At 73.7% G+C, this 56,220-nt stretch carries 49 protein-coding genes and 1 pseudogene (2 of these 50 only partly in view); 27 read left to right on the forward strand and 23 right to left on the reverse strand.

Annotated features, from left to right (window positions below; translation table 11 throughout):
- The 5 genes from ACZ7OU_RS37110 to ACZ7OU_RS37130 form a co-directional block, all read right to left on the reverse strand.
- Positions 1–7 carry the 5' portion of an NAD-dependent epimerase/dehydratase family protein gene (locus ACZ7OU_RS37110; protein ID WP_470258821.1) on the reverse strand. It extends 1,007 nt beyond the left edge of the window, so the window shows 7 of its 1,014 coding nt (coding positions 1–7); it begins with the start codon at positions 5–7; the stop codon falls past the left edge of the window.
- A 19-nt stretch (positions 8–26) separates the two neighbouring features.
- The gene (locus tag ACZ7OU_RS37115; RefSeq protein ID WP_470243004.1) at positions 27–476 is read right to left on the reverse strand and encodes a MerR family transcriptional regulator; all 450 of its coding nucleotides are present in this window, start codon (positions 474–476) and stop codon (positions 27–29) included.
- A gap of 85 nt (positions 477–561) precedes the next feature.
- Positions 562–960: a hypothetical protein gene (locus ACZ7OU_RS37120; protein ID WP_470258822.1), complete on the reverse strand. Its 399-nt coding sequence runs from the start codon at positions 958–960 to the stop codon at positions 562–564.
- Positions 961–1,078: 118 nt separating this feature from the next.
- On the reverse strand, positions 1,079–2,074 hold the full coding sequence (locus ACZ7OU_RS37125; RefSeq protein WP_470258823.1) for an ArsR/SmtB family transcription factor: 996 nt from the start codon (positions 2,072–2,074) through the stop codon (positions 1,079–1,081).
- Positions 2,075–2,245: 171 nt separating this feature from the next.
- Entirely contained in the window at positions 2,246–3,271 is a 1,026-nt protein-coding gene (locus tag ACZ7OU_RS37130; RefSeq protein WP_470258824.1) for a hypothetical protein, read from the reverse strand.
- On the opposite strand from ACZ7OU_RS37130, the gene ACZ7OU_RS37135 reads away from it, so the two are divergent.
- The 9 genes from ACZ7OU_RS37135 to ACZ7OU_RS37175 all read left to right on the forward strand — a co-directional run bounded on the left by ACZ7OU_RS37135 (position 3,270) and on the right by ACZ7OU_RS37175 (position 12,852).
- Positions 3,270–3,884, forward strand: a complete 615-nt coding sequence (locus ACZ7OU_RS37135) for an LLM class flavin-dependent oxidoreductase (protein WP_470258825.1) — start codon at positions 3,270–3,272, stop codon at positions 3,882–3,884. The genes ACZ7OU_RS37130 and ACZ7OU_RS37135 overlap by 2 nt on opposite strands.
- Before the next feature lie 22 nt (positions 3,885–3,906).
- Positions 3,907–4,914 carry a chemotaxis protein CheB gene (locus tag ACZ7OU_RS37140; RefSeq protein ID WP_470258826.1) on the forward strand — a complete coding sequence of 336 codons (1,008 nt, stop codon included), beginning with the start codon at positions 3,907–3,909 and terminating at the stop codon, positions 4,912–4,914.
- The gene (locus ACZ7OU_RS37145) at positions 4,914–5,675 is read left to right on the forward strand and encodes an ATP-binding protein (protein WP_470259039.1); all 762 of its coding nucleotides are present in this window, start codon (positions 4,914–4,916) and stop codon (positions 5,673–5,675) included. Before ACZ7OU_RS37140 ends, ACZ7OU_RS37145 begins: the two co-directional genes overlap by 1 nt.
- Positions 5,676–5,685: 10 nt before the next feature.
- Positions 5,686–7,545, forward strand: coding sequence for a CheR family methyltransferase (locus ACZ7OU_RS37150; RefSeq protein WP_470258827.1), 1,860 nt, complete (start codon positions 5,686–5,688; stop codon positions 7,543–7,545).
- A 65-nt stretch (positions 7,546–7,610) separates the two neighbouring features.
- Entirely contained in the window at positions 7,611–8,363 is a 753-nt protein-coding gene (locus ACZ7OU_RS37155; protein ID WP_470258828.1) for an ATP-binding protein, read from the forward strand.
- Between the two features lie 49 nt (positions 8,364–8,412).
- The gene (locus ACZ7OU_RS37160) at positions 8,413–8,784 is read left to right on the forward strand and encodes an STAS domain-containing protein (RefSeq protein WP_470258829.1); all 372 of its coding nucleotides are present in this window, start codon (positions 8,413–8,415) and stop codon (positions 8,782–8,784) included.
- Positions 8,785–8,866: 82 nt separating this feature from the next.
- The gene (locus tag ACZ7OU_RS37165; RefSeq protein WP_470258830.1) at positions 8,867–9,706 is read left to right on the forward strand and encodes an ABC transporter ATP-binding protein; all 840 of its coding nucleotides are present in this window, start codon (positions 8,867–8,869) and stop codon (positions 9,704–9,706) included.
- Positions 9,707–9,754: 48 nt separating this feature from the next.
- Positions 9,755–10,732 (forward strand): ABC transporter substrate-binding protein, encoded by a 978-nt coding sequence (locus ACZ7OU_RS37170; protein ID WP_470258831.1) that lies wholly within the window; start codon positions 9,755–9,757, stop codon positions 10,730–10,732.
- 2 nt (positions 10,733–10,734) lie between these two features.
- Positions 10,735–12,852 (forward strand): iron ABC transporter permease, encoded by a 2,118-nt coding sequence (locus tag ACZ7OU_RS37175; protein ID WP_470258832.1) that lies wholly within the window; start codon positions 10,735–10,737, stop codon positions 12,850–12,852.
- Here the strand turns inward: ACZ7OU_RS37175 and ACZ7OU_RS37180 are convergent.
- Genes ACZ7OU_RS37180 through ACZ7OU_RS37195 form a run of 4 tightly spaced genes read right to left on the reverse strand, consistent with a single transcriptional unit; the run spans position 12,812 to position 16,941 of the window.
- Complete coding sequence (locus tag ACZ7OU_RS37180; RefSeq protein ID WP_470258833.1) at positions 12,812–13,585, reverse strand: maleylpyruvate isomerase family mycothiol-dependent enzyme; 774 nt, start codon at positions 13,583–13,585, stop codon at positions 12,812–12,814. The genes ACZ7OU_RS37175 and ACZ7OU_RS37180 overlap by 41 nt on opposite strands.
- 46 nt (positions 13,586–13,631) lie before the next feature.
- Positions 13,632–14,072 carry a hypothetical protein gene (locus ACZ7OU_RS37185; RefSeq protein ID WP_470258834.1) on the reverse strand — a complete coding sequence of 147 codons (441 nt, stop codon included), beginning with the start codon at positions 14,070–14,072 and terminating at the stop codon, positions 13,632–13,634.
- Positions 14,056–15,759, reverse strand: coding sequence for a methyltransferase (locus ACZ7OU_RS37190; protein ID WP_470258835.1), 1,704 nt, complete (start codon positions 15,757–15,759; stop codon positions 14,056–14,058). Before ACZ7OU_RS37190 ends, ACZ7OU_RS37185 begins: the two co-directional genes overlap by 17 nt.
- Before the next feature lie 15 nt (positions 15,760–15,774).
- Positions 15,775–16,941 (reverse strand): 4-hydroxybenzoate 3-monooxygenase, encoded by a 1,167-nt coding sequence (locus ACZ7OU_RS37195; protein ID WP_470243020.1) that lies wholly within the window; start codon positions 16,939–16,941, stop codon positions 15,775–15,777.
- Positions 16,942–17,243: 302 nt separating this feature from the next.
- On the opposite strand from ACZ7OU_RS37195, the gene ACZ7OU_RS37200 reads away from it, so the two are divergent.
- Positions 17,244–18,221 carry a helix-turn-helix domain-containing protein gene (locus ACZ7OU_RS37200; protein ID WP_470258836.1) on the forward strand — a complete coding sequence of 326 codons (978 nt, stop codon included), beginning with the start codon at positions 17,244–17,246 and terminating at the stop codon, positions 18,219–18,221.
- A 171-nt stretch (positions 18,222–18,392) separates the two neighbouring features.
- On the opposite strand, the gene ACZ7OU_RS37205 is transcribed toward ACZ7OU_RS37200, so the two are convergent.
- Positions 18,393–19,133, reverse strand: coding sequence for a D-Ala-D-Ala carboxypeptidase family metallohydrolase (locus ACZ7OU_RS37205; RefSeq protein ID WP_470243022.1), 741 nt, complete (start codon positions 19,131–19,133; stop codon positions 18,393–18,395).
- A gap of 23 nt (positions 19,134–19,156) precedes the next feature.
- Complete coding sequence (locus ACZ7OU_RS37210) at positions 19,157–20,476, reverse strand: GH25 family lysozyme (RefSeq protein WP_470243023.1); 1,320 nt, start codon at positions 20,474–20,476, stop codon at positions 19,157–19,159.
- Positions 20,477–20,671: 195 nt separating this feature from the next.
- Here ACZ7OU_RS37210 and ACZ7OU_RS37215 point away from each other — a divergent pair, with 195 nt between their 5' ends.
- Positions 20,672–21,475, forward strand: a complete 804-nt coding sequence (locus tag ACZ7OU_RS37215) for an adenylate/guanylate cyclase domain-containing protein (RefSeq protein ID WP_470258837.1) — start codon at positions 20,672–20,674, stop codon at positions 21,473–21,475.
- A gap of 85 nt (positions 21,476–21,560) precedes the next feature.
- Positions 21,561–22,595 (forward strand): MBL fold metallo-hydrolase, encoded by a 1,035-nt coding sequence (locus ACZ7OU_RS37220; protein WP_470258838.1) that lies wholly within the window; start codon positions 21,561–21,563, stop codon positions 22,593–22,595.
- Positions 22,596–22,675: 80 nt separating this feature from the next.
- On the opposite strand, the gene ACZ7OU_RS37225 is transcribed toward ACZ7OU_RS37220, so the two are convergent.
- Both ACZ7OU_RS37225 and ACZ7OU_RS37230 read right to left on the reverse strand, forming a co-directional pair.
- The gene (locus ACZ7OU_RS37225; protein WP_470258839.1) at positions 22,676–23,665 is read right to left on the reverse strand and encodes an LLM class flavin-dependent oxidoreductase; all 990 of its coding nucleotides are present in this window, start codon (positions 23,663–23,665) and stop codon (positions 22,676–22,678) included.
- Positions 23,666–23,690: 25 nt separating this feature from the next.
- Complete coding sequence (locus ACZ7OU_RS37230) at positions 23,691–24,593, reverse strand: SMP-30/gluconolactonase/LRE family protein (protein ID WP_470258840.1); 903 nt, start codon at positions 24,591–24,593, stop codon at positions 23,691–23,693.
- A gap of 114 nt (positions 24,594–24,707) precedes the next feature.
- On the opposite strand from ACZ7OU_RS37230, the gene ACZ7OU_RS37235 reads away from it, so the two are divergent.
- Together ACZ7OU_RS37235 and ACZ7OU_RS37240 are read left to right on the forward strand one after the other, a co-directional pair.
- The gene (locus ACZ7OU_RS37235; RefSeq protein WP_470258841.1) at positions 24,708–25,397 is read left to right on the forward strand and encodes a TetR/AcrR family transcriptional regulator; all 690 of its coding nucleotides are present in this window, start codon (positions 24,708–24,710) and stop codon (positions 25,395–25,397) included.
- 89 nt (positions 25,398–25,486) lie between these two features.
- Positions 25,487–25,696, forward strand: a complete 210-nt coding sequence (locus ACZ7OU_RS37240) for a hypothetical protein (RefSeq protein ID WP_470258842.1) — start codon at positions 25,487–25,489, stop codon at positions 25,694–25,696.
- On the opposite strand, the gene ACZ7OU_RS37245 is transcribed toward ACZ7OU_RS37240, so the two are convergent.
- A complete protein-coding gene (locus tag ACZ7OU_RS37245; RefSeq protein WP_470258843.1) occupies positions 25,653–26,516 on the reverse strand; it encodes a LysR family transcriptional regulator in 864 nt (287 codons plus the stop codon). The genes ACZ7OU_RS37240 and ACZ7OU_RS37245 overlap by 44 nt on opposite strands.
- 115 nt (positions 26,517–26,631) lie before the next feature.
- Here ACZ7OU_RS37245 and ACZ7OU_RS37250 point away from each other — a divergent pair, with 115 nt between their 5' ends.
- From ACZ7OU_RS37250 to ACZ7OU_RS37265, 4 genes are all read left to right on the forward strand, one after another.
- On the forward strand, positions 26,632–28,191 hold the full coding sequence (locus ACZ7OU_RS37250; protein WP_470258844.1) for a long-chain-fatty-acid--CoA ligase: 1,560 nt from the start codon (positions 26,632–26,634) through the stop codon (positions 28,189–28,191).
- A 149-nt stretch (positions 28,192–28,340) separates the two neighbouring features.
- Entirely contained in the window at positions 28,341–29,882 is a 1,542-nt protein-coding gene (locus ACZ7OU_RS37255; RefSeq protein WP_470258845.1) for an alpha/beta hydrolase, read from the forward strand.
- Positions 29,883–30,125: 243 nt separating this feature from the next.
- The gene (locus ACZ7OU_RS37260) at positions 30,126–31,271 is read left to right on the forward strand and encodes a sensor histidine kinase (protein WP_470258846.1); all 1,146 of its coding nucleotides are present in this window, start codon (positions 30,126–30,128) and stop codon (positions 31,269–31,271) included.
- Positions 31,268–31,942, forward strand: a complete 675-nt coding sequence (locus tag ACZ7OU_RS37265; RefSeq protein ID WP_470243034.1) for a response regulator — start codon at positions 31,268–31,270, stop codon at positions 31,940–31,942. The genes ACZ7OU_RS37260 and ACZ7OU_RS37265 overlap by 4 nt, the downstream gene beginning before the upstream one ends.
- On the opposite strand, the gene ACZ7OU_RS37270 is transcribed toward ACZ7OU_RS37265, so the two are convergent.
- Positions 31,926–32,747 carry a CPBP family intramembrane glutamic endopeptidase gene (locus tag ACZ7OU_RS37270; RefSeq protein ID WP_470243035.1) on the reverse strand — a complete coding sequence of 274 codons (822 nt, stop codon included), beginning with the start codon at positions 32,745–32,747 and terminating at the stop codon, positions 31,926–31,928. The two genes, ACZ7OU_RS37265 and ACZ7OU_RS37270, sit on opposite strands and share 17 nt — an antisense overlap.
- Positions 32,748–32,929: 182 nt before the next feature.
- Here ACZ7OU_RS37270 and ACZ7OU_RS37275 point away from each other — a divergent pair, with 182 nt between their 5' ends.
- On the forward strand, positions 32,930–33,658 hold the full coding sequence (locus ACZ7OU_RS37275; protein ID WP_470258847.1) for a M50 family metallopeptidase: 729 nt from the start codon (positions 32,930–32,932) through the stop codon (positions 33,656–33,658).
- Here ACZ7OU_RS37275 and ACZ7OU_RS37280 read toward each other — a convergent pair.
- Positions 33,630–37,025, reverse strand: a complete 3,396-nt coding sequence (locus ACZ7OU_RS37280) for a TM0106 family RecB-like putative nuclease (RefSeq protein WP_470258848.1) — start codon at positions 37,023–37,025, stop codon at positions 33,630–33,632. The genes ACZ7OU_RS37275 and ACZ7OU_RS37280 overlap by 29 nt on opposite strands.
- 219 nt (positions 37,026–37,244) lie before the next feature.
- On the opposite strand from ACZ7OU_RS37280, the gene ACZ7OU_RS37285 reads away from it, so the two are divergent.
- Positions 37,245–38,531, forward strand: a complete 1,287-nt coding sequence (locus ACZ7OU_RS37285; protein WP_470243038.1) for a KamA family radical SAM protein — start codon at positions 37,245–37,247, stop codon at positions 38,529–38,531.
- Positions 38,532–38,537: 6 nt separating this feature from the next.
- Positions 38,538–39,635, forward strand: coding sequence for a DMT family transporter (locus tag ACZ7OU_RS37290; protein ID WP_470258849.1), 1,098 nt, complete (start codon positions 38,538–38,540; stop codon positions 39,633–39,635).
- 6 nt (positions 39,636–39,641) lie between these two features.
- Here the strand turns inward: ACZ7OU_RS37290 and ACZ7OU_RS37295 are convergent.
- The 6 genes and pseudogenes from ACZ7OU_RS37295 to ACZ7OU_RS37320 form a co-directional block, all read right to left on the reverse strand.
- Positions 39,642–40,823: pseudogene (locus ACZ7OU_RS37295) on the reverse strand (MATE family efflux transporter); the annotation flags it as partial.
- Positions 40,824–40,825: 2 nt separating this feature from the next.
- Complete coding sequence (locus ACZ7OU_RS37300; RefSeq protein WP_470259040.1) at positions 40,826–41,533, reverse strand: thioesterase II family protein; 708 nt, start codon at positions 41,531–41,533, stop codon at positions 40,826–40,828.
- Positions 41,530–42,978 (reverse strand): class I tRNA ligase family protein, encoded by a 1,449-nt coding sequence (locus ACZ7OU_RS37305; RefSeq protein ID WP_470258850.1) that lies wholly within the window; start codon positions 42,976–42,978, stop codon positions 41,530–41,532. The genes ACZ7OU_RS37300 and ACZ7OU_RS37305 overlap by 4 nt, the downstream gene beginning before the upstream one ends.
- The gene (locus tag ACZ7OU_RS37310) at positions 42,975–43,331 is read right to left on the reverse strand and encodes a cupin domain-containing protein (RefSeq protein WP_470258851.1); all 357 of its coding nucleotides are present in this window, start codon (positions 43,329–43,331) and stop codon (positions 42,975–42,977) included. Before ACZ7OU_RS37310 ends, ACZ7OU_RS37305 begins: the two co-directional genes overlap by 4 nt.
- Positions 43,328–44,704 carry a lysine N(6)-hydroxylase/L-ornithine N(5)-oxygenase family protein gene (locus ACZ7OU_RS37315; protein ID WP_470258852.1) on the reverse strand — a complete coding sequence of 459 codons (1,377 nt, stop codon included), beginning with the start codon at positions 44,702–44,704 and terminating at the stop codon, positions 43,328–43,330. Before ACZ7OU_RS37315 ends, ACZ7OU_RS37310 begins: the two co-directional genes overlap by 4 nt.
- 25 nt (positions 44,705–44,729) lie before the next feature.
- Complete coding sequence (locus ACZ7OU_RS37320) at positions 44,730–48,143, reverse strand: condensation domain-containing protein (protein WP_470258853.1); 3,414 nt, start codon at positions 48,141–48,143, stop codon at positions 44,730–44,732.
- A 214-nt stretch (positions 48,144–48,357) separates the two neighbouring features.
- On the opposite strand from ACZ7OU_RS37320, the gene ACZ7OU_RS37325 reads away from it, so the two are divergent.
- The 6 genes from ACZ7OU_RS37325 (at position 48,358) to ACZ7OU_RS37350 (ending at position 54,486) form a co-directional block, all read left to right on the forward strand.
- Entirely contained in the window at positions 48,358–50,955 is a 2,598-nt protein-coding gene (locus ACZ7OU_RS37325) for an ATP-binding protein (RefSeq protein WP_470258854.1), read from the forward strand.
- A 63-nt stretch (positions 50,956–51,018) separates the two neighbouring features.
- Complete coding sequence (locus tag ACZ7OU_RS37330; RefSeq protein WP_392777392.1) at positions 51,019–51,156, forward strand: hypothetical protein; 138 nt, start codon at positions 51,019–51,021, stop codon at positions 51,154–51,156.
- 82 nt (positions 51,157–51,238) lie between these two features.
- A complete protein-coding gene (locus tag ACZ7OU_RS37335; protein WP_470258855.1) occupies positions 51,239–51,772 on the forward strand; it encodes a MauE/DoxX family redox-associated membrane protein in 534 nt (177 codons plus the stop codon).
- A gap of 25 nt (positions 51,773–51,797) precedes the next feature.
- Positions 51,798–52,289 (forward strand): TlpA family protein disulfide reductase, encoded by a 492-nt coding sequence (locus ACZ7OU_RS37340; RefSeq protein WP_470243047.1) that lies wholly within the window; start codon positions 51,798–51,800, stop codon positions 52,287–52,289.
- Complete coding sequence (locus tag ACZ7OU_RS37345; RefSeq protein WP_470258856.1) at positions 52,286–54,076, forward strand: ABC transporter ATP-binding protein; 1,791 nt, start codon at positions 52,286–52,288, stop codon at positions 54,074–54,076. Before ACZ7OU_RS37340 ends, ACZ7OU_RS37345 begins: the two co-directional genes overlap by 4 nt.
- Positions 54,073–54,486: a S26 family signal peptidase gene (locus ACZ7OU_RS37350; protein ID WP_470258857.1), complete on the forward strand. Its 414-nt coding sequence runs from the start codon at positions 54,073–54,075 to the stop codon at positions 54,484–54,486. The genes ACZ7OU_RS37345 and ACZ7OU_RS37350 overlap by 4 nt, the downstream gene beginning before the upstream one ends.
- On the opposite strand, the gene ACZ7OU_RS37355 is transcribed toward ACZ7OU_RS37350, so the two are convergent.
- Positions 54,459–56,220: the 3' portion of an AfsR/SARP family transcriptional regulator gene (locus ACZ7OU_RS37355; protein WP_470258858.1), read on the reverse strand. It continues 1,115 nt past the right edge of the window; the window shows 1,762 of its 2,877 coding nt (coding positions 1,116–2,877); its start codon lies beyond the right edge, outside the window; it ends in the stop codon at positions 54,459–54,461. The genes ACZ7OU_RS37350 and ACZ7OU_RS37355 overlap by 28 nt on opposite strands.

The raw sequence follows: 56,220 nt of genomic DNA on the forward strand, positions 1-56,220 counted from the left end.
TCGTCATTCGAGTCCTTTGTGGAGTGTCAGAATCGGTCGATCAGCGCCAGGAGCCGCGGGACGAGCCGCTGCGCCGCGGCGGTGTCGCCCCGGTCGCGGGCGTCCCAGAGCCGTGCCTTCAGGCGCAGGTAGTCCAGCCGCAGCCGCAACCGCTCGATCTCGGCTTCCAGTCGGTCGGCGTGGTGGTCGAACAGCTCGCGCTGCTCGGCCGCGGCTGCGTCCCCGCGGGCCAGCAGGTCGAGGTAGCGCCGCAGGTCCTCGACCCGCAGCCCGGCCGAGCGCAGGCACCCGAGCGAGTCGACGACGTCCATGGTCGCGGCGTCGTACCGGCGGTGCCCGCTGCTCGGGTCGCGCGGCACCGGGCCGACCAGCCCGATCTGCTCGTAGTAGCGCAACGTCGGCTCACTCAGCCCGCTGCGCCGCGACGCCTCGAGGATCGTCAGCCACACCTGCTCGCCCGCAACTCCCGCCGCCATGGGAACAGCATGCAGAACTTCAAGCACTTGAAGTCAAGAGGGCCGCGCGGCACCGGCCGCGCGGCCACTCGAACGACTGACGCGCTCAGCAGAAGACGTAGTGGATGCTGACCGACGACGACGTCGTCCCCGACGGCGCGTACAGCGTGAACGACCGGGAAGCGCCCTTCGGGCCGATCGCGGCGCTGTCGCTGACCCCGCCGTTGCTCCAGTGCGAGCGGACGTACGGGCACCGGCCGTCGGCCTTGTCGTCGGTCACCGTCCCGCTCACGGTCGTGTAGTTGTTGCACCACGTCCCCGACGCGTGGCCTTCTGCGCTCTTGAGCGTCCAGTTCTCACAGGGAAGCGCCGCCAGGCGCCCGTTCAGCGACGGCGTCGCGACGTCCCCCGCGTTCGCGGCCCCCGCCACCGGAGCGCCCAGCACCAGCAGCCCCGACGCGCCGATCGCCGCCGCGCCGACAGCCCCCCACTTCAGCAACCTCATCTCACCCTCCACTCGGATCGTCTTTCCGGACCAGGAGATCCGGGAGAGACTCTGGCACCGGGCCCCCCGGCGAACGGCCTCCTTCGAACTCGCTCGAAAGACTCCCCGGGCAGAACAGCTAGGCGTCCCCGGAGGCGAGCACCGCCAGCCCGAGCGAGGTGATGCGGTGGGTCGCCAGGTTCTCGTGCCGGTCGGTCGTGATGAGGCCCGCGTCGCGCAGGACGCTCGTGTGGTGGCTGACCGTCGCCGGGGCGACGCCCGCCTGCCGCGCCAGGCGGGTGGTGGTGCCGCCGGTGACGGCCGAGCGCAGGATCGTGGCGCGGGTGGGACCCAGCAACGCGCTCACGCGGTCGCCGGCACCGTGGTCGCCGGCGAGCAGGCGGGCTCCGGCTTCGATCGGGAACACCAGGATCGGGCGCAGCCGCGGGTCGGCCAGCGCCACCGGGTGGTACACGCCGAAGTAGCTGGGGACGAGCAGCAGGCCGCGGCCTTCGAGCCGCAGGTCGCGATCGACCGGGTAGTCGACGGCGAGCACCGGCGGCCGCCAGCGCACGGCCGGGCCGAGCCAGCGCAGCAGGCCTTCGGGACCGTTGCGCAGGTACCGCTGGATGCCACCGGCGCACGCGATGCGCACCCCGTCGCCGAGCACGGGGAGGTCCGGTTCGAGCAGGGCCTCGAAGTAGACGTGCAACGCCCGGCGCAGGTGCCGCACCGCGGGCGTCTTCCCGCGGGCGAGCTCCTCCAGCCACCTCGCGGCGGGCGCCGTGGCCGGCCGGACCCGCGCGAGCTCCTCGCGCCTCCGCCGCGGCGAAGCCGACAGCACCGCCTCGACGCCTTCGCCGATGCCGCGTACTTCTTCGGTGGGCGTGAGGAAATCCGGGAAGTAGGCCGCGTGCGGCGCGACCGTCGTCACCGTGTGCACCGCGAGCCGGACCGCCCGCGCCTCGTGCATCCGCCGACGCACGCGGCAGCGCCAGTGGTTCAGCGGCAACCCGCCGTCGCCGTGCTGCAGGACCTGGGCGCTGCCGACGACCTCCCACAGGAGATCGATCTCCGGTTTCAGCCGCGTCCGCGCGAGATCGGCATCGGTGAAGTGGATCCGCAGCTGTGGCACGTCGTCCCCCCGGACCCTCGGTGACCACGAAGCACCTGTGTCTCCAGGTGTTCGTGGCCCGGCGCCCGAGTACCCGCGTCAGCCGATCGGACCAGGCCCGGCCGGGCCAGGACCGCGCCGGTGGCGGATCGCTCCATCCGGCGGGGCGATCGCAGCCGCCGTCCGCCTTGCCTAACCCAGCGGCAGGGAGGAGCTTCCGCGGGGGCCGGTCACGGTGACGCGGACGGCGAAGGGGTCGGCGACGACCTGCCAGGTCTGCGGCGTCCCGACGTCCAGGGTGCGCGTGGCCTCCCGGACCAGGTCCGGGATGCGGTCGAAGGGCAGCGTGCGCAGGTCGAACCGCGGGACGTCCGCGGCGGTCGGCGCGAACACCACCGACAGCCGCCGTTCCTCGACGACGGCGGTGAGCACCGGCGAGACGTCCGTGGCGCGCGCCAGGGAGTCGACGGCCCGGCGCAGCTCCCCCGCGTCCAGCAGGGTCCGGTCCGGCCCCACGGTCACCGTGGCGGAGCCCGAGGAGGACGTGACCGACGTGGACGACGACTCGGCCGGCCGCTCGGCGGTCTCCGGGCCGAACAGCTCGGCCCGGAACAGGAACGGGATTGCGGCCGCGGCGAGCAGCAACCCCACCAAGGTGACCGCGCCGAACGCACAGCCCTCCGGCGGCGCGTTCACCACGGCGGACTCGGGTGCGGACGCGACGGCGGCGGTCGCCAGCCGTCGCTCCCACTCCGGCGCCGGGCGCGTCACGATCCGGGCCCGCCACGGCCGGTCCGGCGGGTATTCGACGACGAGGAGGTCGCCCCGGCGCCACCCGGGGAGGTCGACCAGGTTGACGGGGTGGGTCACCTCGACCCGGAACGACGGCGCGCCGTCCGGGGCGACCGTGAGGACGAAGCCGACCGGGACGTCGCCCGTTTCGGTGCCGCCGGCGCGCATGCTCTCGACCTTCGCGAGCGCCACGCGGGGAACGACCGCCGCCTCGCGGGCCCGCCGCGGGATGCTGGCGACGAAGCGCAGCATGCCGTACACGAGCGGAAGCCCCAGCGCGGCCAGGATCAGGGGCACCCGCTCGACGATGATGCCGACGACGAAGGCGCTCGGCGTCGCCCCGACAACGCCGCCGGTCAGGAACCCGCGGGCGAGCGCGACCGGGCCGCGGTGGGACGGCGCGGCGATGTCCGGCACAGGGGGCATGGCGGTACTCCGGCTTCTCGAGGAGCTCCGGCGGCTCATCCGCGGAACAGCCTCAGGCTGCACCGGACCGGGCGCTACCGAACCCACGTTTCGCGCACTCGGGAAGTGGGCGTCGATCGTCGCGGAAGACGGTCCGCGCCGCACGGCAGCCGTCCGCCTCATCCGTGCACTGTGGACGTCCGAAGAGGACGTGGACTTCGCCGGCGAGCACTACCGGCCGGCCGGCGCCAAGCCGGGACCGGCACCGCTGCACGAGATGGCCATCTGGTTCGGCGCCTGCCGGCCGCGGCTGCTGCGCCTGACCGGCGCCCTCGCCGACGGCTGGATCCCGAGCTCGCCGTTCTTCCCGCCGGAGGCCCTCCCGGCCGCCAACCAGACCATCGACGACGCCGCGGAGGCCGCCGGCCGATCGCCGTCGAGCATCCGCCGCGGCTACGGCATCGGAGGCGAGTTCGGCACCGGCACCGGCACCGGCTTCCTCGCGGGGGAACATCGGCCCGAGAACGTCGTGCTCGTGGCGGGAGATTCCGGTGCGGGCCGGGCCGGCGGCGGGTCCCCGTGTTTCGCTTCGTGTCGGCGGTGTTACCTGCAGGCGCGGATGCGACTACCGTGACGGGGGTGAGGAGGTGACCGCCATGGCCTTCGAACGCGATGTCGTGGTGATCGGCGCATCCGCGGGTGGTGTCGAGGCGCTGCGCCAGACCGTGCGGTCGCTGTCCGCCGACTTCCCCGCCGCTGTCCTGGTGGTCATGCACCTCGCTCGCGGCGCACCGACGGCGCTGCCGCAGATCCTGTCGCGCGCCGGGCCGTTGCGGGCGGTCCCGGCGACCCACGCCGCGCCGCTCGCCAAGGGCGTGATCCACGTGGCACCGCCCGATCACCACCTGCTCATCGACGACGGCGCGCTCATGCTCAGCCACGGCCCGACCGAGAACGGGCACCGTCCCGCGATCAACGCCACCTTCCGGTCCGCGGCGGTCGCGGCCGGACCACGGGCGATCGGCGTCATCCTTTCGGGGGCTCTCCACGACGGTGCCGCCGGTCTGGCCGCGGTCGTGGAACGCGGTGGCCTCGCGATGGTGCAGGACCCGGCGGACGCCCTTTACCCGGGGATGCCGGAAAGCGCCCTCGCCCACGTGAGCACGGACCACGTCTACCCCGCCGACGTGCTCGGCAAGGTGCTCGACCGGGTGGTCCGCACGGCGGCGAGCGCCCAGCCGGTCGACCCGCCCACACCGGTTCTGCTGCTGGAAGACCGGATCGCGCGGGACGGCGTCCGGCGGGGCGCGGTCGCCGAGGAGCCCACCGGCGCGTCCGGGTACAGCTGCCCGGACTGCCAGGGCTCCCTGCTCGAGATCGGGCGGCAGCCCGGCCAGTACCGCTGCCGGATCGGCCACGCCTGGTCGGCCGAGGCCCTGCTGACCGCGCGCGACATCGAACTGGAACGAGCGCTGTGGACGGCGTTACGCTCGCTGGACGAAAAGGCTGCCCTCGCCCAGCGCATGCAACAGGACGCGGCCGGCCGCGGGCACTCCGGCCTCACCGGCCGCTACGGCAGCACCGCCGAGGAATGCGCGACCGCCGCGGAAACGCTGCGCCGGTTCCTCGTGTCCCTCTCCCAGGAGACCGAGGCGAACCCGTGATACCCGAAGACGGCCTGCTGCTGGTACCGCGGTACCGGGCGGAGTCGACCGTGGCGACCTTGACCGGCACCTTGACGCTGGCCGCCTACCCCGAACTGCGCGACGGCGTGCTCAAGGTGGCCGCGGAAGCGCCGGAGAGCGTCATCGCCGACATCCAGGGCCTCGAGGTCGACGACGACACCCTGCTGACGGTGTTCTCGGTGATCGCGATGCGGATGGGCGTGTGGCCGGGGATCCCGTTCGCGGTGGTGACCGATCGCCCGGACCACCTCGCCCGGCTGGCGGCGCGGACGGTGGACCGGTTCGTGGCGGTCCACGCCGACGTCGCCGCGGCGGAACAGGCGCGCGACCGGCCGCCCCGGCGGCGGGCGATCCAGCTGCTGGCCGCGTCGCCGCGCGCGTCCGCCATGGGCCGGGCGTTCGTCGAACGGGTCTGCGCGCAGTGGGGCGTGCCGGAACACACCGAGGACGCGCTCGTGATCGCGACCGAGCTGGTCGAGAACGCGATCGTGCACACGACGTCGCACCCGCGACTCCGGCTGGAGCTGCGGAGGGGCGTCTTCACCGTCGCGGTCGCCGATGACGATCCCCGGGCCGCCGTGCTGCTCGAGCTGCCCGCGCGGAAGGACCACGGGCTCGGGCTCCGGCTGGTCGCCCAGACCTCCCGGATCTGGGGGTGCAGCCGGTCCTGGAGCGGGGGCAAGGTCGTGTGGGCCGTGCTCGCCCGGCGCGGCCGATCCCACCCCGACCTCGGCGGGTAGCGTGCGGAGCGTGACGGAGCCCCAGCCGGAAGACGACGGTGAGTTCGAGTCGGTCCTCGCCTACCTCAAGGAGTCGCGAGGCTTCGACTTCACCGGCTACAAGCGCAGCAGCCTGCGCCGGCGGGTCCAGCGCCGCATGGCCCAGGCCGGGGCCGAGAACTACGCCGAGTACATCGACCAGCTCCAGGTCAACGCCGACGAGTTCGTCTCCCTGTTCAACACCATCCTGATCAACGTCACCGGGTTCTTCCGCGACCCGGAGGCCTGGGAGTACCTGCGCGACCAGGCCATCCCGGCGCTGCTGGCCGAGCGCAGCCCGGAGGAGCCGATCCGCGTGTGGAGCGCCGGCTGCGCCGCCGGTCAGGAAGCCTACAGCCTCGCCATCGCGTTCGCCGACGCGATCGGGGTCGAAGCGTTCCGGCAGCGCGTCAAGATCTACGCCACCGACGTCGACGAAGAAGCCCTCGCCCAGGCCCGGCACGCGGCCTACACCCCGACCGAGGTCGAAGGGCTGCCCGAGGACAAGCTGGAGCGGTACTTCGAACTGCAGGGCAGCCGGTACAGCTTCCGCAAGGACCTGCGCCGGTCGGTGATCTTCGGCCGCAACGACCTGGTCCAGGACGCCCCGATCTCGCGGATCGACCTGCTCGTGTGCCGCAACACGCTGATGTACTTCAACGCCGAGACGCAGACCAAGATCCTCGAGCGGTTCCACTTCGCGCTGGCGCCACGGGGGCTGATGTTCCTGGGCAAAGCCGAGATGCTGCTCAGCCACACCCGCATCTTCGAGCCGCTCGACCTCAAGCGGCGCGTCTTCCGCAAGGTCGCCGGCAGCCCGGCCGGCTACAGCCATTTCGTCTCCCCCGGTCCACCCGGACGGAAGTCGATCGACATGTCGGGGCTGGACGAGCTGCGGGAGCACGCCTTTTCCGCGAGCCCGGTGGCCCAGCTGGTGGTGACCGCCGACGAGGTGGTCGCCCTGATCAACCGGCAGGCGGAGCTCTCGTTCGGGCTCAACGACCGCGACATCGGGCGCAAGCTGTGGGACCTCGACGTGTCCTACCGGCCGGTCGGCCTGCGCCCGTACGTCGAGCAAGCCCGGCTGGAACGACGGTCGCTGCGCGTGAAGGACGTCGAGTGGCGGCGCGCGGGCGACACGGTCTGGTACGAGGTGCACGTGAACCCGCTGGTGGGCCGCGACAAGAGCCTGCTCGGCGTTTCGGTGGTGTTCCACGACGTCAGCTGGGCGCGGCTGCTGCTGCTCGAACTGGAGCACACCAACCGCCGGCTCGAATCCGCCTACGAGGAGCTCCAGTCGACCAACGAGGAGCTCGAGACCACGAACGAGGAGCTCCAGTCCACAGTGGAGGAACTGGAGACGACCAACGAGGAGCTCCAGTCCACCAACGAAGAGCTCGAGACCATGAACGAGGAGCTGCAGTCGACCAATGACGAGCTGCAGACCATCAACGACGCCCTCCGCGACCGCAGTGTCGAGCTGGACGAGCTGAACGACTTCCTGGAGTCCGTGCTGACTTCCATCCAGGCCGGGATCGTCGTGGTCGACACCGAAATGCGGATCAAGGCCTGGAACCGCGGCGCCGAAGACCTCTGGGGACTGCGCCGGGAAGAGGCCGAGGGCGCGCACCTGCTCAACCTCGACATCGGGCTGCCCCTGACCGAGCTCCGGCCGGCCGTTCGCGACGCGCTGGCCGACGCCGGCTTCCAGACCGAGCTGACGCTGAACGCGATCAACCGCCGAGGCCGGCCCGCGGTCGTCAGGTTGCTGTGCAGCGCATTGCGTTCCGCCGGCAGCCAAAGCCAGGGCGCCCTGCTGCTCATGGAAGAAACTCAGCCGCTGTCCCCGTGACCCGGCGGGGAGTAGCTTGAGGTGGTGGACCCCCGACATCGATCCAGCGCGGTCAGCAAGGGACCGTGACCGGACGCCGTGACCGAGGTGTCACGCTGGAGCTCTCGGCCCGGCTCGCCAGCACCGTGGTCACCGTTACCGGGGAACTCGACCTCCCCGGCTACGGCTTCCTGCGCGACGGCCTGCTGAAGGTCGCCGCCGACGGCCCACCCGGGCTGATCGCCGACGTCGACGGGCTGCTCATCGACGAGCTGTCCCCGACCGCCGTGTTCCCCCTGATCGCACGCCGGATCGGCAACTGGCCCGGCATCCCGTTCTCCCTGATCACCCGGCAGCCGACCCACCTGGATGCCTTCCACCGCTACGGCATCGACCGGTTCGTCGCGGTGCACACCGACGTCGAAGCAGCCGAACGGGAGCAGACGGTCCCGATCCGCCGGTGGGCCCAACGGGTGTTCCCCCGCACGGACAGCGCGACGAAGCTCGCCCGCGCGTTCCTCCGGGAGCTCACGGCGGACTGGGCCGTACCCGAGCTGGTCTACGACGGCACCCTGATCGTCGGCGAGCTCGTCGCCAACGCGCTTCGGCACACCACGTCCTCGCCCGAGGTGCGGCTCGACCTCCGCCGGGGCCTGCTCACCATCTCGGTCGCCGACGACAGTCCCCGGCCCGCGACCCTCCTCGAGCGCACCGGCCTGCGCGATCCCGGACTCGGCCTGCGCATCGTCGCCCAGACCGCACAGGCCTGGGGCAGCAGCCGACGCTGGTCGGGCGGCAAGGTCGTCTGGGCGACCCTCACCTCCGGCCGCCACGCCTGAACAGGAGCATCAGGGTGCATCCGACGGCGCGGGCGGGCAAAATGGACGGGTGACTCGTCCCGATCCCGAGGGTCTCCCCGCCGACCCGCGAGACGAGCTGGCGGTGTCGGTTCGCCGGCTCGGCGGGGTGCAGGTGGTGGCGGCCGAGGGGACGGTGGACCTGCACACCGTCGCACGGCTGGCCGATGCGGTCGCGGCCGCCTTGACGCAGCGGCCGGCCAAGCTGGTGATCGACCTGACCGAGGTGGGTTTCCTGGCCGCGGCCGGCTTGCACGTCCTGCTCGACGCCCGGCACGACGCCGGAGACGGCACGCGGGTGCGCGTGGTCGCGACCGGTGCCGCCCTGCGATCCATCAGCGTCGCCGCCGTGGACGAAGTACTGGCGGTCTACCCCACCCTCGCCGACGCGGTCCACTCCTGACCAGCACAGTCCCCCGGGATCCGCCGGTGTGCCGGCCACCACAAATCTTGTAGTTAGGTGAGCCTGCCCTTATTGTCCTTCCGTGTCCTTCGTCCCCCAGCGCGCCGAGACCGGTGTGCACGCTCGTGAGATCGATGTCGCCTACGGCAGCGACGTCGTCGTGCGGGCCGCGTCCGTCTCCCTGCGCGCGGGCAGCGTGACCGCGCTGATCGGCCCGAACGGCAGCGGGAAGTCGACGCTGCTGCGCGCGCTCGCGCGGCTGCACCCGCCGGTCGCCGGCTCGGTCACCTTCGCCGACGGGGCGGACCTGCGCGCACTGTCCGGAAAGGACATCGCCAAGCGGATCACGGTGCTGTCGCAGCAGCGGACCGCGCCGGGCGGCGTGTGCGTCCGGGAGCTGGTCGAGTTCGGCCGGCACCCGCACCGGTCCCGCTGGGGCGGCCGCGACCCCGAAGGCCCCGCCGCCGTCGAGCGCGCGCTGAAGCTGACCGGCCTCGCCGCCCTCGCCGACCGCCCGGTGCAGGCCCTCTCCGGCGGGCAGGCGCAGCGGGTCTGGCTCGCCGCCTGCCTGGCCCAGGACACCGCGCTGCTGCTGCTCGACGAACCCACGACCTTCCTCGACCTGCGCTACCAGGTGGAGATCCTCGACGTCGTCCGCGACCTCGCCGACCGGCACGGCGTCGGGGTCGGCGTCGTGCTGCACGACCTCGACCAGGCCGCCGCGGTCGCCGACCGGGTGCTCCTGCTGGAGGACGGCCGGGTCACCGCCGAGGGCTCCCCCGCCGACGTCCTGACCCCGGCGAACCTCAGCCGGGCCTACGGCATCCGCGTGGACGTCGTGCACGACCGCGCCGACGGCCGGATCCACACCCGTGCGGTCGGCCGTTTCAACGACTCGGAAGCGCGCACCGCGTCGGTCTGACCGGTACGCCGTCATCGCACAGCACATCGCACAACACCAGGAGAAAACATGCGGATCACCCGGCTGTTCCTCGGCCTGGCCGCGGCCGCCACGTTCTTCGTGGCCGCCTGCGGCACCACCGAGGAGCCCGCGAGCGACGCGGCCGCCACGAGCGACGCCGGCCCGGTCACGGTCGTCGACTCGCGCGGCAAGGAGGTGAAGCTGCCCCACCCGGCCAAGCGCGTCGCCGCGACCGAGTGGAACGGCGTCGAGCACCTCGTCTCGCTCGGCGTCACGCCGGTCGGCGTGTCCGACATCAAGGGCTACGGCCAGTGGGTGAGCGCCGAGAAGCTCGACAGCACGCCGAAGGACATCGGCACCCGCGGCGAGCCGAGCCTCGACACGCTCGGCTCGCTGGGCCTGGACCTCGTGGTCGTCACCGACAGCGTCACCGAAGGTGCCCTCGAACAGATCGAGGCGAAGGTGCCGGTGATCGTCCTCAAGGGCGGCACCGCCCAGGACCCGATCGCCGGGATGTACACCAACCTGGACACCATCGCGAAGGCCACCGGCACCGAAGCCGTGGCCGCGCAGCTGAAGTCCGAGTTCGAGCGGAAGCTCACCGCAGGCCGGGCCGAGGTCGAGAAGCTGGGCGCGCTGGGCCAGAAGGTCGCGTTCTCCGACGCCTACGTCACTTCCGGCTCGGTCAGCATCCGGCCGTACACCAAGGGCGCGCTGGTCTCCGCGGTGTTCGGCAAGCTCGGCCTCGAGACCGCGTGGCCGATGGACGGCGACCCCGTCTACGGGCTCGCGCAGGCCGACGTCGAGGGCCTGACCCAGCTGCCCGACGTCCGGTTCTGGTACATCGCCAACAACGCCGACGGCGACCCGTACCAGCAGGAGCTGGCCGGCAACGCGATCTGGAAGAACCTCCCGTTCGTCAAGAGCGGCAAGGTGCACCGCTTCCCGGACGCCCTGTGGATGTTCGGCGGGCCCAAGTCCATGGAGCAGTTCGTCGACGCGGCCGTCGGCGCGCTGAAGAACTAGCGGTGGTCACCCTGACCGAGCCGCCCGTGGCCACCGCACGGCGCCACGGGCGGCTCGCGCTGCTGGGCATCGGGCTCGCCGCCCTGATCCTGCTGGGTTCGGCGGTGCACCTGACGCAGGGCACCGCGAACGTGCACGCCCTCGACGTGCTGCGGCTGGTGTTCGGCGGCGCGACCGGCGACACGACCGCCGTGGTCGTCGAGTCGCGGTTGCCGCGGCTGCTCGCGGCGCTGGTCGTCGGCGCCGCCCTCGGCGTGGCCGGCGCGGTGCTGCAGTCGGTGTCCCGCAACATCTTGGCGTCACCGGACACCCTCGCCGTCAACGCCGGCGCGCACCTCGCGGTCGTCGCCGTCGCGGCGTTCGGCGTCTCGCTGCCGCTGCTCGGCGCGACCGGGGTCGCGTTCGCCGGCGGGCTGGCCGCGGCCGTGTTCGTGCTCGCGCTGTCCGGCACCGGCGGCACCGGGATCGTGCGGCTGGTGCTGGCCGGCACCGCGATCGCGCTGGCCCTGATCTCCGTGACCCAGGTCCTGCTCCTGTTGTACGCCCAGGAAACCCGCGGCCTGTTCGCCTGGGGCGAGGGATCGCTGGAGCAGAACGGGCTCGGGGGCATCCGCACGCTCGGCCCGCTCGTCGGCCTGGCGGTGGCCGCGCTGCTCGGGATGGCCCGGCGGCTCGACCTGGTCCACGTCGGCGACGACCACGCGCGGGCACTGGGGGTCCACGTCGGACGCGTCCGCTTCGCCTCGATCGCGCTGGCCGTGCTGCTGGCCGCGGCGGCGGTGACCCTGGCCGGCCCCATCGGGTTCGTCGGCCTGGCCGCGCCGGCACTGGCCCGGCTACTCGCGGTCGTGGTGCCGGGCCTGCACCGGCACGCCGCGCTGCTCCCGTTCTCCGCCGCGCTGGGCGCGGCCCTCCTGCTGGGCGCCGACGTCCTGCTCCGCACGATCATCAGCCCGCAACGGGCCCTGGAGGTGCCGACGGGCGTCGTCACGACGATCCTCGGCGCGCTCTTCCTCGTGGTGCTGGCCCGCACCGCCCGGATCACCACCGCGACCGCCGAACCGCCCGCGGCGGGCGCGCGAGGCGGGCTGAGCGCGGTCCGGTACCGCGTGATCCTGGCCGTGCTGGCGCTCGCGACGGTCGGCGTCGCCGTCGGCGCGGTCCTGCTCGGGGACGCGAAACTGCTACTGGGCGACGTCGTCAACTGGGTGACCGGACAGGCCGGCCCGATCGTCACCGGCGTGCTGGACACCCGAGTCCCCCGTGTGGTGGCCGCGCTGCTGGCGGGCGCGGCGCTGGCGCTGGGCGGCGCGCTCACCCAGGCGGTCGCCCGCAACCCGCTGGCCGAGCCGGGGATGATCGGGGTCGTCGGCGGGGCGGGCCTCGGCGCGGTCGCCGTGATCACCCTGGTCTCCGGGGTCGGGTTCTGGACCCTGGCCGGGTCCGCGGGCCTGGGTGCCGCGCTGGCGATGGCGCTGGTCTTCGCCGTGGCGGCCCGCGGCGGCTTCACCAGCGAACGCCTGGTGCTGATCGGCTTGGGCGTGCACGCGGCGTCGCAGGCGCTGGTGACGCTGCTGATCACCCTGTCCGACCCGTGGAACGAGACCAAGGCGCTGACCTGGCTCGGCGGCTCGACCTACGGCCGGACCTTCACCCACCTCGTGCCGATGGCGCTGGTGCTGCTGCTGGTCGCCCCGGTGCTGGTCCGCATGCGAAACGAGCTGGACCTGCTGTCCCTGGACGACGAAACGCCACGGGTACTGGGGGTACCCGTGGCGCGGTCACGCTTGCTGCTGCTCTCGTGCGCCGTGCTGCTGACCGGTGCGGCGGTCGCGGGCATCGGCGTGCTCACGTTCGTCGGGCTGGTCGCCCCGCACGCGGCCCGCGCGGTCGTGGGCAGCAGGCACGCCCGCCTGCTGCCCGCCGCGGCCCTGCTCGGCGCGATCCTGGTGTGCGCCGCCGACACCGCCGGACGCGCGGTCATCGCCCCCGGCCAGCTGCCGGCCGGGTTGATGACCGCGATCATCGGGGCGCCGTACTTCGTGTGGCTCCTCTACCGGCACCGCACGGGACGGCCGGTCAGAAGCCGGGGAACACGCGGCGCAGCTCGTCGAGCGTGACGTTGCCCTCGACGGTGACACCCTTGTCGTACGGCGCCTTGAGCCGGCCGCTGACCAGCCGGACGAACGCTTCCGCCGGCCCGTCGAACGTCGCGGACGGCCCCTCGAGGTGGTCCACCACGGTGACCCCGTCGTCGATCACCAGGCCGCCGCCGGGGACCGCGAGGGACACCGGGTTCGCGAGCTCGGCCGGCTTCGCGAGGAAGCTCAGCATGAACCCCACCGGCCCGGCCAGGAGGTCGAGGAGCACGTCGGCCGAGCCGGCGTCCACCCCGGCTTCGGGGTCGAAGGCCACGCGCACGTCCCACGAGTGGTTGGCCACCTCGGACAGCCGCATGCCCACGGCGGTCGACAGCGGCACCGGCTCCGGCAGGAAGCCGAGGTCGACGGTCAGCGACGAGCGCTGCTCCGGCGTGAGCGCCTCGACCGTCTCCAGCCAGCGGCCGTTGTGCTCCAGGAAGCCCTCGGCCTGCGCCCGCGGCGCGGACGAGTCCCAGCGGGCCCAGATCGTCGGGTTGTCTTCGGCCGCCACGGTCTCGCCGGCGGCCCGCGCGATGGGCGCGCGGCCGATCTCCGCACCGCTGCCGAGGTGCGACAACGCCTGCGCGACAGTCCATTCCGAGGCGCCGCTGGTGGTGGCCAGCTGATCGTCGGTGAGGGTGCGGACGAGGTCGGCGAGCGTGTCGTGCTCGGAGCGGAGGGCGGCGATCGTGCGGTCCACGAGTTGACTCATGCCACGCTCAACTCCCCGGTGGACGGATGTGTTCCGGCCACCGCGATCACCGGCGGCCGGTGGCCAGGATGACGAGGAACTGGCCGCCGCCCGGCTCGACGTTCGCCGTCACCGGCAGTCCCGGCACGAGCCGGGAGAACCGGTCCACCAGCCAGTCCGCCGCTTCCTGGGCGTCCTTCTTCGTCGGCGAACGCGCCACCATCTCCCGGCCGCCCTTGCGCTCCAGCCGGCCGGCCACGGTGATCAGCGGCGCGGGTTCGACCACGTGCAGCCGGTCCGGCCAGGCGATGACCACCTTGACCGCGCCCTTGCGGGTGTTGCACCCGCGGTGCGCGAGCCGCTCGGCGACCTTGGCCTTCCGGTCGGCGGTCCGGCTGTCGACGCTCGGCCCCCGCGGGTCGTTCACCGACATCCCGGGGTCGACCGGTTCGTCGCACACCCAGCAGCGCCAGCCGTCGCGCTCGGCCACGTCATCGAGGAGACTCATCCGGGCAAACTAGCCCCTCCGGGCGCGGCACCCCCTTGCGGGCACGCAGTACGTGGGCGTCCAGGGCCAGCGACCGGACGTCGGTCAGCTCGAAGCCGGCGCCGGCCAGCAGCACGCGGTAGTGCGACTCGGTGCGTTCGCGGCCGCCGACGTTGCAGAGCATGTGGATGTCCCACGGCACCGCCAGCGAGGCGGTCCCGTCGTCCTCGGGCAGCAGGCGTTCGACGATCAGCAGCTCCGCGTCGTCCGGCATGCCCGCGGCGCAGACGGTGAGGATGGTGTGGCACCGAGCGTCGTCCCAGTCGTGCAGGACGCGGGAGAGCAGGTAGACGTCGCCGTCGCCGTCGCCGGGGACGGCCTCGGTGAAGTCGCCGGCGACGAGGGTGCAGCGCGTCGGGTACCGCGCCAGCGCCGGCTCCGCGACGGCCAGTGCTTCCGGGCGGTCCATCAGGACGCCGTCGACCGCCGGGCAGGCGTCGAGGACGCGGGACAGCAACGCGCCGTTGCCACCCGCGACGTCGACGACGACCCGGGCACCCGAGAAGTCGACGACGTGGGTGAGCTCGGCGAACATCGCGTTGCTGGCCGCCATGGACCGGTGGAACAGGTCCGCCAGCGCGGGGTTCGCCGCCAGGTGGGCGAAGTGGTGCGCGCCGAAGACCTTCGCGTACGACTCCTCGCCGGTGCGGACGGCTTCGGTGAGCGCGGCGAAGGACTCGTAGAACGGGCCGCCGTACATCAGGGCGAGCGCCGCCATGGAGCCGTCGACGTCCGAGCGCAGCAGGGCGCCCAGGTCGGTGAGCGCGTACCCCGCGGGTGTCGCGCGGACGACGCCGAGGGTGCCCAGGTAGCGCAGGAGCCGGCCCAGGCTCTCCCGGTCGGCGCCGGTCGCCGCGGCGAGATCCGCGAGGTCGGCGGTCGCGGCCAGGTGGTCCGGCAGGCGCAGCTCGACGGTCGTGGCCACGGCCCGCGTGGCCCAGGCGCCGGTCAGCAGCCCGAGCAGTTCCGTGCCGGGCTCGGACTCGCGCCGGTGCGCGGCGAGCACCCCCGGGAACTCGCCGGTGCACAGCAGTTCCAGCCGCCGGTAGGCGGGCGCGGGGTGGTCGGCGTCGCGGAAGTAGAGGACGGTGGCGTCTTCGTGGCCGTTGTACCCGCCCCCGTCCGGGCGCAGCTGCCCGGCGATCGCCGCGCGCAGTCCGCTCAGGACGACCGGGTCGGCCCGGGGTACCGCGAGCGCGAAGTGGCTTTCGTGGCCGCGCCGGCGTTCGTCGGCGGCGACGTGGGCCAGCTCCGGCGGGGTCAGCAGGACGAAGATCTCCAGCGAGCACGACCGGCCGGCGCGGTCGGTCACCGGGGCGCGCAGGATGCCGACCGTCAGGTCGGCGGCGGGCACGCCGTAGCGGCGGCTCAGCCGCTCCCGCACGACGACGCTGGGCCGCATCGGCCCGGTTTCGAGGCCGTGGCGGGCCAGTTCCTCACCGAGCCCCTCGAGGGTGCCCGGGAAGATCAGCAGCGCCACGTGGGAGAACGGCGCGTGCGCCGCGAGGGCGGCGCGTTCGGCGGCGGGCAGCGACGGCAGGGCCGCCGCGAGCACCGCGTCGGTGTCGACGGTACGGACGAGGTCATTGGCCGCCGTGAGGCGGTCGAGGTCCTCCGGCGCGAGCGCGGGGGCGATCGTCGCGGTCATGGGCACTCCAGTTGCTCAGATGCCGACGTAGTTCTCGGCGAAGAAATCTTGGTGGGCGCGGGATTCGCGCAGGTTGTCGAGCCGGGCGCGACGCAGCGCGGACCCGAACCGCGCCTCCGGGCCGTCGGCCGCGTCGTGCAGCAGGCCGATCATCCAGTGGGAGAACTCCTGCGCCCGCCAGATGCGGGGCAGGCAGGTGCGCGAGTAGGCGGCCAGGCCGCGCTCGTCGTCGCGCAGCAGGGCGTCGGTGAGCGCGGCCGCCAGTACCTCGGCGGCCATGATCGCCAGGTTGGCGCCCTTGGCGGCCGACGGGCTGATCAGGCTGGCGGCGTCGCCGACGAGGAAGAGCCGGCCGTGCCGCACGGGGTCGACGACGTCCGACCGCAGCCGCACGATCCGGCGCTCGGTGACCGGCCCCTGCCGCAGCGGGCCGAACTCCCCGGTCCGCATCCGGACGGCCAGCTCGGCCCAGATCCGCTCGTCGGTCCAGGCCGCGGCGTCGTCGCCGGGCGGGACCTGCAGGTAGTAGCGCGTGACCGCCGGTCCCCGCGCCATGTGCCCGGCGAACCCGTTGCGGTGCAAGGCATAGGTGACCGCCGGCATGCTCTGGGGTGCTTCCGCGAGCACGGCCAGCCAGGAGATCCCGTGGTCGCGGGCGTAGCGGTTTGGCGCCGGAACGGCCCGACGGGTGACGCCGTTGCCGCCGTCGCAGCCCGCGAGGAACCGGGCGGCGACTTCGCCGGTGCTGCCCCGCTCGTCGCGGAAGCGCACGGTCGCGGTCTCGGCGTCGACGTCCGTGACCGTCACGCCGAAACGCAGTTCGCCGCCGCGGGCGACGTATTCGGCGATGAGGTCGGCGACGAGCAGCTGCTGCGGGTAGACGGTGTGCGGTTCACCGCGGCCGAGCCGGTCGTACCGCAGCTCGAACTCGCCGGCTTCGTCGCGGAACGCGCAGGTGCCGTGCGTGCGGCCGTGCCGCAGCATCCCGGCGCCGAGTCCGTGCTCGGTCAGCACCCGGGCGCTGTTCGCGCCGAGGAACCCCGCCCGCGCCCGGGCTTCCACGTGCTCGCGGCCGCCGCGTTCCAGGACGAGCGTGTCGATCCCGGCCGCGCGCAGCAGGTTCCCGAGCACCAGTCCGGCGGGTCCCGCGCCGACGATGAGCACCGATGTCCGATCGGCCATTTCTCTTCGGCCCGTTCCCTTCCCCGACGACGACGGGCCGCCCACGCCGGGCGGCCCGGGCGAGACCTAATCAGGTCCGCGCCCGCCCGCCCCGCGTGTCGGCGTCGTGGCGCGGGGAATCACCCATAAGGGATCGCCGGCGGACGGCGACCGGGATCCGTCGGCATGCCGGCGGGTGGCCACCACACGGGCGGTCACCGCTCGGCCGGGTGGCGCAATCCGTGGGTTTCCGCCCGGCTCGCCGCGGGACGGTGTTAACTTCCGTCCCTCATCCGCTGCCCGAGCGAGGTGGTCCCGTCACCGTGACACCGCACATGGACAAGTTCGCCGCGTACCTGCGCATGTTGAAGGACCGCAGCGGGCAGGGCTACGAACGGCTGGGCCGGCTGGCCGGGGCCAGCGGCTCCAGCCTGCACCGGTACTGCTCGGGCAAGAGCGTGCCCGCCGACTACCGCGTGGTCCACTCGTTCGCCAAGGTCTGCGGCGCGTCCGCGGAAGAGCTGCGCGAACTGCACCAGCTGTGGGCGCTGGCCGACGCCGACCGGGCCGACGAGGTTCCGGCGGAGCCCGCCGAGACCCCGCCGCGGGCACCCGGTGAGGACGCCGCGCGGTCACCCCGGCGGCGCTGGTACGTCGCGGTGGCCATCGCGATCGTGGTCCTGCTGGCGGGCGGCCTGGTCTGGGTCACCGCCGACGGCTCCGAGCAGGCACCGGGCCGGTACGCCGACCGCGTGCTGTTCTCCCCCGGCTGCCAGCCGCCGGTAAGCATGGGCCAGCACGACGAGTGCGTCACCGAGGTGCAGAACCTGCTGGTCTCGGCCCAGGGACGGCTTGCGGTCGACGGCTCGTTCGGCCCGGAGACGCTGCGCCGGGTCACCGCGTTCCAGGTACTGGCCGGCCTGCCCGCCCGCGGTGTCGTCGACGAGGCCACCAAGACCGCGCTGTACGACCACCGGACCAGCCTGGCCGGCTGGTCGACGACCATGGTCGAGCAGCGGATCCGGGCCGTGTTCACCGAAGCGCCGGACACCGCGGTCGCGATCGCCCGCTGCGCCTCGTTCCTCGATCCGCTGTGGGTCCTGCCGAACACGAACGGCAGCCGCAACTGGGGGATCTTCCAGATCTCCGACGGCCGCCTGCTGGAGCTGGACGGCACGCCGCTGCGGGCGTTCGACCCGGCCTGGAACATCGACGCGGCGCACCGCCTGTGGAGCGCGCACCACGACTTCCACGACTGGCCGGCCTGCTCGGCGGCGCTCCAGAACCCGCTGTCCCACTGAGCCTCTCGCGCTGATGCCTGTCGCACTGAGCCTGTCGCACCGAGGGCGAAGCCCGCGCCCTCCGCGAGGGGCGGCCCCGGCGGGCGGGGCCGGAGGGCACGGGCTTCGCGGCACGCTGACGCCGGAAACCCCCGAGGGCGGGGTTTCCGGCGTCAGACCCCCAGCCGCCGGTCAGACCGTGCCGTTCTCCCACCACCACGCGCGGCCGAGGTCGGCCCGGCTGTCCACGTGCTGGTGGTCGGTGTTGTAGGTCTCCAGGCCGGAGAACCCGCTGGTCTCGGCCTTCTGGTAGACGGTCTTGTTGGCCACGCCCGGCACGTCCAGGTCGGCCGCGGTGCCGTACATGTGCATGCTGTCGCTGGCGCCGCCGATCTCCGCGTTGTGCGCGATGCTGCGGAACCCGGAGTTCACCGTGATCGGCTTGTTCCCGAGCTTCTTGCGCACCGCCTCCAGCTTGTACATGCAGCGGCGGGCGTTCTCCTTGGCGGTGGCCGCGCTGACCTTGCCGCCGTTGAAGGTGCCGCTCACCCGGTCGGTGAACTCGCTGAAGTTGAAGTGCGCCGTGGACCCGTCGCTCTGCTCCAGCGCGTTGAGCGCGCTCTGGGTGGCCGGGCCGACCTCGCCGTCCGCGCCCAGGCCGTAGGCCGCCTGGAACCGGCGGACCGCCGCGGCCGTGCCGGGGCCGAACTCGCCGTCGATCGAGACCCGGCTGTGGCTCGGCGAGTCGGCCGCCCAGCCCGCGACCCGGATCTGGAGCTCGGTGACGTCGGCGCCGGTGTTGCCCTGCACGAGGGTGCGGGACCACGGGTACGCCTGGGCGGTGCCGGCCAGCAGCAGCGGGCTGACCACCGCGGCGGTGCCGATGACCGCCGCGCCGCGCAGCACCGTGCGGCGGCTCATGGGGAGACTCATTCTCGTCCTTTCGTAGCGGGGATTCAGCGGTTGGCGAGCTGGTCGAGATCGGCCTGGGTGCCGTTGAAGACGTCCCCGGTCGCCGGGGCGGGGATGCCGTCGGGGATGGCCGCGTCGGTGTACTGCCACATCAGCCAGGTGCTCGACCCGGCCGGCAGCGCCGGAGCCGTGACGGACTGGCGGTAGTCGGCGAGCTGCATCGGGTAGGCGGAAAGCGCCGTGGTGCCGCCGAGGCAGGCGTCCAGGAACGACTTCTGGGTGTAGATGATCGGGGTGCGGCCGAACGCCGTCTGGACCTTGTCCAGCCACGCCTTGGCGTCGGCGACGGTGACGAACGGCGGGCAGCCGCCGGAGCCGTCGTCCTTCCACTCCAGGTCGAACACGGGCGGCAGGTCACCGGCGCGCTTGCCGGTGTACCCGGTGGCCTTGACGGCGGCGATGAACCGGTCGGCCTGCGCACCACCGGTGCCGGCCGCGGTGCCCGTGTAGAAGTGGTACGGCCCCACGGCCAGGCCGGCGTTGCGGGCCGCGGGCAGGTCCGTGGCCAGGTAGTCATCGGTGACGTTGAGGCCGCGGGTCGCCTTGACGGTCGCGAACTCGACCCCGGACGCCTTCACCGCGCCCCAGTTGATCGCCGCGCCGCCGGGGTGCTGGTACTTCGCCGTGTCCACGCCGTCGATCGGGTGCCCGGCGGGCTTCGGTGGCGTGCAGTAGGTGTTGCGGCTGGACCAGTCGGTGACCTTCGCCCACGTGGTGGGCCCGGCGACGCCGTCGGCACTGGCGTTGACGCAGTGCTGGAACTGGATCACGCGGTTGCGGGTGCCGTCGCCGAAGTTGCCGTCCACGGTCAGCGGCGGGTAGTGGCCCGGCTCCATGGCGAGGTTCAGCCGGCACTGCAGTTCCTTGACTTCCGTGCCGGTGGACCCGCTCTGCAGGGTCGGGCGGGCGGTGGACAGGCCGCACACCACGCTCTGCGCGGTGCCCGCCGTGCCCTGGGTGGCGCACTTGCGCGGCCGCGCGGACCACGAGTTCAGCGCCGCCCACGTGTTCGGCCCGATCTCGCCGTCCACGCTCAGCGCGGCGCACTTCTGGAACACGCGCACGCGGGCGTCGGTCGCCGGGCCGAAGGACCCGTCCGCGCCGATGGGCGAGTACCGGCTCGCCTTGGTCGCCAGGTTCAGTTCGCACTGGGCCTCGGCGACCTCGGCGCCGGACGCCCCTTGTTTCAGGGTGGGCTGGGCACTGGTGTGCCCGCACACCGCGACGGGTTCGGCCGCGGCGGTGGTGGCGGCTGAGGTGGGGAACACCAGCAGCACCGCGACGGCCAGAGCGAGTTTCTGCATGGCGAGGAGGCTGGCAGCGGCCGCCGCGCCGGTCGCCGGTCCGCGGCCGACTCGGGACGCCGGGACAGTCCCACCCCGCCGGACCAGCGGGAACGCCACCCCCGTGGGACACCGCTGGGACGCCGTGCGCCCCCGGCACGTGACCCGCGTTGCTTCGCGAGGTCCGGTCCCGGACCGGCCGGTAACATGCGGCCGGTGACCGACAGCCACGACGACCGGCCGGACCGTGTCCGGAAGGGGGCTCGCTTCGTCGATCGGCTGCGGGCGGCCGACCGGCGCCCGGGCCTGGTCCGCTCCGCCCGCGCCGTGCGGCGCCTGATCCCGGGCGACCGCGACCTCGGCGACGCGCTGTCGACGACCGCGGGTCACCCGTCGGACCGGGTCGCCCGGCTGCTGGCCGAGGCGAAGGACGAGCAGCCCAGCGCGATGCGGGAGCTCGGGCTCGCGGCCGTGCAGGTCTGGCAGGCCGTCGCCCAGGGCCGCGACGGCGACACCGGCGAGACGACGATCGTGTTCACCGACCTGGTCGGCTTCTCGAGCTGGGCCCTCGACGTCGGCGACGCGCGGGCGCTCGAGCTGCTGCGTGCCGTGTCGACCGCGAGCGAGGCCACGATCGCCCGCCACCGCGGCCGGGTGGTCAAGGGCCTCGGCGACGGCTTGATGGCCGTCTTCGGCGAGCCGGCGGCCGCGGTCGAGGCGGCGTACGAGACGTGCGGCGCGGTCAGCGCGATCGACCTCGACGGCTACCGCCCCCGGCTGCGGACGGGCCTGCACACCGGGCGGCCGCGCAAGGTGGGCCGCGACTACTTCGGGGTCGACGTCAACATCGCGGCCAGGGTCGCCGACGCGGCTGCGGGCGGCGAAGTCCTCGTCACCGGGGACGTGCTGGCGAGAGTCGACACCGAGCGGTTCACCGTCCGGCGGCGCCGGTTCCGCGCGAAGGGCGCGCCAGGCGACCTCGAGGTGTTCGCCGTCGTCCCGCGCTACGACGAGGCCTGACCGCCACGAGATATGTCACACGCACGCGGGCCGGGTCAGCCACTAAAGTCGTTGCATAGGCTCCACAACCAACCAGGACAGGCACATGCCCGCGAACGCGATCGACCAGCCGGACGACTGGACCACGCCCGGAGCGCACCCGGTCGCGCCCGGCATCCACCGCATCCCCCTGCCACTGCCGATCGCGGGCTTGTCCACGGTGAACGCCTACGTGCTCGAGGGCCCGGACGGCCTGGTGCTGATCGACCCGGGCTGGGTGAGCCCGGCCAACGAGCGCGCCGTCACGACCGCGCTGGCCGAGCTGGGACACGGGCTCGGCGACGTCCGGACCTGCCTCGCGACGCACCACCACTGGGACCACTACACGCAGGCCTTCGCGTGGCGTGAGCCGCTGGGCGTCCGGCTGCTGATCGGCGAGAACGAGCGGTTCAGCATCGAGGGCTTCGACACCACCAACCCGTTCCCCCGGCACCCGGAACTCCTGGCGCGGTGCGGGGCCGACGAGCTGGCCGAGCGAGTGCTCGCCATCAACATGTCCGGCGCCGAGACACCGTACGGGCCCCCCGACGGCTGGCTGCGCGACGGCGACCGGATCCCGCTGCGACACGGCGAGCTGGAGGTGGTCGCGACCCCGGGCCACACCCGCGGCCACGTCGTCTACACCCACGCGGCGGCGGGCGTGCTGTTCGCCGGCGACCACGTGCTGCCGAGGATCACCCCCTCGCTGGGCTTCGAAGTCGCGCCCGAGGCGACGCCGCTGCGCTCGTTCACCGCGTCCCTGAAGCTCCTGCTCGACCGGCCCGACCAGGTGCTGCTGCCGGCCCACGGCGCGGCCGGCCCGAGCACGCACGCCCGGGTCCGCGAGCTCCTCGACCACCACCGCGAGCGGCTCGACGAGGTCAACGAGCTCCTGGTGGCCGGCGCGACCACGGCGTACGAGGTCGCGCGGCGGCTGCCGTGGACGAGGCACCGCCGTCAGCTGGACGCGCTCCAGCTGGAACACCAGCTGTCCGCGGTGATGGAGATCGAGGCCCACCTCGACGTCCTGGCCCACCTCGGCCGCGTCACCATCGACGAGACCCCGGCCGCGCGGCGGTACAACGCCGCTTATCTGTCTTGATCTGGCGTCGCGCGTCCGAGGTCCAGTCGCCGGCTGAACAGGGCCGAGTCTGATCTGGCGCGGCGAAGGGGCGCTACCGGCTAGCTCTTCGCGGCTTCGAGGAACCGCTCCAGCTCGGCCCGGGTATCAGGCCCGCAGGGCTGGAACACGATCTCGGTGACGCCCCGGGCCGCGACCTCGTCCAGCCGCCGCCGGATCTCGTCTCGCGTGCCGCTCATCGTCACGTCGCGCAGCATCTCGTGGCCGCCGGCCTGCCACGCCGCCTGGTCGGCCTCGCCCAGCTCCACGCAGTGACCCGTGTGGACCGCGAGGTGCCGGCGGTCCGGTGGCGTCCGCTCCACCACCTCCAGCCACTCCTTGCCGCCCGGGAGTGCCCGCACTGCGGAAGCGCCGCCGAACTCGTGAGCACCGTGGTACGCCAACGCCCAGCCGGGCCCGGCCGCCTGGCGCGCGTGCTCGGTATCCGTGCCTTCTCCCTCGTCGAGCACCGTGCCCCACACGAGGTACGGCACCCACGAGTACTCGGTCATGAACTCGGGCAGCTGCAGCGTGACGTACAGCCCGTCGCCCAGTTCCTTGGCCACCCGGTGGCCCTTCGGCCCCAGCGCGCCGATCAGGATCGGGACGTCGACGGGCCGGGCCGGGGCGTGCCCGGCGGGGTGCAGCATCCGCATCCGCGCCCCCTCCCACTCGACGACGTCGCCCTGCAGGAGGCCGCGGTAGGCCCGGATGTAAGCCTCCATGTAGGACCAGGTGACCGCGCCATAGCCCATCGCGCGGCGACCGGTGAACCCGGTGCCGAACGAGATCGCGACGCGGCCCGGCGCCAGCGCGGCGAGCGTGGCGGTCGCCGCGGCGTTGACCATCGGGTGCCGCAGGCTGGGCACCAGGACGCCGGGGCCGAGCCCGATCCGCTCGGTGCGTTCGGCGGCCAGCGCGAGGGTCATCCACACGTCGGGGCTCTGCTGCGGGGTGTCGTAGACCCACGCCCGCGCGTAGCCCAGCTCTTCGGCCACGGCGATGTGGTCCGGGGAGTCCAGTGCGGTCGGGAAAGCGCAGGAGACCTCCACGAGGCCCCTCCTTTCGACGGGCCGGTCAGGGCAAGCTGGCGTGCGGAACCTCGACCTCGACCGAAAGAAGCTGGGCCTCCCGCACCGGACGGCGTTCGTGCTCGGCGAAGGACGGCGCCGCGCAGAGGTAGAGCGTGCGTCCGTCGTCGCCGCCGAGCATGCAGGCGAAGACCCCGGTGCCGGCGTCGATCTCGTCGAGGATCCGGCCGCCCTCCTGGACCCGGATGACGCGGTTGTGGACGGCGTCGGCCACCCAGATCGCGCCCTCGGCGTCGGCGCAGATGCCGTCGGGGGCCACTTCGAGGCGCTGCACGGCTTCGCCGACGTCGTCGGTCTGCGGAGTCTCCCCGAACTGCGCCCATACGCGGCGCCCGCTCAGTTCGCCGTCCTCACCGATGTCGAAGGCGGTCAGCCGCGCGGCGAAGGTCTCGGCGACGACCAGCACGCCGCCGGGCAGGATCACCATGCCGTTGGGGAAACCCAGGTCCTCGGCGGCGACGGCGACGCTCCCGTCCGCGTCGACGCGGGTGAGCGTGGTGTAGCGCAGCGCGGCGCCGCCCATGAGGTCGAAGCCGAAGTTGCCGACCCACGCGCGGCCGCGGTCGTCGACGACCATGTCGTTGAGCACCCCGGACACCACCTCGGACAGGTCGGCGTGCTCCGTCAGCCCTCCCGACGCGTCGCGCACGAGGACGCGGTGGTCGCGCATCGACACGACGAGCAAGCGCCCGTCCGGCAGGAACCCGAGGCCCGACGGCTGTCCCGGAACCTCGGCGACGACCTCGGTCTCGCCGCGGCCGTCGATCGCCACGACCCTTTCGGTGTAGAAGTCCGACACCCACAGCCTGCCGTCGTGCCACCGCGGGCATTCGAGGTAGGAGAAGCCGTCGAGCACGACGGCCGGCTGCCTGGTCGCGGGCTGACCCATCGCGACCCTCCTTACGTCTTCGTCGACGTTGGTTTCGGCTGACTGAGCGCACAGTTACCATGACCGCGAGGCCCGGAGGTGTCAAGTCCGGCACCCGGCGAGGGGAGAGCTGCGATGTCCGGAAAGGACCGCCGTCGCGGCGGCGGGCGCTATCCGGCGGCGGCCGCGATGGAGCTGACGACCACCCTCGGTCCCGAAACGGTCCCGGGCGAGTTCTGGGGAGAGGACACTTCCCCGGTGGCTCGCGCGCTGCTGTCCTCGGCCGTGCAGTGCTTCGCCCGCAAGGGTTTCCACGCGACCACCACCCGCGACATCACCGCCGTCGTCGGCCTCAGCCCCGGTTCGCTGTACGTGCACTTCGCCTCGAAGGAAGCCGTGCTGTTCCACATCGCCCGGACCGGTCACGAGCGCGCCCTCGCGACGCTGGCGGCCCAGGACGACGACGGCGACACCCGGCACCACCTCTGGCGGCTGGTGGCCGGGCACGTGTCGTGGCACGCCCGCCACCACACCGTGGCGAGGGTCTGCCAGTACGAACTGGCGGCCCTCGAGCCGGACCACTTCGGCGAGATCCTCGTGCTCCGGCAACGGTTCTCGGCGATGGTGCAGACCGCCGTCGAACGCGGCGTCGGGGAAGGCGTCTTCGACGTCCCCGACATCGGCCGGGCGGTGCGCGCGATCCTGTCGCTCGGCATCGACCTGGTGCGCTGGTACCGCCTCGACGGCGCGGACTCCCCCGAGGACCTCGGCGAGTCCTACGCCGAACTCGCGGCCCGGATGCTCGGCTGCCCCTCCCCCGGCTGAGGTTACCGCCGACACTCAGCGATCCCAGAGCTGAATCCGAGCGAAATCATGCGTTGGACTCGCCACCGCCCCGGACCGATACTCGAACCATGGCGGACACCGAGACCACCGACCTCGCCCGGCTGCTGCGGCAGTTCGGCGTCCGCGCGCTCGTGCTGGCCGGGGTTGCCGCGCTCGTCGGGTTCACCACCGTCACGATGGCCTTGGCGCTCGCCGGCTGCGCGTTGCTGTTCGCTCCCGCCGGACGGCGGCGGGTCACGTCAGCAGATGCGCCAGCAACGCCCGAGCCGCCGGGTTGACCGGCTCCGGACCACGGCCCGCGAGGTGGATCGCCCGGCTGATGGCGGGCTGCTCGAAGCGCGCGAACGGCAGGCCGGACCGCTCCGCCACCGGCTGCGGCACGATCGACACCCCCAGGCCGGCCGCCACCAGCTCGACCAGCAGCGGCAGGTGCGTGGCCTCGCAGACGCGGTTCTGACACACACCCGCGTCGGCGAAGCGGCGCGCGACCATCACCTGGATGCCGCTGCCGCTGAAGTCGACGAACGGCTCGCCGTCGAGCTCGCCGAGCCGGACGCGCCGACGGCGAGCGAGGCGGTGGCCCGGGTGGCTGAGCAGCACGAGCTGCTGGCTCCACTCCCGGAACCCGGTCAGCTCGCCGGGCAGCGGCTCGTCGCCGGCGAGGAACGCCAGGTCCAGCTCACCGCTCGCGACGGCGGCCGCCAGGTCGGGGACCGTGCCGTCGCGGACGTGCATGCGGATCCCCGGGTGGCGGTTCCGGAACTCGCCGAGCTTGGCGGGCAGGTCGAGCACGCTCAGCGCCTGGATCGTCCCGATCGACACCCGTCCGCTCGTCAGCCCGGCCCGCGCCGCGACCTCACCCCGCGCGGCCTCCACGTCCGCGACGATCCGGTGCGCCATCGGCACCAGCGCCCGCCCGGCCTCGGTCAGGGTGACCCGGCGCGTCGTGCGCTCGAACAGCGGCAGGCCCAGGTCGGCCTCGAGCTTGCGGATCGACGCGCTCAACGCCGACTGCACCACGTGCACCTCCTGCGCCGCCGCGGTGAAGCTCCCGCACCGCACCACCGCGAGGAAATGCTCGACCTGCCTCAGCTCCATTCAGCGATCGTAGAGCTGAATCAGCCGCGAAGACGACGCGTGGTCAAGCCGGCCACCATCGTGGTAGAAATAGAACCTGTTCCACTTTTGCCCACCGGAGCCGGGAGGTGCGTGGATGAGCGTCCCGACGGTGACCGAGCTGCTGCTGGCCCGCGCCGGCGACGAGCGCCCGGGCCTGCGGTTCGAGGACGAGACGTACTCGTGGGCCGAGCACGTCCGGGCGTCGGCGATCCGCGCGGCCGACCTCCGGGAGACGCTGGACTGGGGCAAACCGCCCCACGTCGGCGTTCTGGCCGACAACGTGCCGGCCTTCTCCGTCCTCCTGGGCGCCTGCGCGTTCGCCGGGGCGGTCCTGGTCGGTCTCAACCCGACGCGGCGCGGGGCCGCCCTCGCGCGGGACATCCGGCTCGCCGACTGCCAATTCGTGCTCGCCGAGCGGAAGTACCGGCCCCTGCTGGAAGGCCTGGACCTCGGCGGGATCGACGTGCGCGACCTGGACGCACCGCCGTCGGCGCACGCGCCGCTCGACCCCGTCGCCGCCTCGCCGGACGACCTGCTCATGCTGATCTTCACCTCCGGCACCAGCGGCGACCCGAAGGCCGTGCGCTGCACCCACGGCAAGATCGCGTTCCCTGGCGCGATGCTCGCCCAGCGCTTCGGACTGTCCACATCGGACACAGTCTACGTCACGATGCCGCTGTTCCACTCCAACGCCGTCATGGCCGGCTGGGCGGTCGGGCTCGCGGCGGGTGCGGGCATCGCCCTGCGCCGCCGGTTCTCCGCGTCCGGCTTCCTGCCCGACGTGCGGAAGTTCGGCGCGACCTACGCCAACTACGTGGGCAAGCCCCTGTCCTACGTGGTCGCCACTCCCCCGCGCCCGGACGACGCGGACAACCCGCTGCGCCTGGTCTACGGGAACGAAGGAGCGAGCGCCGACCTCGCCGCGTTCGAGAAACGCTTCGGCTGCAAGGTCATCGACGCGTTCGGCTCCACCGAAGGCGGAGTGGGTTTCGCCCGCACCGACGACACACCGCCCGGCTCACTCGGCCGGCCGGCCGGCGACGTCGCCATCCTGCACCCGCACACCGGCCGGCCGTGCCCGCCGGCCGAGTTCGATCCCGACGGCCGGCTGAGCAACGCCGAAGAGGCCGTCGGCGAACTGGTCAACACCACCGGCGCCGGCTGGTTCGCCGGGTACTACCGCGACCCCGAAGCGGACGCGGAACGGTTGCGCGGCGGGCTGTTCCACACCGGCGATCTCGCCTACGCCGACGCGGCCGGGTTCTGCTACTTCGCCGGACGGCTCGGCGACTGGCTCCGCGTCGACGGCGAAAACCTCGGCACCGCACCGATCGAGCGGATCCTGCTGCGGCACCCCGCGATCACCGACGCCGCCGTCTACGCGGTGCCCGACCCGGTGACCGGGGACCAGGTGATGGCCGCGATCGTCACCGACGGCACGCCCCTGGACCCCGCCGGGTTCGGCCGGTTCCTCGCCGGCCAGCCCGATCTCGGGCCCAAACAGGTGCCGGCCTACGTGCGCACGGTCCGGGAGCTGCCGCGGACGTCGACGTTCAAGGTCCTCAAACGGCGGCTTTCCGCCGAGGGCCTGAACTGCGCCGACGTGGTCTGGCAGCGCGTCGGACGGGACATCGCCTACGCCGTCCCCGCCTGAAGATCGCGCCGGTGTCCCTCGGGAGAGCTACCGGAACTGCTCGCTCCGGGGTGACGTTTTCGCTGTCCGGTTCTCGCTAACTTCGTGGCCGTCAACGCGGACGGCGGCGCAGAAGCGCCGGCCGCCGCGGAAATCGGAGGGCGAGCACCATGAGGAAGACACGCGGCCATCGGTTCGCCGCGGCCCTGGCGGTCACCACACTGACCGTTCTCGGCGTGGCCGCCTGCGACAGCGCGGACGACGAAGACAGCCCGGCGGCCGCGGCGCTCGCGTGGGGACCGTGCCCGGCGGCGGCGCCGGGCGCGCCCCGGGATCCCCGGCTCACCTGCGCGAAGGTCAAGGTCCCCCTCGACTACGGCCACCCGGACGGCACGTCGATCGAGGTCGTGATCTCCAAGCTCGGCGCGGCCGATCCCGCGAAGCGCCACGGTGTCCTGCTGCTGAACCCGGGCGGCCCGGCGCTGCCGGGTCTCGACACGCCCGCCGCGATGGCGCCGACGCTGCCGAAGCCCGTCCTGGACGGCTACGACCTGATCGGCTTCGACCCGCGCGGCGTCGGGACCAGCACCCCGCAGAGCTGCGGCCTCGAAAACCCCGGCGTCGCCGCCCTGTTCCCCTACCCCGCCGCCGACGGCTCGATCGACGCGAACGTCCAGGCCGCCCGCGCCACGGCCGGGAAGTGCGCCGCCCAGGCCGGGGAGAACCTGCGGTTCTTCACCACCGCCAACACCGCCCGCGACCTCGACCGCGTCCGCGAGGCCCTCGGCGAAGCCAAGATCTCCTACTGGGGCCAGTCCTACGGCACCTACCTCGGGACCGTCTACGGCTCGCTGTACCCGGACCGGGTCGATCGGATGGTCCTGGAGGGCAACGTCGATCCCGCCCACGTCTGGGCCGGTGAAGCGGCGAGCTGGGGCAAGGGCATGGCCGACCGGTTCCCGGACGCGGCCGCCGTCGCCGCCGGGCAGAACGCCGCGCTCGGCCTCGGTGCCACCCCCGCCGACGTCACCCGGACCTACCTCGCGCTCGCCGACCGGCTCGACCGCACCCCGGCGCCGGTGCCGGGCACACCGCAGGCGGTGACCGGGGCGCTGCTGCGCGGCGTCACCTACGCGCTGCTGATCCACAACGACACCCTGCCGGTGCTCGCCCAGGTCTGGAAGGCCGCCGCGGACCTCGCCGACGGTCACGTCACCGAGGCCGACGGCAAGGTGCTGCAGCAGGTGTTCGCCGACACCCCGGCCACCCCGGGCGTGCCCGCGGACAACCAGGCGACCATGTTCCTGGCCCTCACCTGCGGGGACGCCGAGTGGTCCCACGACGTCGGCAGCTACGCCAGTGCCACCGCGGCCGACCGGAAGGCCTGGCCGCTGACCGCGGGCATGCCGGCGAACATCTGGCCGTGCGCGTTCTGGCCGCAGCCGATCGAGAAGCCGGTCACGGCCACGGACAAGGGCGCGCGCAACACGCTGATCCTGCAGAACCGCCGCGACCACGCGACCCCGTGGGACTCCGGCATCGGCCTGCGCCACGCCTTGGGCAACCGAGCCGCCTTCGTCGGCGTCGACAACGGCGGCCACTACGTCTACCACGAAGGTTCGGCGTGCGCGGACAACGCGACGGTGAGCTTCCTCGACACCGGCAAGCTGCCGGACCAGGACCTCGACTGCACCGACGTCGCACGGCACTGACCGGCCGCGCTTCGGTGAAGCCGGCCGCGCCCGTCGACGCGCGGCCGCGCGTCGACGGCACCTCCGAGCCGGACCCGGCCGGGCGGTGCAGCCGGCCGCCGCTCCTCCCCCGCGGCGGATTCGGCACCGCGTTGCCCGGGCAGACCACGATTCCCGCACTCGTGGCCTGTCCGGGCTTCGCCGCGCGAACACCTTGCCCGCCAGGACGAACCGGACGAGCCCGGCCTCGCTAGGCTCCCCGCCATGCCGAAGCTCGGACGTCTCCGGAACCGCTGGGCGCGCGTCACCCCGCCGGTCCGGGACCGGGCGCTCGCCGCGGGCGTCACCGTCGCGGCGTTCGTGCCGGGACTCGCCATGCTCGGCGCCCAGTTCGGCGATCTGCCGAGGCACGACGGCGGCTTCCCCGCGGTCGTGCTGGTGCTCGGGCAGACGCTCCCCCTCGCGGTGCGCAGCCGGTGGCCCGCGGCGACCCTGGCGGTCATCGCGACCTGTTTCGCGGCGCACGAAGTGCTCGCGTACTCCCCCTCGATCGGCAGTCTCGCGCTGTACTTCGCGCTCTATTCGGCCGGAGCGCGCGAAGAACGGTTCCGCCGTGCGCTGCCCGTCGCGGTCTCGGCGGGATACGCCGTCTTCGCGGTGCTGGTCGTCTTGCGCGGGTCGCCGTCGGACCTGCTGACCTTCGTCCTCTACTACGCGGTCCTGGCGCTGTTCTGGCTGCTGGGCACCCTGGTCCGGCAGCGACGGCGGGAGGAGGCCGAACGGCGGCGGCTCACCGCCCTGGCCGCGGCGGCCGACGAGCGGGCGCGGCTGGCCCGCGAGCTGCACGACGTCGTCACCCACCACGTGACGGCCATGGTGGTCCAGGCCGACGCCGCCCGGTACCTCCCGCCCGAGAGCGCACCCGAGGTCTTCGCCGCCATCACCGGCTCGGGCCGCGACGCCCTCACCGAGCTGCGGTTCCTGCTCGGCGTCCTCGAAGCGACCGGCGCGCGCACGCCGGGGCTGAGCGCCCTGCGGGGTCTCGTCGAGCAGCCGGGCCGGGTGGTCGAGCTGGTCGAAGCGGGCGAACGCCCGGCGCTGCCGGCGGAAACCGAGCTCACCGCGTACCGGATCGTGCAGGAGGCCCTCACGAACGCGGCCAAGTACGCCGCCGGCCGTCCCGCGACGGTGCGCGTCGGCTACGGTGCGGACCTCCTCGAAATCGAGGTGACCACCGAGGGCCCGGCGACCTCGGCCGGCGCGCTCGGCTCCGGCGGCCGCGGGCTGGCCGGGCTGCGCGACCGGGTCGACGCGCTCGGCGGCCGGTTCACCGCCGGCCCGTCCGAGGACGGGTTCCGCGTCAGCGCCGAGTTCCCCACCACCGAGAGCCACGCCAGGAGCGACCGATGACCGACGGCCCGATCCGGGTGCTGATCTGCGAAGACCAGCAGCTCATCCGCGCGGGGTACGTGGCCGTGCTCGGCGCCCAGCCGGACATGGAGGTGGTGGGGCAGGCCGAGAACGGCCGCGACGCCCTCACCGAGATCGGCCGGCTGCGCCCGGACGTCGTCGTGATGGACATCCAGATGCCGCTGCTGGACGGGATCGAGGTGACCCGCCGCGTCGCCGGCCCCGACGCGGCGACGCCGGCGAAGGTCCTGGTCGTCACGACGTTCAACGTCGGGCAGTACGTCTACGACGCGCTGCGGGCCGGGGCGAGCGGGTTCCTGCTCAAGGACGCGCCGCTGGACGAGCTGGCCGAAGGGGTGCGCACGGTCGCGCGCGGCGAGTCGCTGCTCGCCCCCGCGGTGACCCGGACGCTGATCGGCCGCTACGCCGACCGGATCCAGCCGGTGGCGCCCGCCGGTGGTCCCCTGGAGCGGCTCGCGCCGCGGGAGCTGGAAGTGCTGGAGCTGATCGCCGGCGGCCTGTCGAACGCCGAGATCGCGGCCGAGCTGGTGCTGAGCGTGGAGACGGTGAAGACGTACGTCTCGCGGATCCTCACCAAGCTCGACCTGCGGGACCGGGTGCAGGCCGTGGTGCTGGCCTACCGGACCGGGCTCGTCAGCGCCGCGGGATGAGCTTCGCGCGGCGCAGCAGCAGCGCCGTCACGACCCCGCAGCACAGCAGTGCGAACAGGCCGGCTTCCGGGCCGAATGAACCGCCGGTGAGCGCGTCCGGTCCGGAAAGGACGGTCCGGAGCAGGCCGGGTTCGCTGTCGGCGCCGGAAACCGCGGTGCCGAACACGCCGCCCTGGAGGAAGTTCCACGCGAAGTGCAGGCCGATCGGCACCCACAGCGACCGCGTGGCGGTGTAGGCGACGGCGAGCATGGCGCCGCCCTCGACGGCGATGGCCAGCGTGCCCCACAGGGTGGCGTTGCCGTTGATCAGGTGCGTGAGGCCGAAGAGCAGCGACGAGACGACGATCGCGAGGACGCTGCCCACGCGCTGTTCGAGGATGCGGTGGAGCACGCCGCGGAACAGCAGTTCCTCCGTCACCGCCACCGAAGCCATCGAGCCGGCGACGCCGAGACAGGCCCAGAACGAGCCACCGGAGACGTCGGCGTCGGTGAAGAGGAACGACAGCAGCATGGTCGCGAGGAAGGCACCGGCCCCGATGAGCGCGCCGCGGCCGAGACCGCCCCAGCGCCCGGACGCGGCCAGTTCCGTGATCTCGTCGCGGTTTTCGACCCGCCGCGTCACCCACCGGTAGGCGAAGACGGCCCCGGCGGCCGCGCCGATCCCGACCAGGAGCCGCAGGACCGCCACACCCGCCACGAGCGTGTCGAGCCCGCGGGCCGCGACCAGCAGCACGGCGGTGGCGACGAGCAGGACGGGGAACCGGAAGCGCAGCAGCGCCGGCTTCCGCTCGGTGGGGCTGGTCATCGGGGTTCCTCTCGCCGGGCTTTCCTGGTGCGGCGAGATTACGAGCGGGACGTGGCGCACCGCGTCACTCCGTGACGGACACCCGCGGTAGCTCTCGAGAGGGACAACGCGCGGGTTGACAGCTTCGTGACAACGTCGCCCGGGCGGTTCCGCCGCCGCCGGCCGGCTGGTGAGCTTGACCGATGCTGCGCGGGAAACTCGACGACGTCGTGAACGCGACGGTGCCGGCACCCGGGTGGTGGCTGGTCTTCGCGACCGGGCTGACCGCCGTCGCCGTGGCGCTGGCTTCGGTGTCCGCGCTGCTGACCGGGCGGGGACGCCTGCTGACCCGCTTCAACGTGCTGGGGACGTTCGTGCACGAGGGCGGCCACGCGCTGATGAGCGTCGTGACCGGCGGCGGGGTGTACCGGGTCGGGATCGACAGCCCGGAGTCCGGAGTGACGTGGTCCTGGGTGCCTTCGCGGTTCTCCTCGATCCTTACTGGCGCGGCCGGGTACGCGATGCCGTCGCTGGCCGGGCTCGGCGCGGCCGTGCAGCTGCAGCGCGGGCACGCCGCCGCCGTGCTCACCCTCACCGTGGTCGCCGCCGGCCTGCTGCTGTTCCTGTCCGCCGACCTGCTCACCTTCGCCATCGTCGCCGGGATCGGCCTGGTCGCCTTCGCCGCGCTGGCCTGGGCACCGCCGTGGGCGCGGACGACGATCGCCTACCTCGAGGCGTGGCTGCTGCTCACCAGCGAGCTCTCCGGCGTCGCCCACCTCGTCGCGGCCCGGTGGCAGGGCGAGGTTTCCGGCACCGACGACGCCGCCGGCCTCGCGGCGGAGACCCACATCCCCGGCTTCGTCTGGATCGCCGGCTGGCTCGCGCTGATCGGCTGGGCGCTGGTCAAGGCGTTCCCGCTGCTGTGGCCGTGACCGGCGGCCAGCGCCGGGCTCCGCTCAGCAGGCCGATCATGCCCGCCACCAGCCGCATCTGCTCCACCGTGCGGATGTCGGCCTCCACCAGCTTGGCCGAGCACACCAGGACCGCCAGGACCTGCGCCCGCGAGAGGGCGACGTTCAACCGGTTGCGGGACAACAGGAAGTCGAGACCGCGGGGCAGGTCGACCGCCGAAGACGACGTCATGGTCGTGATCACCACCGGGGCCTCCTGGCCCTGGAAGCGGTCGACCGTGCCCACCCGCACGCCCGGGAAGCCGGCGTTCTCCAGCGCCCGCGTCACCGTCCGCGCCTGCAGGTTGTACGGGGCCACGACGACGATGTCGGCGTCGGTCAGCGGGCGCGTGCGGCCGTGGTCGGTCCACTGACGGCCGTGCACCGCCGTCACGATGTCGACCACCGCCGCGGCTTCCTCCACCGACCGGGTCGTGTTGCCGTGGTGGTCGACCTCGGCCAGGTAGAGGCCGGCGGGGATGTCCTCGATGGCGCGCTCGGCGGCCGACGGGTGGGCGCGCAGGCGGCCGGCGTAGGACAGCTTCGACACCGGCTCGCACACCGCGGGGTGCATGCGCCGCGTCTCGTCGAGGAAGTAGCCGAGGTCCGCGGGCATGATGTCGGCCCCGTCGATCAGGTGCCCCAGCGCCGACGCCTCCGCGCCCGCCGGGTGCGTGCCCTGCACCACCTGCGGGAGCTGCTGCGGGTCGCCCAGCAGCAGCAGGTTCTTCGCGCACATCGACACGGCCAGCGCGTCGGCCAGGGCGAACTGGCCGGCCTCGTCGATGATCAGCAGGTCGAAGGGCTCCTCGCGGACCGCGGCGTTGGCGAACGTCCACGCCGTGCCGCCGACCAGGTGCCCGGTGTCGTGCTCTTCCCGCCACTTCGCCAGCGCCGGGTTGCTCTTCGGCTGGTCCCACGGCGCGGCCGGGTCCGGCGTCCGCTTGGCGCGTTTGGCGCACGGCAGCTCGGGTGCGCTCTTCTTCGCCGCGCTCAGCACGTTCTCCACGGCCTTGTGGCTGGTGGAGGTGACGGCGACCGTGTGGCCGGCCCGCACGAGCCGGGCGACCAGCTTCCCGGCCAGGAACGTCTTGCCCGCCCCCGGCGGTCCCTGCACCGCCAGCGTCGAGCCGTCGAGGGCTTCGACCGCGTCGATCACCGTGCGGATCAGGTCGTCCTCGGGCTCCGGCAGGGCCGCCGCGCCGCGCAGCCGCGGCGGGGTCCGCCGGAGCAGGTCGACCCCGGGGTGGCGCGGCAGCACCGGGAGGGCGTCGACGACCAGCTGCGCGAGGTCGGCGACCGCCTCGTCCTTGGGCGACGGGCGCACCGGGCTGCCGGGCAGCACCGCGGACGGCCGGTCGGCGGTGGTGGCGTCGGGCGGGCAGCTCTCCTCCAGGGTGAGCTCCACCGCCGACGCGGTCGTGACCTTGGCGTCGCGGGTGGCTCCGGCGTAGCGCAGCCGCACCTCGTCGCCCGGCGCGAACGGGTGCGGCCGGTCCGGGTCGCACGCCAGGACCAGGGTCCGCTTCGCGGTGCGGACGCGCCCGGCCGGCGGGACCCACTCGCCCGCCTCCAGCGACACCGGCACGGTGCACGAGGTGTCGACCTCGAGGTCGCCGAGCGGGGCGGCCAGCTGGCGGAAGTACTCCCACCACGCGGGGTTGGTCTCGCGGCGGTGGTAGCCGACCGCCGCCGCCAGCAGCGCGCGGGCCCGCTCGTCGCCGGTGAACTCGCCCGGGTCGTCGGGCAGCCCGTCGAGCAGCGGGTCGACCAGCGCGGCCAGCCGCGCGGCGCGTTCGGCCCGGCGCTCGGCGGCGACGTCCTCCTCCGCCGCGCGCAGCAACGCGTCCTCCGGCGACTCCTCCGGCGGGGCCACGAGCTCGATGCCGGCCTCGGCCCGGACCTGGTGGAGGAACTCGAGCAGCCGCAGCGCCGAGACGCAGTCCTCCTCGCTGTCCCCGGCGATGCCGCGCAGGACCTCCTCCGCGCGGCCCGGCTCGGCGGCCCGCGCGAGCACCAGGTACTCCTCGTAGGCCTCGACGTCCGACAGCGCGGTCTTCACGTCACCCTCGCGGGTGCCGGGCCGGTAGAGCGGCTCGAGGTGCCGGATCGAGTACGACCGCTGCGAGACCCGCAGCGCCTTGCGGACCACCGTGTGCAGGTCCACCAGCGCGCCCCCGCGCAGCAGCTGGTCGACGGTCTCCTCGCGGGTCCCGTGCACGGCGGCGAGCCGCTTGATCGCGGTGACCTCGTACGGCCCGTAGCGGTAGACGTGCGCGCCGGGGTGCTCGGCGACCCGCGCCGCGGCGAAGTCCACGAACTCCTCGAAGGCCCGCTTCTCCTGGGCGCGGCTGTGCGCCCAGAACGGGGTGAAGCGCCGGTCGCCGTCCGGGGTGAGCGCACCGAACAGGAACTCGAGTCCCTCGCCCGCCAGCGCGTGCGGATCGCCGGCGAGGTCGGCGAAGACGTCTCCCGGCGCGGGTTCCGGGAGCGTGGCGAGCACGTCGGGGTCGACGACCTCGTAGCTGACCTCGCCGGTGGTGTCCTGCCGCAGCTGGAGCGCGGCCTGCGCCCGCAGGGCGGTGAACGCGGTGACGGACAGGTCCCGCGGCCGGTCGCCCGGCGTCGCCGCCGCGAGCGCCTCGATGGTGCCCATCCCGGCGGCGGCCAGCTTGCGGCGCTGGTCACCGCGCATCCCGGCCACGAGCAGGAGGTCGCGGTCGGCTTCGCGGGCCGACGCGCAGTGGCGGGCGTACCCGCAGCCGGCGCAGGCCGGGCGTTCGTCGGCCCACAGCGTCGCCGGCAACATCGGCGTGCGGCCGCTCAGCCGCGCGCGCAGCCGGTCCACGAGGGGCCGGAAGTCCTCGGCCCGCAACGTCCGGGTGCCACCGTCGCCCAGGCGCAGGTGCACGTTCGGGCCGGTCGGCCAGCCGGCCCGGCGCAACGCGTCGGCGAACGCGGTCAGCCGGACGACGGCGGCGGGCTTCGCCTGCCGGGCCGGCTCCGCGTCGTAGACCTCGTAGCGGCCCTCACCGTCCTGGATCAGGAAGTCCGCCACGCCGGAGAAGTCCTCGTCGTGCAGCACGGCCTGGTGGATCACGGCCGCGCCCGACCACAACGCCGCCGCGGTGGTCTCGGCGGCGGCGACGGGGTCCCGGGGGTCGATCTCGAAGACGTCGTGGCCTTCTCCGCGCAGGCGGGCGAGCATCGCCTGGGCGGCCGCGCGCGCTCGCCGCGCCGCGCCCGGGTCGGGCACGGACCGCGGCGCGCCGGGCAGGTCCGCGGCCTGGTTCAGGACGCTGCGGTGTTCGCATTCGAGCAGGTCGGCGAGATCGGCTGGGGTGAGCATCGCCAGGCAGTCTGACACGGCCGTACACCCGATCGGAGCAGACCGGGCCGGACACGCCGTCGACCCGGGGCTGTCACCCCAACCTGGGCAGCGGCCCGGTCAATGTGGGCAGCGATCGCCGATCCGGTCGGAACCGGGACGCGGCATGCTTTTCCGCGTCCGTGATGCCACTCGTGGCACGAAATCACCACCACGCACAGACCTTTCTCTGGGGGAGAAATGACGACGATCGAACTGACCGAGCGGGCGGTGAACCCGATCTCCGGCAGACGCATGGTGGACCTGGTCCGCGCGCGGTGCGGCGACGACCTGGCCCACGACGTCGAAGTGGTCGGCCGGGTGCTGCCGTTCAAGGTCAGTGCGCACGTCGTCGAGAACCTGATCGACTGGCGGGCCGCGCCGGAAGACCCGTTGTACCGCTTGCTCTTTCCGCATCGGGACATGCTCCGGCCGGAGGATTTCGCACTGGTCGAACGGGCACTCGGCGAGCCGAACCGGTTGCGGGAGGTCGTCGCCGGCGTGCGGGCCCGGCTCAACCCGCATCCCGGTGGTCAGCTCACCCGCAACGTGCCGCGGGACCAGTCCGGCCTGCAGCACAAGTACGCGGAGACGGTGCTCGTCTTCCCCAAGCAGGGGCAGACCTGCCACTCGTACTGCGCTTACTGCTTCCGCTGGGCGCAGTTCATCGGCGAGCCGGGGCTGAAGCTGGCGATGGACGACCCCGAGGAGATGGCCGCGTACCTCCGGGCCCACCACGAGGTCACGGACGTGCTCCTGACCGGCGGCGACCCGCTGATCATGAAGACCGATCGGCTCGCCCGGTACGTCGACGCGCTGCTGCGGCCGGGGCTCGAGCACATCCGGACGATCCGGATCGGCACGAAGGCGCTCTCCTTCCACCCGGCGAGGGTGGCGGTCGGCGCCGACGCCGAGGAGCTGGTGCGGCTGGCGGAAAGCGTCGTCGGCAGCGGCCGTCAGCTCGCGTTCATGCTGCACTTCTCGCACCCGAGGGAGCTGGAGCCGGACCTGACCCGCACCGCGCTGCGGCGGCTGCGGGACACCGGCGCGCAGCTGCGGTCCCAGGCCCCGGTCGTCCGGCACGTCAACGACGACGCCGCGGTCTGGGCCCGGATGTGGACGAACCAGGTCAACGCCGGGATCCACCCGTACTACATGTTCGTCGAACGGGACACCGGCGCCCAGCACTACTTCGGGCTTCCGCTCACCCGGGCCCACGAGATCTACCGGGACGCCATCAGCCAGGTGTCCGGCCTCGCCCGGACGGCCCGCGGGCCGGTCATGTCGGCCACGCCGGGCAAGGTCGTCATCGACGGCGTGGTCGACCTGCCGCACGGCAGGGCGTTCGCGCTGCACTTCCTGCAGGCGCGCGATCCGGCCCTGGTCGGCCGGCCGTTCCACGCGAAGTGGGATCCCGCCGTCCAGTGGTGGGACGACCTGGTTCCGTTGGGGAGCACCGACAAGACGTTCATCGACGAGGCCTCCTGACCGTCGATGCCGCACACACTGACACCGCTCACCCGGCGGACGGCGGTGGGCGGGGTCGTCCGGGCCGTGGGCTCCGCGTGCTGTTTCGGCAGCGGGGCACCCGCCACCAAGGCACTGGCCTCCACGGGCCTGTCCGCGCTGGAGATCGCCCAGGCGCGGATGAGCCTCGCCATGGTGGTGCTGCTGGCGTTCGCGCTGGTCACCACGCCGCGGCAACTCGTCGTCCGCCGCTCCGACTGGCCGCTGGTAGCCGCGTTCGGCATCCTCGCCTTCTGCGCGAACCAGACGCTCTACACCGTGACGGTCGGCCGGCTGCCGGTCGGGATCGCCCTCGTCCTGCTGTACCTGGCCCCGGTGATGATCGTCCTCTGGGTGCGGTTCGTGCGTCGCACGGCGCTGGCGAGCCGGGCCTGGCTCGGGGTCGGCGCGGTCGTCGCCGGGCTGATGCTGGTCGTCGAGGTGTGGTCGGGCTTCCGGCTCGACGGCCTGGGCGTGCTGGCGGGCGTCGGCGCGGCCGGGGCGCTGACCGCGCGGTTCCTGCTCTCCGAACGGGGTCTGCGCTCGCGCGGCCCGGTCGCGCTGGCCGCGCTCGGCACCACCGTGGGCGCGCTCACCTTGGACGTCCTCTCGCCGGTCACCGCCTTCCCGTTCGCCCTCGCGTGGCACGGCCACGCCGAGCTCGGCCGGTTCCAGGTGCCGGTCTGGGTGCTGCTGGGCTGGATCGCGGTGGTCTGCACCGTGCTCGCGTACCTGACCGGCGTGAGCGCTCAGCGGTACCTGGCTCCGGCGGTGGTGAGCCAGTTCGCGACGCTGGAGGTCGTGGTCGCGGCCGCGCTGGCCACCCTGCTGCTCGGCGAACGCCTGTCGCTTCCGCAGGTGCTGGGGACGGTGCTGATCCTCGCCGGGCTGCTCGCCGCGCAGACCGGCCCGGCGCGTCCCCGCCTGGCCGACGTGTCAGCCGCGCACCGCTCCGGTGACCAGCCACGCGCTGCCGCGGGCCCGCCACACCAGCGTCACCAGGCGGGCCACCACCCACACCCCGATCGCGAGCCACAGGGTGACCAGCCCGCCGCCGAGCAGAAATACCAGCAGCGCGCCGGGTAGGAACACCGCCGTCGTGACCACCCCGGCCACCGCGAGGAAGCGCAGGTCACCCGCACCGATCAGCACGCCGTCGAGCACGAACAACGGACCCGCGAGCGGCTGCAGCAGGGCCACCACGAGGAGGCTGTCGGCCAGCAGCACCCGCACCGCGGGATCGGCCGTGAACAAGGCGGGCAGCAGTCCCCGGGTGGCGAGCAGGAGCAGGGCGAACAGCACGCCGCAGGCCAGTCCCCACTGGGTCATCCGCCAGGTGGCCGTCCGCGCGCGCCCGGCGTCCCCGGCGCCCAGGTAGCGGCCGGTGATCGCCTGCCCGGCCACCGCGATGGCGTCCAGCGCCAGCGCCAGCAGCCACCACACCTGGAAGCCCACCTGGTACGCGGCGATCTCGGCGTCCCCCATCCTGGTGGCCACCACGGTGCTCACGACCAGCACGACCCGCAGCGACAGGGTGCGAAGCACGAGGGTGAAACCGGCTTTCGCGGCGGCGCGCAACCCGGCGGCGTCCGGCCGCACGGGGACGTCGTGCCGCCGTGCCTTGCGCAGCACCGCGAGGCCGTAGACCAGGCCGCCCGCGGTCTGCGCGAGCACCGTGCCGAGCGCGGAGCCGGCGATGCCCCAGCCGAACCCGAACACGAACACGGCGTTGAGGGCCGCGTTCGCCGCGAACATGCCGACCGAGACCACCAGCGGCGTCCGGGTGTCCTGGAGACCGCGCAGCACGCCCGTGCCCGCCAGGGTGACCAGCATGCCGGGCACGCCGAACAGGCTGATCCGCAGGTAGGTCACGGCGGCCGGGGCGACCGCGGACGACGCGCCGAACGCGTGCACGATCCACGGGGTCAGCGGCCAGCCCACCACGATCACGGCCAGCCCGATGCCGACCGCCAGCCAGATGCCGTCCACGCCCTGGCGGATCGCGGCCGGCAGGTTGCCGGCGCCCACCTGCCGCGCCACGGCCGCGGTCGTGCCGTACGCCAGGAACACGCAGATGTTGAGCAGCGTGCCCAGCGCCTGACCGCCGACGCCCAGCCCGCCGAGCGCGGCGGTGCCCAGGTGCCCGACGATGGCCGAGTCGGTGAGCAGGAACAGGGGTTCGGCGACCAGTGCGCCGAACGCGGGCACCGCCAGCCGCAGGATCTCCCGGTCGTGGGACTCGCGTGCGGGTCTTCCGCCGGCCTGCCGGGTCATCGTCACTCCTCGGTGGTGCGGGGTCGCTCTAGCTCGCCGGCGATCAGGGTGAGGAACCGCGACCGGGCGGCGTGGAGGAAGAAGTGGTCGCCGGGCAGCTGGTGCGCGCGGAACCGTCCGGTCGTGCACTCCCGCCAGGCGAGCAGCGACGGCAGGCTCACGGCCGCGTCGCGGGCGCCGCCGAACGCGGTGATCGGGCAGTCCAGCAGCGGGCCGGGGCGGTACTGGTAGCGGTCCGCCAGCCCGAAGTCGGCGCGGAGCACCGGCAGCATGATCTCCATCAGCTCCTCGCTGCGCAGCACCTCCGGCGGGGTCCCGTTCATCGCCGCCAGCCGCTCACGCAGCTCCCGCGCGCCCCGGACCTGACCGGACGGGTTCCGGGGCGGGCACACCGCGCCGCGCGCCGACGCCGTGATCAGGTGCCGCACCGCGACGCCGTGGTCCCGCTCCAGGGCGATGGCCAGCTCGAAGGCGAGGAAGGCGCCGAAGCTGTAGCCGAGCACGGCCACCGGTTCGCCGGCCTCCGCCAGCACGGTCCCGGCGAGGTCCCGCACCAGCGCGGGCAGGTCGGTCGCGGGAGGTTCCCGGTAGCGCAGGCCCCGGCCCGGTAGTTCCAGCGGCCGCAGCCGGATCGACGCCGGCAGCCCCTCCTGCCAGCCGGCGAAGACGCGCGCGGACCCACCCGCGTAAGGCAGGCAGAAGAGGTTCATGGCCACCCGTGCTCGTCACGCAGCCGCGCCGTCAACCCCGGCAGCAGCGGGGCCGCCAGCTCCGCGACGGCCCGCAGGCCGTGCCCGGCCAGCGCCGGATCGGTGCCGGCCCGCGCCGCCAGCAGCGCGAGCAGGTTCGCGGTGGATTCGGCGGCCTGCCGCAGGCTGAACGTCTCCAGCGTGTAGGCCCGCCGCATGCGGTCGCGGTAGCGGGCCAGCAACGCGGGCTCCGGGCTCCCGCCGGCGGGCCGCGCCCCGGCCGCGGCCTCGATCGCGGCCAGCGGTTCCCACAGCCGGGCGCTCACGGTCTTGCGGAACTCCGGCTCGGTGAAGTTCGCGGGCTGCTGCTCCGGGTTGTGCAGTGCCAGGTGGAAGCGCACGCTGTCGGCCCCGTGCGCGGCGACCAGGTCGCGGGCCCACACCAGGTGCCGCCTGCTGGTGGAGAACTTGGCGCCGTCGAGGTGGTAGAACTCGTTGGTGACGATCGCCGCCGGCGCGAGCAGGTCACCGTGCGCGAAGGCCAGGCCGAGGTGCGCCAGCGAGAAGTAGAAAGTGTTGTCGTAGCCGAGGAACTGCACCAGCTCGTAGCCCGAGTCCGCCGCCCACACCCCCGCGGCCGGCTCCGGTGCGCGTCGCGCCCGCGCCACTTCGGCCATGTGCATGAGACCGGGCAGCATCTCCGCCCACACGTTGACCACCTGCCCGGCGAACCCCGCGAACGGCACCGGGACGCCCCAGTCCGCCGGGTAGGTGACCGGGAAGTCCGGCAGGGGCCGCGAGAGCATCTCGTCGACGAACCGCAGCACCCGTGGCCGCATGGTTTCGCGGCGGCCGGCGAAGAACGCGGCGATCCGCTCGCGGTGGTCTTCCAGTGGCAGCACCAGGATCTCGACCTCGCGCGGTCGTACCCGGCCGCGCGAGGAGGCTCCGGTGCCGGTGCCGAACAGCAGCGAGCCGGGGTCGTTGGGGTGCCCGCAGCTCTCGCAGATCGCCCCGGACGTGGTGGCGAAGCACTCCGGGCAGTAGCCGGTGACGAACGCCTCCAGCAGGTACCGCCCGGTCCGCTCGCAGTACGGGAACGTCCACTTGCGACGGACCAGGGCACCTCGGTCGTGCAGCCGGGTGAAGAACGCCCGCACGCGGGCCAGGTACACCTCGTCCACGGTGGTGAACGCGTCGATGTCGATGTCGGCCAGGCGCAGCGTCTCCCGGATGTCCCGGCCGCACCGGGCGGCCAGCTCGGCCGGGGGCAGGTCCAGCGCCTGCGCGGTGGTCACCACGTAGGTCTGGTGGTCGTCACCGCCGCTGGCGTAGAGCGCCTCGTGCCCCAGCAGCCGCTGGGCGCGGCAGAACACGTCGGCCCCGAGGTAGGGGCCGGCCAGGTGACCGACGTGCAGGTCGCCGTTGGTGGTCGGCGGGGTCGCGGTGACCAGGAAGCGTCTCACGGGTGCTCCCCGAACGGTCCCGCGGACCACACCGACACCAGTTCGAGCTCGTCGGCCACCGAGTGGTTCTCGAACCAGTGCACCTGGCGGGAGGCCACCACCAGGGCGTCCCCGGGCGCGATCGCGGTCACCTCGTCGTCGACGTGCACCAGCCCCGCGCCGCGCACCACGTAGAACTGCTCGTGGTCGACGTGCGCGTGCGGGGTGGACACCGCGCCCGGCGCGACGACGCACACCCCGAGGCCGGTGTCCGACGGGCCGGTCCGCCCCCACGGCAGGATCCGGCGGAACGCGCAGCCGTACTCCTCGCGGGTCACGGCCTCCGCGCGACGCTGGATCTGGATGCTGCTCATTTGTCGGCTCCTTCGAGGTGGATCGGCAGGGGCGGCGGATCGCCGGCGGGCCGGTCGGTCCGCTCGCCGAACGTGGCGGCCAGGATGTCCGCGGCGCGGTGCGCCTGCACCGACAGCAGCGTGCTGGACAGGCCGTGCGTGTGCTCCGCGGCACCGTGCAGGAACACCTTCGGCCGGAAGCGCGCGGTGGTCTCCACCGAGTAGTCCCGGCGGACCTTCAAGGCGCCGGCGGAGTCCCGGACCAGGTACGGGTCGATCCCGGTCAGCAGGTCTCGCGCCTCCCGGAAGTCGTAGCCGGTGGCCAGCACGACCCCGTCGTAGCGGTCGTGCGCGGTGCGGCCGGTGAGCAGGTCGCGCAGCGCGACCCGGACCAGGGTGCCGCCGGCGCCGTCGGTCGACGCGCCGGCGAGGTCGGTGAGCCGGCGCAGCCGCAGCCGGTCGCCGCCGTGCACGCGCTGGTCGTAGAGCAGCCGGGCGATCGAGCGGATGTCCTCGTCGTCGACGGCGCCGTAGTTGGTCGTCCGCAGCTCGCCGAGGATCGCGCGGCGCCGATCGGCCCCGGCACCGTGGAACAGGTCCACCGACTCCGGGTCGAAGATCTCGTTGGCCAGGGGGCTGCTGTTCGCGGGCTGCAGGGCGAAACCGTGGTGCGCCAAGGTGATCTGGGCGGCGGGGAACTCCCCGGCCAGGTACCGGAAGATCTCCGCGGCGCTCTGGCCGGCGCCCACGACGAGGAAGCGGTACGGCAGCAGGCGGTTCCGCCGCCGGAACCGCTCGATGCCGTCGAGGAACCGGCCGCTGTGGAACACCGCGCCGCTCGCCAAGGCGGCCGGTGCCACCCCGGACGGGATCTTCGGCCGTCCGCCGGGCGCCAGGGACAAGTTCTCGGCGAGCACCGTGCGCGGCTCACCCCGCCCGTCGAGGTGATCCACCTCCAGGTGCGTGACGACACCGTCGCGGCCGGCGGCCGGGCGCACGTGCTGTGCCGCGCAGCCGTAGGAAACGTAGTGCGCGAGCCGCTCGGCGGCCCACCGGAAGTAGTCGGCGTACTCCCGCCGGGTCGGGTGCAGCGTGCCGAGGTTGAGGAACTGCTCCAGCCGTCCTTTGTGGACGAGGTAGCTGGCGAAGGAGTACGAGCTGGTCGGGTCGTGCGGGGTGACCAGGTCCTTGAGGAAGGCCACCTGCATCCGGGCGCCGTCGAGCAGCATGTCCGGGTGCCAGGCGAACTCCGGCTTCGCCTCGATGCAGTGCACGCGGGCCCGCACGGCCGGGTCGCGGGTGGACTCGCACACCGCGCTCAGCGACAGGTGCGAGGGGCCGAACCCGACGCCGAGCAGGCTGTAGCGCCGGACCGGTCCGGCTGGCGTGGTCATTCCGTTCTCCCCCATGGCCGTACCGCTAGCCGGCCGCCAAGCGGCGTACCGTGCCCTCGCCGGTGAACAGGTCCCGCAGCGCGAGGGTGAAGCCCTTCTCCTTCGCCAGCGCCACCAGCTTCAGTGCCGCGAGCGAACTGCCCCCGAGTTCGAGGAAGGGTGTCCGCGCGTCGACCCGGTCCAGTCCGAGCACCTGGGCCACGACCCCGGCCAGTTCGACCTCCCGCGGGGTCTCCGGCGCCGCCGCCTCGACGTCGGCCCGGACGGGTCCGAGCGCGGGGACGGGCGCCGACCACCCCGGCTGGGCACCCTCGACCAGGCCGACGAGCTTGCCGACCGAATCGGTGCCGGTCGCCCGGCCGATCGCGTCGAGGACCTCGCTCAGCGCGGCCATCACCCGGTCCACCGACCCGGCGTCGAAGTAGGCCAGGTCGTACTCGACCTGGAAGGACAGCCGGCCGCCGGCCGCCGTCACCCCGGCGGTGAACGGGTAGTTGGTCCAGCCGAAGTTCTCCTCGTGCCGCACCCGCACGTCGCCGAGCTCGGCCCAGCCGATGCCGTGCGGGATGTTCTCGAAGATCAGCAGCGACTCGAACAGCGGGTGGCCGCTGGGCAGCCCGGGGTTCTGCTGGATGAGCGGCAGCGGGTAGTTGTCGTTGGCGCGCGCGGTGATCTGGGTCCGCTGCACCTGCCGCAGCCAGTGCTCGAGGGGCTGGTCGGCGTCCAGCGGCAAGCGCATGGGCAGGATGTTCACGAAGATGCCGACCATCTCCTCGACGCCGGCCAGCGCCACCGGGCGATGCGTGACGGTCATGCCGAAGCAGACGTCGTCGCGGCCGCTGATCCCGCCGATCACCGCGGCCCACGCGGCCTGCACCAGCGAGTTGAGCGTGAGCTGGTGCTCGCGGCCGTAGGCGGTCAGCCGGTCGGTCACGTCCGCCGCGATCGGGTAGCCGGCCGCCGCGTGCAGCTCGTGCCCGCTCGCGGACAGCCCCCGCTGCACCGCCCGGCCGATGGCGGTCGGGCCTCGGAACCCGCTGAGCTGGTCGAGCCAGTACTCACGGGCCGGGCCGGTGTCCTGCTGGCCGATGAAGGACACGTAGTCGCCGAACGCGCGGGTCGCCGGCAGCCGGGGTGCTTCGCCGGCGTGCCCGGCGCGCAGGAACTCCAGGGAGTCGCGCAGCATCAGGAACAGCGACCACACGTCGAGGATGAGGTGGTGGTAGCTGAGCACGAGCCGGTGCCGCGCGTCGCCGACCCGGATCAGGATCAGCCGGAACAGCGGTGCCTGCTCGAACGCGAAGCCACGCTGCCGGTCCTCGGACAGGTATTCCACGAGCTTGGCTCGCTGGCCGGCCGGGTCGTCGGCGGCCCAGTCCAGCACCGTCCAGGCCACTTCGGCGTGGCGCTGTACCACCTGCCGCGGCTCGGCGGACCCGTCGGTGGCGATCCGGACGCGCAGGATCTCGTGCCGGTCCACCACCCGCTGCCAGGCCTGCCGGTAGGCCTCCGGATCGAGCTCGCCGTCGAGGGTGAAGAGGAACTGCTCCACGTACACCGCGGACTCCGGGTCGAGCAGCGAGTGGAACAGCATGCCCTTCTGCATCTCGGTGAGCGGGTAGACCTTCTCGATGTCGCCGGAGTCGTCGGCGTCGTGGTCCCCGGGCGCGAAGCCGGCCGGGACGAAGTCGGGTTGCCGGGCGCCGGTGCGGCGCAGCTCGCCGATGTGCACCGCCAGCTCCGCGACGGTCGGCGTGGCGAAGACCTGGGTCGCGGTCAGCCCCAGCCCGTCCCGGTTGGCCCGCGCGCTGATCATGAAGCCCTGGATGGAGTCGCCGCCGAGGGCCAGGAAGTTGTCGTGCACCCCGACCCGGGGCAGCGACAGCACGTCGGCCCACAACCGGCACAGCTCGGCCTCCAGCTCGGTGCGCGGCGGGGTGTACTCCTCGGCGAGCTCGAGGCGGGCTCCCGCCAGCTCCCCGATGGCCCGGCGGTCCACCTTGCCGTTGTGAGTCAGCGGTAGTGCGTCCAGCACCGAGAACGACGCGGGGATCATGTGCTCCGGCAGATGCCGGGCCAGGTACCCGCGAAGGGCGGCGGGGCCGGGCGGCTCGTCCGCGCAGGTGAGGTGGGCGACGAGCCGCTGGTGCCCGCCGGCCCCGCGGCGTCCGGAGACCACCGCGCCGGTGATGCCCGGCACCTCCTTGAGCCGGGCCTCCACCTCGCCCAGCTCCACCCGGTGGCCGGCGATCTTGACCTGGTCGTCGATCCGGCCGAGCAGCTCGAACGGGCCGTCGCCGACGCGCCGGCAGAGGTCACCGGTGCGGAACACCCGGCCCGCGGCCGTCTCGGCGAACTTCGCCGCGGTCAGCTCGGGCAGCCGGTCGTAGCCCTCGGCGATGCCCACGCCGGACAGGCACAGCTCGCCGGTCCGCCCGTCGGCGACGGGACGCAGGTCCGCGTCGAGCACCGCGAGGTCCAGCTCGGCCGGGAAGCCGATCGGGACGAAGCCCTCGTATTCAGCGCCGGGCAGGCATTCCCAGCAAGCTCCGTAGAGCGCCTCGGTGAGCCCGTAGATGTTGTACAGCCGAGCGGGCAGGCCGGTGGCGAAGTACTTCTCCGGAAGCTCGCCCGGCATCGCGTCACTGCTGCAGAAAACGTGCCGGAGCGACGTGTTCGCCGCGAAACCGGGACTGTCGAGCATGCCGGACAGCAACGCGGGCACCACCATCACCGTCGTCACCCCGGCGCCGGTGACCAGCTCGACCAGCCGGTCCGGGTCCTTGTGCTCGCCCGGCGGCACGATGATCGTGGTCCCGCCGGACAACATCGGCCAGAACACTTCGCGGACCAGGTTGGTGACGCTGAGCGTCGTGCGCAGCAGGTGCCGGTCGCCGGGCCGCAGCGCGAACCGGTGCTGCAGCCACTGCTGGCCGCTGAGCAACGCGCGGTGGGTGAGCATCACGCCCTTGGGCACACCGGTGGAGCCGGAGGTGTAAAAGATGAACGCCAGCGCGTCCGCCGGCAGGTCCACCGGTTCGTGACCGCCGCCGGCGTCGAGCAGGTCCTCCACCGCCACCGTGCGCACGCCCGCCGGGTAAGGAGCGCCGAGCAGAGCGCGCTCGGTCAGGACCAGGCCGGCCTGGGAGAACTCCAGGATCGCGGACCGCCGCTCGGGCGGGTCGTCCGGGTCGACCGGCGCGCAGACCGCGCCCGCCCGGAGCAACCCGAAGAGGGCGGGCAGCAGGTTCAGCGAGCGGTCCAGGTGCAGGCCGACGCGCTCGCCCGGCCGCACCCCCAGCGCGGCCAGACCGGCGGCGACCCGGGACGCCGCGGCGTCGACCTGACCGAACGTGCTCGAGTCGCCGCCGAGGACGGCCGCGGTCCCGTGCGGTCGTTCCTGGGCCTGGACCGTGAGCAGATCGTGGAGGAACCGCATGCGGGAACACCCTCTTCCGGTTCTGCGCCAATCGGATGCCGGAGCAAGCGTCGCGCGGGTCGCCGGTCGCGGGATCGGTGAACACTGCCTGTTTTGGCCGCCCGGTTGCCCATTTTGGGCGGGCACGACCTGCGGTGCATCCCGACTGTCGACAGGTTGTCGACGGATCACGGGAGGGTTGAGATGCGTTGCCACACGAATCTAGGGGGACTTCGTGAAACCGCTGACCCGGATGGCGCGGGAACCGGCACGGGCGTTTTCGGGCGCTGGTCGACTACTCGAGCGCGACACGCTGCTGGCCGAACTCGAGCGCGCGTCGGACGAAGACCGGCCCACCGGCCGGATCGCGCTGGTGACCGGCGAGGCCGGGAGCGGGAAGTCCGCGCTGGTGCGGTCGTTCGCGCAGCGGCAGGCGGGCCGGGCGGAGGTTCTCGTCGGGCTGTGCGACCCGCTGGCGCGGTCACGCCCGCTGGGTCCGCTGCACGACATCGACGCCCAGGTCGGTGGTGGGCTCGCGGCCCTGCCGGCCACCGGCGACCGCGCCGAGGCGTTCGCCGCGTTCCTGGGCGGGCTCGCGCGTGCGCACCGGCGGATCGTGGTCGTGGTCGAGGACGTGCACTGGGCCGACGACGCCACCCTCGCTCTGCTGGCGTACCTCGGCCGCCGGCTCGATCGCACGTCGGCGCTGATCCTGCTGACCTACCGCGACGACGAACTGGGCGTCCACCACCCGTTGCACGCGGTGCTGGCCAGCCTCCCGTCGGAACACGTGTCGTACCTGCGGTTGCCGCCGCTGTCCCGGGACGCGGTCACCGCGCTGGGCCGGCGGGCCGGGCACGACGGCGCCGAGCTGTACCGGCTCACCGGCGGGAACCCGTTGCTGGTCACCGAACTGCTCGCGGCCGGGAATGACGCACCGCCCAAGATCCGGGCGCTGGTGCGGTCCCGGCTGTCCGGCCTGAGCGCGGCGGCCCAGGACGTCGTCCGCCTGGTGGCGGTCAGTCCGGACGGGGCCGAACCCTGGCTGCTCGAAGGCGCGGGGGCGGCCGGCCCCGCGGTGCTCGAGGAGTGCCTGTGCGCCGGTTTGCTGTCCAGCACCGGCGATCGGATCCGGTTCCGGCGCGAACTGCTGCGCCGCATGGTGCACGACTCGCTGCCCGCCTTCGCCCGGTGCGAACTGAACCGCCGGATTCTCGGCGTGCTCTCGGCGCGGCCGTCCGGCGGGGAGGTGGATCCGGCGCGGCTGGTCCACCACGCCGGGGAGTGCAACGACACCGCCGCGGTCCTGCGGTACGCGCGGGTGGCGGTCCGGCTGCCCGGGCACAGCGGCGCCGAACTGTTCGAGTCCTTCGCGCTGCACCTGTTCCTGGCCGGTGACGCCGAACAGGCCGTGACCGCCCGCCGGACGGCGCTCGCCCTGCGGGAAACGGCCGGCCGGCGGGAAAAGATCGGCGAGAACCTGCGCCTGCTGTCCCGCCTCTACTGGTGGACCGGCCACCGCGAGCAGGCGGAGGCGGCCGCGCACCGCGCCGTCGAGACGCTGGAGCCCGGCGGTGACGGCCCGCAGCTCGCGCTGGCGTACGGCACGCTGGCCCAGCTCGACGCGCTCGCGCACTCCCCCGCGGCGGCGCTCGCGCGCGGTGGGCAAGCGATGCGGATGGCGGCGCGGCTCGACGATCCGGTGAGCCTGGCTCCGGCGCTGATCGACCTCGGCACCGCTCGGCTCGCCGCCGGTGACGCCGCCGGGCGTCGTGACCTGAACCAGGGCCACGCGCTCGCGCGGGAGCACGGGCTGGTCGAGGACGCCGCCCGCGCGTGGGTGAACCTCGCGGCGGACGGCGTCGCGCGCCGTGATCCCCGCCCGGGGGATCTCGACCGGGCGCTCGGCTTCGCCACCGGGCACGACCTGCCCGGCATCGCGACGCAGGTGCTCTCGCTGCGCGCGTGGCAGCGGCTGGGTCACGGCGACTGGCCCGGCGCGCAGGAAGACGCGCTGGCCGTGCTGGGACGGCCCCGGCCGGCCGGCGCGATCGTGGTTCCGGCGTTGTGCGCGCTGGGACGGCTGCAAGCCCGGCGTGGCCACGCTTCCGCGGCCGGGCTGCTCCGCGAGGCGGCCGTCCCGGCCCGGGCGATGGGAGAGGTGCGGGGCATCGCGCTGGTCGCCGCCGCGCAGGCCGAGCACGCGTGGCTGGGGCACGCGGCGATCCCGGTGACGGCCGAGCTCACCGCCGCATTCGAGCTGGCGCGCCGGGCCGGTCATCCCTGGTACGCGGGCGAACTGGCGTGGTGGCTGCGCCGCGCCGGGGCCGAGCCCGAGGTCTCCGCTTGGTACGCGGAGCCCTATCGGCTGCTGCTCACCGGGGACTGGCGCGAAGCCGCGGCGGCGTGGGCGGAGCTGAACTGCCCGTACGAGGAGGCCGAGGCCCTGGCCGGCGGCAGCGACGACACCGCGTCGTTGCGCGCGCTGGAGACGTTCGACCGGCTCGGCGCCACGGCGGCCGCACGCCGGCTGCGGCGCCGGTTGCGGCGGCTCGGCGGCCTGCGCGTACCGCGGGGGCCCCGCCCGGCCACGGTGGCCAACCCGGCGAACCTGACCACGCGGCAGCTGGAGGTGCTCGCCCTGCTCGCCGACGGACTGCGCAACGCCGACATCGCGGCCCAGCTGATGCTGTCGGTCCGCACGGTCGACCACCACGTCGCCGCGATCCTGGCCAAGCTCGCCGTCGGTTCCCGCCGCCAGGCCGCGGGCGCCGCCCGGCAGCTCGGCATCGCCGTCGACGGCCGGGAGCCGTGCCCGGCCTCTCCGCGATAGCGAACGGATAGCGAGGCTGAGCCACGATCTCCCGGTCGATTCCCGCTAGTGAGAGGAGTGATCATGGCTCGCATGATCAACACCCTGGGTGACCGGTTGCTGGGGCTGTTCCTGCGCGAGGTGAAGGCCGGCGCCTGCGTCCCCGAGCACGGCCAGGTCTGCAAGACGTTCCACTACGACTGCTACGGCAGCTGCAAGTAACCACGGCGCCCACGCCTTTCCCGCCGCGGCCCTCGTGGCGGGAAAGGCGGTGCCTTGCCCGCACCGAAAGGAAGATCCACCGATGATCGGCGCCCAGTTCGTGCTCGCCGCCCGGGTCCTGGTCGGGCTGGTGTTCGCGGTCGCGGCCGTCGGCAAGCTCGCCGGGCGGGTGCGGCTGGCGGAGTTCGCCGACTCGCTGGCGCCGCTCGGCCGGTCGCCGGTGGGGTGGCTGCCCGTCGCCGCCGGGACCGCCGTCGCCGAACTGGCCGTCGCCGTGCTCGTCGCGTTCCCCGCCACCTACCGGCTCGGGCTCGGGCTGGCGACGGCGGTGATGCTCGTGTTCTGCGTCGCGATCGCCCGGTCGATGCGGCTGGACCGCCGCGTCACCTGCCGCTGCTTCGGCCGCTCCGGGGCGGTGCTCGGCCGTACCCACCTCGTCCGCAACACCCTGCTCGCCGCGTGGGCCGCCGCCGCACTCGCCGTCCCGGCGGGACCCGCGCTCGGCCTCGACACCGTCGCGGCCGCCGTGCTCGTCGGCGCGTCCGCCGCGCTCGTCGCGATCAACTGGGACAGCCTGGCCGGCCTGATACGCAAGCCGGACACCGCCCGCGGCTGAGCGAAAACACAGAAAGAGGTTCTTCATGTCGTTCCTGGTGGCCGTGGTCGCGGTGCTGGCCGTGCTGACGGTGCTCAACCTCCTGCTGTCCTCGGCGATCATCAGGATGCTGAACGAGCAGCGGCGGCCGGCGACGCCCGCGTTGCCGGCGGTGGGCACCGAGATCGGGGCGTTCGAGGTGACCGACGCCGACGGCGTGACCGTCACCGACCGCGAACTCGACGACGCGCTCGTCGCCTTCCTCTCGCCGACCTGCGGGCCGTGCCAACGCCTCGCCGGCAAGCTCACCGAGCCGACCGTCGCGTTCGTGCTCGACGGCGGTGACCGGGACAAGGCCGTCGAGTACGCGGCCGGTCTGGGCCCCGCGGTGCGCGTCGCCTTCGTCGGCGACCGCAGCCCCGTGTCGGCCGCGTTCGACGCCGGAGACGTGACCCCGACCCTGATCCGCGTGCGTGACCGGCGGATCGCCGCCGCCGGTCACGACCTCGACGCCGTGCGCCCGCAGCACGCCCGATGAACCTGTTCCGCACGGCGGGCCCCGCGTTCGGCATCGCCTGGCGCGCGTCGCGGGCGGCCACCGGCGGCGCGATCGCGCTGGCGGTGCTCGCCGCGGCCGTGCCGGCGGTGTCGGCCTGGCTGGGGAAGCTGCTGTTCGACGAGCTGGTCGGCGGCCGCGACCGGGGCCTGATCGTGCTGCTGGCCATCGGCTCGGCGGCCGGCCTCGCCCTCGCGACCGCGATCACCGCGATCGCCTCGTACTGCACCTCGGTCGTGCGGGCCAAGTCCGCGATCGAGGCGGAGGACCGGCTGGTCGGCGCGGTCGGCGCGCTGCCCGGGCTGCGCCGGCTCGAGGACCCGGCGTTCCTGGACCAGGTGCGGCTGGCCGAGCAGGGCGCACAGGAGGCGACGCCCGCGGTGCTGGCGCTGACCGTCGAGTCGGTGCGCGCCGGGGTCGCCGTCCTCGCGTTCGGCGGCGCGGTCCTGCTCGTGTGGCCGCCGATGGCCGGGCTCCTGGCCGCCTCACTGGCCGCGGCGGCGATCTCCCAGCTGACCCTGTCCCGCCTGCGCGTGCGGGAGGCCGAGGCGATGATGGCCACCCACCGGGAGCGCTTCCTGTTCCGCTCGCTGTGCTCGGACATCCGGGCGGCCAAGGAGATCCGGCTCTTCGGTCTCACGGATCTGTTCCGGGGACGCATGGTGGCCGCGGTCCGCCGGGCCACCGACGGCGAATGCGCGATGCAGCGCCGGATCGCGGTCGCCGGGGTCACCGCCGCGATCGTGTCGGCGGTGGTGGCCGGCGTCGCCCTCGTGGTCGCCGCGACCGGCGCCGCCCGGGGGTCGTTGTCCATCGGCGACGTCACCCTCTTCACGGCCGCGGTGGCCGGCATCCAGTCCCCGGTGAGCGCGCTGCTGGGCCAGGTCGGCCGGGCCGGCGGCTCGCTCGGGTTGTTCCGGCACTACCTCGACGTGGTGACGACCGCACCCGACCTGGTCTCCGGGACGGACGCCGTGCCCGAGCTGACGGCCGGCATCGAACTGCGTGACGTGTGGTTCCGCTACGACCCGACCGGCCCGTGGGTGCTGCGCGGGGTCGACCTGGTGATCCCGCGCGGCGCGGCGGTCGGGCTGGTCGGGGTGAACGGCGCGGGCAAGTCGACGCTCGTGAAGCTGCTGTGCCGCTTCTACGACCCGGACCGCGGCCGGATCCTGTGGGACGGCGTGGACATCCGCTCCTGCGACCCGGCGGAGCTGCGGGCCCGCATCGGCGCCACGTTCCAGGACTTCACCAGCTACGACCTGACCGCGGCCGACAACATCGGCATCGGCGACGTCACGCGCCTCGGCGATCTCGACCGGATTCGCGCGGCGGCCCGCCTGGCCGAGATCGACCCGGCGCTGTCGGCGTTGCCGCGCGGCTACGAAACCCTGCTGTCCCGGGCGTTCCTGGACGTCGACGACAAGGCGGGCGCGGCGTTGTCCGGCGGCCAGTGGCAGCGGGTGGCGCTGGCCCGGTCGCTCATGCGCGCCGAAGCCGACCTGCTCATCCTCGACGAGCCCAGCTCCGGCATGGACGCCGACGCCGAAACCCGGACCCACGAGGCCCTGCGCGCCCACCGGGCCGGCCGGACGAGCGTGCTGATCTCCCATCGCCTGTCCGCCCTGCGCGGCGCGGACCGGATCGTCGTGCTCGGCGGCGGCCGGGTGATCGAGCAGGGCACCCACGACGAGCTGCGCACCGCGGGCGGCGAGTACGCCCGGCTGTTCTCGTTGCAGGCCAAGGGATACGCGATGGTGGAAGCATGATGGCCGCGGGGGTCGTGCTCGCGGCGCTGGTCCTGCTGGTGCTGCTGGTCGTGCTGCGCCGCCGGTTCGTGGTGGCCCACGTCCGGGGCCACAGCATGGCCCCGACCTTCCACGACGGCGAGCGGGTCGTCGCGACCCGGCGGCGGCACTACCGCGTCGGCGACGTGATCGTCTTCCGGCCGCGGTCCGAGACGACCGATGTCGCCTGGCGCATCAAACGGGTCGCCGCGGTCGCCGGCGACCCGGTCCCCGCCTGGCTGGCGGCGGACCACCCGGTCGTCCCGGCCGGCCGGGTGGTGGTGGCCGGCGACAACACCGGCCACAGCGAGGATTCCCGCCAGCTCGGCTACATCGACGTCGCCCGCGTGGCCGGCGCGGTCCCTCACCGCCCCGCGCCGGAGGGCAGCTGACAGTCGATCTCCGCCAGCACCTTCTCCACCCCGGCCCGTTCGACCGGGCTGTCGAACTCGTCCTGCAGACGCAGGGACGCGTGGGCGACGCGGCGGGCGGCGTCCCGGTCACCGGCGGCCAGCTCGATCGAGGCCAGTGCGAGCAGCGCGGCGGACTCGGCGTCCGGGCGGCGGGTGCGGCGGGCCAGGCCCAGCGCCCGGTCCGCGGATCTCCGGGCGGCGTCCAGGTCGCCGTTCGCGCGGTGGGCGTCGGCTTCGGCGGTGAGGCACCAGGCCTGGCCGATCAGGTCGCCGTTCTGCTCCGCCAGGCAGCGGGCCTGCTCGGCGAGGGCGGCCGCGGTCACCGCGTCGCCGCAGGCCAGTGCGGTGCGCAGGACCACGAGCCGCACCTGCGCGCGGCCCTTCCAGTCGGCGGCGGCGTCGGCCAGCCGCAGGGCCTTCGTGCCGTGTACCTTCGCCGCGCAGAGGTCGCCGAGGTGGTCCCGGTAGAGGGCGGCCAGCGTGGCGTGGCAGCCCGACATCCCCGCCAGGTTGCCGGACTTCCGGAGGCACACGATCGCCTCGCGCACGGCGGTGATCGCGCGGTGCCAGTCCCGGCACCGCTCGTAAGCGTCGCCCAGCTTGGTCAGCACCTCCGCCCGCAGCGCGAGGTCGACGTCGGCCAGCGGCACCTCGCTCAGGATGCCGACGACGTCGGCGTACCGGCCGCGGTGCATCCGCGCCGTCGCCGCGACCAGCGCCGCGGTCACCCGCACCACCGGGTCCGGGCCGGCGACGTTCGCCAGGCGCGCGGCCGCCCGGGCGCCGTGGTCGGACAGGTCGAGCCGCACGAGCGGCGCCCGCAGCACCAGCAGCAGCGCCGCCGCGGCCCGGGGCCGGCCGCCGCGCACGGCCAGGCCGAACACGGCGAGCAGGACGTCGACGTCCGCGCCCACCCACGGCAGGGGTTCCCGCACCACGCGACCGACGACGTCCCGGTCGAGCGGCGCGGCGGTCTCGGCGAGCACCGCGTACCCGGCCCGCAGGCCCAGGATGCCCTCGTAGGCGTGCCCGGTCAGCGCGACCGCCCACCCGGCCAGCCGGTCCAGGGCGCCCGGGTCGAGTGACGGGCCGACCGTGCGGCAGTAGGCCCGCACGAGGTCGTGCATCCGGTGGCGAGGCACCCCGTCGCGCCCCGGCCCGGCCTGGTCGAGCAGGTTCATCGTGCACAGGTGCGCCAGCACCTCGCCGGTGCGGGCCAGGGGCACGTCGAGCACCGGCGCGAGCGGCCAGCCGGTGAACGTCGGCGCCCCGATCGCCGCCAGCGCCAGCATCGCGGTCCGCTCGTCCCGGTCCAGCAACCGGAAGCTGGCGTCGAGGCTGTCCCGCACGCTGCGCTGCCCGACCACCAGCTCCCGCATCCGCGTCGACTCGTCGGACAGCCGCGCGGCCAGCTCCGCGACGCTGAGCTTCGGGTACGCGGCGAGCTGCGCCCCGGCGATCCGCAACGCGAGCGGCACACCCCCGCACGCCTCGAGCACCGTCGCAACCGCGTCCTCCCCCTCGCCCTCGCGCTCCCCCAGCCGGGCCGCGCCCGCGACGTTCGCCAGCACCGTCCCGGCCACCTGGTCGGACAGCGGCGCGAGCGGCACCCGGACCGTCGGCTCGACCTCGGGCAACAGCGACCGGCTGGTCACGATCGTGGCGCAGCCCGGGTCGGCGGCCAGGAGCGGCTCGATCTGCCGGACGGTGGCG

The organism is Amycolatopsis sp. NPDC114505 (assembly GCF_055633615.1).

Coding starts and splice junctions, on each gene's coding strand:
- ACZ7OU_RS37335 (WP_470258855.1), top strand. CDS start 51,239: ATGATCGGCGCCCAGTTCGTGCTCGCCGCCCGGGTCCTGGTCGGGCTG.
- ACZ7OU_RS37185 (WP_470258834.1), bottom strand. CDS start 14,072: ATGAGTCTCCTCGATGACGTGGCCGAGCGCGACGGCTGGCGCTGCTGG.
- ACZ7OU_RS37250 (WP_470258844.1), top strand. CDS start 26,632: ATGAGCGTCCCGACGGTGACCGAGCTGCTGCTGGCCCGCGCCGGCGAC.
- ACZ7OU_RS37330 (WP_392777392.1), top strand. CDS start 51,019: ATGGCTCGCATGATCAACACCCTGGGTGACCGGTTGCTGGGGCTGTTC.
- ACZ7OU_RS37170 (WP_470258831.1), top strand. CDS start 9,755: ATGCGGATCACCCGGCTGTTCCTCGGCCTGGCCGCGGCCGCCACGTTC.
- ACZ7OU_RS37210 (WP_470243023.1), bottom strand. CDS start 20,476: ATGCAGAAACTCGCTCTGGCCGTCGCGGTGCTGCTGGTGTTCCCCACC.
- ACZ7OU_RS37275 (WP_470258847.1), top strand. CDS start 32,930: ATGCTGCGCGGGAAACTCGACGACGTCGTGAACGCGACGGTGCCGGCA.
- ACZ7OU_RS37130 (WP_470258824.1), bottom strand. CDS start 3,271: ATGCCCCCTGTGCCGGACATCGCCGCGCCGTCCCACCGCGGCCCGGTC.
- ACZ7OU_RS37245 (WP_470258843.1), bottom strand. CDS start 26,516: ATGGAGCTGAGGCAGGTCGAGCATTTCCTCGCGGTGGTGCGGTGCGGG.
- ACZ7OU_RS37115 (WP_470243004.1), bottom strand. CDS start 476: ATGGCGGCGGGAGTTGCGGGCGAGCAGGTGTGGCTGACGATCCTCGAG.
- ACZ7OU_RS37350 (WP_470258857.1), top strand. CDS start 54,073: ATGATGGCCGCGGGGGTCGTGCTCGCGGCGCTGGTCCTGCTGGTGCTG.
- ACZ7OU_RS37120 (WP_470258822.1), bottom strand. CDS start 960: ATGAGGTTGCTGAAGTGGGGGGCTGTCGGCGCGGCGGCGATCGGCGCG.
- ACZ7OU_RS37240 (WP_470258842.1), top strand. CDS start 25,487: ATGGCGGACACCGAGACCACCGACCTCGCCCGGCTGCTGCGGCAGTTC.
- ACZ7OU_RS37280 (WP_470258848.1), bottom strand. CDS start 37,025: ATGCTCACCCCAGCCGATCTCGCCGACCTGCTCGAATGCGAACACCGC.
- ACZ7OU_RS37190 (WP_470258835.1), bottom strand. CDS start 15,759: ATGACCGCGACGATCGCCCCCGCGCTCGCGCCGGAGGACCTCGACCGC.
- ACZ7OU_RS37285 (WP_470243038.1), top strand. CDS start 37,245: ATGACGACGATCGAACTGACCGAGCGGGCGGTGAACCCGATCTCCGGC.
- ACZ7OU_RS37235 (WP_470258841.1), top strand. CDS start 24,708: ATGTCCGGAAAGGACCGCCGTCGCGGCGGCGGGCGCTATCCGGCGGCG.
- ACZ7OU_RS37195 (WP_470243020.1), bottom strand. CDS start 16,941: ATGGCCGATCGGACATCGGTGCTCATCGTCGGCGCGGGACCCGCCGGA.
- ACZ7OU_RS37290 (WP_470258849.1), top strand. CDS start 38,538: ATGCCGCACACACTGACACCGCTCACCCGGCGGACGGCGGTGGGCGGG.
- ACZ7OU_RS37300 (WP_470259040.1), bottom strand. CDS start 41,533: ATGAACCTCTTCTGCCTGCCTTACGCGGGTGGGTCCGCGCGCGTCTTC.
- ACZ7OU_RS37140 (WP_470258826.1), top strand. CDS start 3,907: ATGGCCTTCGAACGCGATGTCGTGGTGATCGGCGCATCCGCGGGTGGT.
- ACZ7OU_RS37230 (WP_470258840.1), bottom strand. CDS start 24,593: ATGGGTCAGCCCGCGACCAGGCAGCCGGCCGTCGTGCTCGACGGCTTC.
- ACZ7OU_RS37205 (WP_470243022.1), bottom strand. CDS start 19,133: ATGAGTCTCCCCATGAGCCGCCGCACGGTGCTGCGCGGCGCGGCGGTC.
- ACZ7OU_RS37340 (WP_470243047.1), top strand. CDS start 51,798: ATGTCGTTCCTGGTGGCCGTGGTCGCGGTGCTGGCCGTGCTGACGGTG.
- ACZ7OU_RS37265 (WP_470243034.1), top strand. CDS start 31,268: ATGACCGACGGCCCGATCCGGGTGCTGATCTGCGAAGACCAGCAGCTC.
- ACZ7OU_RS37270 (WP_470243035.1), bottom strand. CDS start 32,747: ATGACCAGCCCCACCGAGCGGAAGCCGGCGCTGCTGCGCTTCCGGTTC.
- ACZ7OU_RS37315 (WP_470258852.1), bottom strand. CDS start 44,704: ATGACCACGCCAGCCGGACCGGTCCGGCGCTACAGCCTGCTCGGCGTC.
- ACZ7OU_RS37345 (WP_470258856.1), top strand. CDS start 52,286: ATGAACCTGTTCCGCACGGCGGGCCCCGCGTTCGGCATCGCCTGGCGC.
- ACZ7OU_RS37220 (WP_470258838.1), top strand. CDS start 21,561: ATGCCCGCGAACGCGATCGACCAGCCGGACGACTGGACCACGCCCGGA.
- ACZ7OU_RS37135 (WP_470258825.1), top strand. CDS start 3,270: ATGGCGGTACTCCGGCTTCTCGAGGAGCTCCGGCGGCTCATCCGCGGA.
- ACZ7OU_RS37310 (WP_470258851.1), bottom strand. CDS start 43,331: ATGAGCAGCATCCAGATCCAGCGTCGCGCGGAGGCCGTGACCCGCGAG.
- ACZ7OU_RS37255 (WP_470258845.1), top strand. CDS start 28,341: ATGAGGAAGACACGCGGCCATCGGTTCGCCGCGGCCCTGGCGGTCACC.
- ACZ7OU_RS37180 (WP_470258833.1), bottom strand. CDS start 13,585: ATGAGTCAACTCGTGGACCGCACGATCGCCGCCCTCCGCTCCGAGCAC.
- ACZ7OU_RS37320 (WP_470258853.1), bottom strand. CDS start 48,143: ATGCGGTTCCTCCACGATCTGCTCACGGTCCAGGCCCAGGAACGACCG.
- ACZ7OU_RS37260 (WP_470258846.1), top strand. CDS start 30,126: ATGCCGAAGCTCGGACGTCTCCGGAACCGCTGGGCGCGCGTCACCCCG.